The organism is Variovorax sp. dw_954, assembly GCF_018449755.1.
Taxonomy (GTDB): domain Bacteria; phylum Pseudomonadota; class Gammaproteobacteria; order Burkholderiales; family Burkholderiaceae_C; genus Variovorax.
The window spans coordinates 1-57,671 of sequence record NZ_JAAVVD010000017.1 but is presented as its reverse complement, the minus strand read 5'-3'; the positions used below and the strand labels follow the sequence as shown (position 1 = coordinate 57,671).

General features: G+C 67.2%; 40 protein-coding genes and 1 tRNA gene (1 of these 41 running past the window's edge). 19 read left to right on the top strand and 22 right to left on the bottom strand.

What is annotated here, in order from left to right:
• Positions 1 to 532 carry the 5' end (the start) of a glutamate-1-semialdehyde 2,1-aminomutase gene (gene hemL / locus HB681_RS23855; protein ID WP_213957355.1) on the bottom strand. It extends 749 nt beyond the left edge of the window, so the window shows 532 of its 1,281 coding nt (coding positions 1-532); its start codon is at positions 530 to 532; the stop codon falls past the left edge of the window.
• Between the two features lie 36 nt (positions 533 to 568).
• Complete coding sequence (locus HB681_RS23850; protein ID WP_213957354.1) at positions 569 to 1,540, bottom strand: bifunctional hydroxymethylpyrimidine kinase/phosphomethylpyrimidine kinase; 972 nt, start codon at positions 1,538 to 1,540, stop codon at positions 569 to 571.
• A 111-nt stretch (positions 1,541 to 1,651) separates the two neighbouring features.
• Between HB681_RS23850 and HB681_RS23845 the strand changes: the two genes are divergently transcribed.
• From HB681_RS23845 to HB681_RS23820, 6 genes are all read left to right on the top strand, one after another.
• Entirely contained in the window at positions 1,652 to 1,822 is a 171-nt protein-coding gene (locus tag HB681_RS23845) for a rubredoxin (protein WP_213957353.1), read from the top strand.
• An 84-nt stretch (positions 1,823 to 1,906) separates the two neighbouring features.
• Complete coding sequence (locus tag HB681_RS23840; RefSeq protein WP_213957352.1) at positions 1,907 to 2,305, top strand: response regulator; 399 nt, start codon at positions 1,907 to 1,909, stop codon at positions 2,303 to 2,305.
• Complete coding sequence (locus tag HB681_RS23835; RefSeq protein ID WP_213957351.1) at positions 2,305 to 2,670, top strand: response regulator; 366 nt, start codon at positions 2,305 to 2,307, stop codon at positions 2,668 to 2,670. The genes HB681_RS23840 and HB681_RS23835 overlap by 1 nt, the downstream gene beginning before the upstream one ends.
• A 9-nt stretch (positions 2,671 to 2,679) precedes the next feature.
• Positions 2,680 to 3,216 (top strand): chemotaxis protein CheW, encoded by a 537-nt coding sequence (locus HB681_RS23830; RefSeq protein ID WP_213957350.1) that lies wholly within the window; start codon positions 2,680 to 2,682, stop codon positions 3,214 to 3,216.
• Between the two features lie 37 nt (positions 3,217 to 3,253).
• Positions 3,254 to 5,635, top strand: a complete 2,382-nt coding sequence (locus HB681_RS23825) for a methyl-accepting chemotaxis protein (protein WP_213957349.1) — start codon at positions 3,254 to 3,256, stop codon at positions 5,633 to 5,635.
• A gap of 21 nt (positions 5,636 to 5,656) precedes the next feature.
• Positions 5,657 to 12,571 carry an Hpt domain-containing protein gene (locus HB681_RS23820; protein ID WP_345944732.1) on the top strand — a complete coding sequence of 2,305 codons (6,915 nt, stop codon included), beginning with the start codon at positions 5,657 to 5,659 and terminating at the stop codon, positions 12,569 to 12,571.
• 463 nt (positions 12,572 to 13,034) lie between these two features.
• Here the strand turns inward: HB681_RS23820 and HB681_RS23815 are convergent, their stop codons facing one another.
• The 3 genes from HB681_RS23815 to HB681_RS23805 form a co-directional block, all read right to left on the bottom strand.
• A complete protein-coding gene (locus HB681_RS23815) occupies positions 13,035 to 14,252 on the bottom strand; it encodes a class I SAM-dependent methyltransferase (RefSeq protein ID WP_213957348.1) in 1,218 nt (405 codons plus the stop codon).
• Positions 14,253 to 14,286: 34 nt separating this feature from the next.
• Positions 14,287 to 15,768: an arylsulfatase gene (locus HB681_RS23810; RefSeq protein ID WP_213957347.1), complete on the bottom strand. Its 1,482-nt coding sequence runs from the start codon at positions 15,766 to 15,768 to the stop codon at positions 14,287 to 14,289.
• 722 nt (positions 15,769 to 16,490) lie between these two features.
• Positions 16,491 to 17,981 (bottom strand): deoxyribodipyrimidine photo-lyase, encoded by a 1,491-nt coding sequence (locus HB681_RS23805; RefSeq protein WP_213957346.1) that lies wholly within the window; start codon positions 17,979 to 17,981, stop codon positions 16,491 to 16,493.
• On the opposite strand from HB681_RS23805, the gene HB681_RS23800 reads away from it, so the two are divergent.
• Genes HB681_RS23800 through HB681_RS23775 form a run of 6 tightly spaced genes read left to right on the top strand, consistent with a single transcriptional unit; the run spans position 17,980 to position 22,623 of the window.
• Entirely contained in the window at positions 17,980 to 18,579 is a 600-nt protein-coding gene (locus HB681_RS23800) for a YqgE/AlgH family protein (RefSeq protein WP_213957345.1), read from the top strand. The genes HB681_RS23805 and HB681_RS23800 overlap by 2 nt on opposite strands.
• A 22-nt stretch (positions 18,580 to 18,601) precedes the next feature.
• Entirely contained in the window at positions 18,602 to 19,033 is a 432-nt protein-coding gene (ruvX, locus tag HB681_RS23795; RefSeq protein ID WP_213957467.1) for a Holliday junction resolvase RuvX, read from the top strand.
• Entirely contained in the window at positions 19,030 to 19,527 is a 498-nt protein-coding gene (pyrR, locus tag HB681_RS23790) for a bifunctional pyr operon transcriptional regulator/uracil phosphoribosyltransferase PyrR (protein WP_213957344.1), read from the top strand. Before ruvX ends, pyrR begins: the two co-directional genes overlap by 4 nt.
• 19 nt (positions 19,528 to 19,546) lie before the next feature.
• On the top strand, positions 19,547 to 20,509 hold the full coding sequence (locus tag HB681_RS23785; RefSeq protein ID WP_213957343.1) for an aspartate carbamoyltransferase catalytic subunit: 963 nt from the start codon (positions 19,547 to 19,549) through the stop codon (positions 20,507 to 20,509).
• Between the two features lie 40 nt (positions 20,510 to 20,549).
• A complete protein-coding gene (locus HB681_RS23780) occupies positions 20,550 to 21,824 on the top strand; it encodes a dihydroorotase (protein WP_213957342.1) in 1,275 nt (424 codons plus the stop codon).
• A gap of 13 nt (positions 21,825 to 21,837) precedes the next feature.
• The gene (locus tag HB681_RS23775; protein WP_213957341.1) at positions 21,838 to 22,623 is read left to right on the top strand and encodes a lysophospholipid acyltransferase family protein; all 786 of its coding nucleotides are present in this window, start codon (positions 21,838 to 21,840) and stop codon (positions 22,621 to 22,623) included.
• Positions 22,624 to 23,015: 392 nt separating this feature from the next.
• Here HB681_RS23775 and HB681_RS23770 read toward each other — a convergent pair whose 3' ends face one another.
• Positions 23,016 to 24,062 carry a hypothetical protein gene (locus HB681_RS23770; protein ID WP_213957479.1) on the bottom strand — a complete coding sequence of 349 codons (1,047 nt, stop codon included), beginning with the start codon at positions 24,060 to 24,062 and terminating at the stop codon, positions 23,016 to 23,018.
• 179 nt (positions 24,063 to 24,241) lie between these two features.
• Between HB681_RS23770 and HB681_RS23765 the strand changes: the two genes are divergently transcribed.
• Entirely contained in the window at positions 24,242 to 25,090 is an 849-nt protein-coding gene (locus HB681_RS23765) for an NAD-dependent protein deacetylase (protein ID WP_256354278.1), read from the top strand.
• Between the two features lie 339 nt (positions 25,091 to 25,429).
• Here the strand turns inward: HB681_RS23765 and HB681_RS23760 are convergent, their stop codons facing one another.
• The 9 genes from HB681_RS23760 to HB681_RS23720 form a co-directional block, all read right to left on the bottom strand.
• Positions 25,430 to 28,093 (bottom strand): Ig-like domain-containing protein, encoded by a 2,664-nt coding sequence (locus tag HB681_RS23760; RefSeq protein WP_213957339.1) that lies wholly within the window; start codon positions 28,091 to 28,093, stop codon positions 25,430 to 25,432.
• 198 nt (positions 28,094 to 28,291) lie between these two features.
• Positions 28,292 to 33,427: a cadherin-like domain-containing protein gene (locus HB681_RS23755; protein ID WP_213957338.1), complete on the bottom strand. Its 5,136-nt coding sequence runs from the start codon at positions 33,425 to 33,427 to the stop codon at positions 28,292 to 28,294.
• Positions 33,428 to 33,430: 3 nt separating this feature from the next.
• Complete coding sequence (locus tag HB681_RS23750) at positions 33,431 to 34,951, bottom strand: HlyD family efflux transporter periplasmic adaptor subunit (protein WP_213957337.1); 1,521 nt, start codon at positions 34,949 to 34,951, stop codon at positions 33,431 to 33,433.
• A gap of 7 nt (positions 34,952 to 34,958) precedes the next feature.
• Positions 34,959 to 35,786 (bottom strand): efflux RND transporter periplasmic adaptor subunit, encoded by an 828-nt coding sequence (locus HB681_RS23745; RefSeq protein ID WP_213957336.1) that lies wholly within the window; start codon positions 35,784 to 35,786, stop codon positions 34,959 to 34,961.
• Positions 35,783 to 37,240, bottom strand: a complete 1,458-nt coding sequence (locus tag HB681_RS23740; RefSeq protein ID WP_256735079.1) for a TolC family protein — start codon at positions 37,238 to 37,240, stop codon at positions 35,783 to 35,785. The genes HB681_RS23745 and HB681_RS23740 overlap by 4 nt, the downstream gene beginning before the upstream one ends.
• Before the next feature lie 321 nt (positions 37,241 to 37,561).
• A complete protein-coding gene (locus HB681_RS23735) occupies positions 37,562 to 37,960 on the bottom strand; it encodes a DUF1622 domain-containing protein (protein ID WP_213957335.1) in 399 nt (132 codons plus the stop codon).
• A 14-nt stretch (positions 37,961 to 37,974) separates the two neighbouring features.
• On the bottom strand, positions 37,975 to 38,460 hold the full coding sequence (locus tag HB681_RS23730) for a DUF202 domain-containing protein (protein WP_213957334.1): 486 nt from the start codon (positions 38,458 to 38,460) through the stop codon (positions 37,975 to 37,977).
• Positions 38,461 to 38,471: 11 nt separating this feature from the next.
• A complete protein-coding gene (locus tag HB681_RS23725) occupies positions 38,472 to 39,455 on the bottom strand; it encodes a formylglycine-generating enzyme family protein (RefSeq protein ID WP_256735078.1) in 984 nt (327 codons plus the stop codon).
• Between the two features lie 235 nt (positions 39,456 to 39,690).
• Entirely contained in the window at positions 39,691 to 41,361 is a 1,671-nt protein-coding gene (locus HB681_RS23720) for a GMC family oxidoreductase N-terminal domain-containing protein (RefSeq protein ID WP_213957333.1), read from the bottom strand.
• Positions 41,362 to 41,560: 199 nt separating this feature from the next.
• On the opposite strand from HB681_RS23720, the gene HB681_RS23715 reads away from it, so the two are divergent.
• On the top strand, positions 41,561 to 42,640 hold the full coding sequence (locus HB681_RS23715; protein WP_213957332.1) for an AraC family transcriptional regulator: 1,080 nt from the start codon (positions 41,561 to 41,563) through the stop codon (positions 42,638 to 42,640).
• A 177-nt stretch (positions 42,641 to 42,817) separates the two neighbouring features.
• Here the strand turns inward: HB681_RS23715 and HB681_RS23710 are convergent, their stop codons facing one another.
• The 3 genes from HB681_RS23710 to HB681_RS23700 form a co-directional block, all read right to left on the bottom strand.
• Positions 42,818 to 43,426 (bottom strand): response regulator, encoded by a 609-nt coding sequence (locus HB681_RS23710; protein ID WP_213957331.1) that lies wholly within the window; start codon positions 43,424 to 43,426, stop codon positions 42,818 to 42,820.
• A 21-nt stretch (positions 43,427 to 43,447) separates the two neighbouring features.
• Complete coding sequence (locus tag HB681_RS23705; protein ID WP_213957330.1) at positions 43,448 to 45,826, bottom strand: ATP-binding protein; 2,379 nt, start codon at positions 45,824 to 45,826, stop codon at positions 43,448 to 43,450.
• A gap of 150 nt (positions 45,827 to 45,976) precedes the next feature.
• On the bottom strand, positions 45,977 to 46,759 hold the full coding sequence (locus HB681_RS23700) for a helix-turn-helix domain-containing protein (protein WP_213957329.1): 783 nt from the start codon (positions 46,757 to 46,759) through the stop codon (positions 45,977 to 45,979).
• A gap of 267 nt (positions 46,760 to 47,026) precedes the next feature.
• Between HB681_RS23700 and HB681_RS23695 the strand changes: the two genes are divergently transcribed.
• Complete coding sequence (locus HB681_RS23695; protein ID WP_213957328.1) at positions 47,027 to 48,646, top strand: carboxyl transferase domain-containing protein; 1,620 nt, start codon at positions 47,027 to 47,029, stop codon at positions 48,644 to 48,646.
• Between the two features lie 33 nt (positions 48,647 to 48,679).
• Positions 48,680 to 49,906: an acyl-CoA dehydrogenase family protein gene (locus tag HB681_RS23690; RefSeq protein ID WP_213957327.1), complete on the top strand. Its 1,227-nt coding sequence runs from the start codon at positions 48,680 to 48,682 to the stop codon at positions 49,904 to 49,906.
• Here the strand turns inward: HB681_RS23690 and HB681_RS23685 are convergent.
• Complete coding sequence (locus tag HB681_RS23685; protein ID WP_213957326.1) at positions 49,830 to 50,621, bottom strand: SDR family oxidoreductase; 792 nt, start codon at positions 50,619 to 50,621, stop codon at positions 49,830 to 49,832. The genes HB681_RS23690 and HB681_RS23685 overlap by 77 nt on opposite strands.
• Before the next feature lie 259 nt (positions 50,622 to 50,880).
• Here HB681_RS23685 and HB681_RS23680 point away from each other — a divergent pair, with 259 nt between their 5' ends.
• Positions 50,881 to 51,645: a hypothetical protein gene (locus HB681_RS23680; RefSeq protein ID WP_213957325.1), complete on the top strand. Its 765-nt coding sequence runs from the start codon at positions 50,881 to 50,883 to the stop codon at positions 51,643 to 51,645.
• A 67-nt stretch (positions 51,646 to 51,712) separates the two neighbouring features.
• Here HB681_RS23680 and HB681_RS23675 read toward each other — a convergent pair.
• Positions 51,713 to 51,787 (bottom strand) — tRNA-Arg (locus HB681_RS23675).
• Positions 51,788 to 51,917: 130 nt separating this feature from the next.
• Complete coding sequence (locus tag HB681_RS23670) at positions 51,918 to 53,000, bottom strand: urea carboxylase-associated family protein (protein WP_213957324.1); 1,083 nt, start codon at positions 52,998 to 53,000, stop codon at positions 51,918 to 51,920.
• A 218-nt stretch (positions 53,001 to 53,218) separates the two neighbouring features.
• Between HB681_RS23670 and HB681_RS23665 the strand changes: the two genes are divergently transcribed.
• Both HB681_RS23665 and HB681_RS23660 read left to right on the top strand, forming a co-directional pair.
• Positions 53,219 to 53,956 carry a GntR family transcriptional regulator gene (locus tag HB681_RS23665; RefSeq protein ID WP_213957323.1) on the top strand — a complete coding sequence of 246 codons (738 nt, stop codon included), beginning with the start codon at positions 53,219 to 53,221 and terminating at the stop codon, positions 53,954 to 53,956.
• Positions 53,957 to 54,028: 72 nt separating this feature from the next.
• Positions 54,029 to 55,165, top strand: a complete 1,137-nt coding sequence (locus tag HB681_RS23660; RefSeq protein ID WP_213957322.1) for a BMP family ABC transporter substrate-binding protein — start codon at positions 54,029 to 54,031, stop codon at positions 55,163 to 55,165.
• 214 nt (positions 55,166 to 55,379) lie between these two features.
• Here HB681_RS23660 and HB681_RS23655 read toward each other — a convergent pair.
• The coding region (locus tag HB681_RS23655) for a translocation/assembly module TamB domain-containing protein (RefSeq protein WP_213957321.1) at positions 55,380 to 57,671 on the bottom strand (2,292 nt) is incomplete at its 5' end.

The window sequence follows — 57,671 nt, the reverse complement described above, 5'->3', positions numbered from 1 at the left end:
GCGTGTGTTGCACGACTTCTGGCGGCACGCCCGCGGAGGTCGGGTTGCCGAAGGTCGCGAGGCCGGAGCCGGCCTTGACCAGCAGCGCATCGGCATGGCCGTGATAGCAGCCTTCGAACTTGATGATGTACTTGCGGCCGGTGGCGCCCCGCGCCAGGCGCAGCGCGCTCATCGCAGCCTCTGTGCCGGAACTCACGAGGCGCACCATTTCCATCGAGGGCACCAGCGCGAGGATGGCCTCGGCCAGTTCGATCTCGCGTTCGGTGGGCGCCCCATACGAGAAGCCTTCGAGCACGGCCTTCTGCACCGCCTCGACCACGGCCGGATGGCCATGCCCCAGGATCATCGGACCCCAGGAGCCGATGTAGTCGATATAGCGCTTGCCGTCCGCATCCCAGAAGTACGCGCCCTGCGCGCGGGTGATGAAGCGGGGCGTGCCGCCCACGGCCTTGAAGGCTCGGACGGGTGAATTCACGCCACCAGGAATCACGGCGCGGGCGCGCTCGAAAAGTATGTCGTTGCGGTCAGTCATGGGCGTGGATTCTCGCCCTTGCGGCGCGAGCGGGTGTCAGTGCCGCGTATCGTGCGGCGGCAATGCGAAGTCGATCGGATCTGCGGGACCCGCGTCGCCATCTTCCTCATCGTCTTCCTCGGTCTGCGCCCAGAACAGCCGGTCCGGCAGCACGTGGCCCATGCCGGGGCGGAAGCCGGCGTCGAGGCAGCGGTCCATGTAGCTCAGCGCCTCGGCGGTGGCGGCGGTGAGGTCGGTGCCGCTCGCAAGCAGCGCGGCCAGCGCGGCCGACAAGGTATCGCCCGCGCCCGAGAACACGGCTTCGAGCCTTTCGTATTTCTCGTTGGCCAGGACGGCTTGCGGCGAGGCCAATACGTTGTCGAAAAACTGGTCGGGCAGTACGATGCCCGTCACGAGCGTGTAAGGCACGCCGTGTTCGCCAGCAGCCCGGGCAATGTCACGTGCCGTGGGGCTGCGATCACCGGTCCAGTCGGGGAGCAGCCAACGCCACAGCGTGCTGTGGTTGCCGACCAACACCGTGGTCTGCGGCAGCAGCAGGTCGCGGAAGGCATCGTGATAGGGCTCGATCTGGTTTTCTTCCCACCATGAAAGGTTGGGCATGTAGGCAACCAGCGGCAGATCGGGATAGTCGCTGGCAGTTTCCGCAATCGTGCTGAGGTTCTCGGGGGTGCCGACGAAACCGACCTTGATCAGTCGCACCTCCACGTCCTCAAGAATGGCGCGGGCTTGTTCGGCAACGGCCTCTTCGTCAAAAGGGAAGTGCTCGAAGATTTCCGCGGTGTCGCGTGCGTAGGCGCCGGTGACCACGGGGAGCATGTGCGCACCGACCGATGCCATCGCCAGCGCATCGCCGGCGAGGCCGCCGGCGCCACTGGGATCGCTGGCATTGAAGACCAGCACGCAGGGCGGGTTGAGGTCCTCCTCCGACGCCAGGTTTTCGTCGTCGGAGGCCCCGGTAAGATCGGCCGCATCACTCGCGGCTCGTGAAGGTAATAGGTAAGTTTTCATGCGCCGTGGTGAGTCACCTCGATGGTGGCATAAGTGAGACGCTTGTCACAGGGAACTGTGAAACGTCTAGATACAATCGTTGCATTCTATGAACAGGGACTTTAAGCTGCGATGAATACGAAAACCTGGATGTGCCTGATTTGCGGGTGGATCTACGACGAAGCGACAGGGGTGCCGGAGGACGGTATTGCGGCTGGTACAGCCTGGGCTGAGGTCCCCATGAATTGGACTTGCCCGGAGTGTGGCGCTCGCAAGGAAGACTTTGAAATGGTTGAAATCTGAAGCATGGCATAGGGCTGCGCTTCATGAAGCGCCGAACGTATCGGCGCGGTATTGATCGAAGTCTCTATATGAGGAGCGTGCGCCATGAGCACCCATGCATCCGGTTACAAAGTGCTGGTGATTGATGACAGCAACACGATTCGGCGCAGCGCCGAGATCTTCCTCAAGCAGGGTGGCCACGAAGTGCTGTTGGCCGAAGACGGATTCGATGCACTCTCCAAGGTCAACGACCACAAGCCGCACCTGATCTTCTGCGACATCCTGATGCCTCGCCTCGACGGATATCAGACCTGCGCCATCATCAAGCGCAACGCCCAGTTCTCCTCCGTGCCGGTCGTCATGCTGTCCTCCAAGGACGGCGTGTTCGACAAGGCGCGCGGTCGCATGGTCGGCTCGCAGGACTACCTCACCAAGCCTTTCACCAAAGACCAGCTGCTGCAAGCCGTGCAGCAGTTCGGCCTCGTTCAAACGGAAGCCCTCTGATGGCCATTCACAAAGTACTCGTGGTTGACGACTCGAAGACGGAACTGATGTTCCTCTCCGACATGTTGCAGAAGAACGGCTTTGCCGTGAAGACGGCGGAGAACGCCGACGACGCCATGCGCCGCCTCGAAGAAGAGCGTCCCGACCTGATCCTGATGGACGTGGTGATGCCCGGCCAGAACGGCTTCCAGTTGACGCGCGCCATCGCACGCAACCCGAAGTACGAGAACCTGCCGATCATCCTGTGCACGAGCAAGAACCAGGAAACGGACCGCGTATGGGGCATGCGCCAGGGGGCGAAGGACTACATCGTCAAGCCCGTCGTTGCGGCAGAGTTGATGTCCAAGATCAGCGCCCTCGCCTGAGGCGAAGCCATGGCCAATCGCGACGCCCTGCGCGCATTTCAATCCCGCCTTGCGGGTCGCCTGCAAGCGGCGCGCAGCACCGGTGTGTCGGCCTCGTGGCTGGCCGTCGAGGCGGGGGATGCCAGGTACCTCTTTCCGCTCGGGCATGCGGGCGAAATATTCCCGTGGACACAACCGCAGCCGGTGCCCTACACCGAGCCGTGGTTCCTCGGCGTGGCCAACCTGCGCGGCGGGCTCTATGGCGTGGTGCAGTTGTCCACCTTCGCCACCGGCCAGCGCAGCGCCGCGGCGGTGACGGAAGCGACCCGGGCGCAGTCGCGGCTGGTGGCGCTCAACGAACTGCTGGAAGTCAATTGCGCGTTGCAGATCGATCGCCTGATCGGCCTGCGCGGCGTGGAAGCCTTCACCGATGCCGCAGCCCCGGATGCCGACGCGCCGGGCTGGATGGGACACGCCTACATCGACGCCGATGGCGCCAGGTGGCAGGAAGTCAACCTGCAAGCCCTTTCGCAACAACCTGAATTCCTGAGCATCGGCGCTGCCTGACGGCTGGCCGGACATTGAAATCAAAAGAGGACTGACCGTGAGCCCCATCGCCGAAAAGTTCAAGAAACTCCTACCCACCCACGACGACAGCGTGGCGGTTCGCGCCGACGGCGCCCCGCTGCCCGACGATGTCGAGATCGTCGAGCCGATGGACGAAAAAACCGTGCATGTGCATCGCGACGCCATGGCCCCGACCACGCATGTCGCGGGTGAGCCCGTCCCTGCGGCCAACGATGCGCCGGTGACTGGCGACGCCGCGCCGATCGAGCCGACGATGGAGCCCCTGGTGGCGCCTTCGATGGAGCCGTCGATGCCTGTGGAGCCGATGTTGGTCGCCCCAGCCGCCGCAGCCAGCGCCGCCCCGACGGGCGAGCCGCCGCGCTCCAACTCGGCGCGCCAGCAGCGCATCCTGGCCGCCGCGCTGGCCGGCGTGGTGCTGTTGCTGCTGCTGGTTGCGGGTTCCTCGATTCTTCGCGCCGAACGCCTGGCGCAACAGGTGGCGGCCACTGGCCAGTCGCTGATGCAGTCGCAACGCCTGGCCAAGTCGGTCTCGCAGGCGCTGGTGGGCAGCGTGCCGGCCTTCGCCGAAGTGAAGGACAGCGCCGACGACTTGTCGCGTCGCGTGCAGGGCCTGGCCAACGGCGACGAATCGCTCAAGCTGGAGCGCGTGGGCAGCCAGTACGACGAGGAGTTCGCGAAGATCACGCCGCTGGTCCAGCGTGCGGATGCCAGCGCCAAGGCGGTGCTGTCGCAGCAGAAGATCCTGACCCAGGTGGGCACCGCGCTGCGCGGCATCAACCGCCAGTCCTCCGACCTGCTTGAAATGGCCGAGACCGTGGCCTCGCTGAAGATGCAGCAGAACGCCACCATCCCCGAGATCTCGGCCGCAGGCCAGCTCGTGATGCTGACGCAGCGCATCGGCAAGTCGGCCAACGAATTCCTGACGGTTGAAGGCGTGAGCCCCGACGCCGTGTTCCTGCTGGGCAAGGACCTGAACACTTTCCAGGAAGTGACCAAGGGCCTGCTCGACGGCAACTCGCAACAGCGCCTGCCGACGACGCGTGATGCACAGACCCGCGCGCAACTCGAACAGATCCTCAAGACCTTCGAGCAGACGCGCGCCCAGGCCGGTTCCATCCTTGGCAACCTGCAAGGCCTGGTGACCGCACGCGAAGCGCAAAACACGATCCTGACCGACAGCGAGCCGCTGCGCGGCCTGCTCGGCGAACTGCAGGACAAGCTGTCGGCCCGCACCGGCCTCGGCGCCGGCACCATCCTGATGCTGCTGGTGCTGTCGGTCGCCGCACTGGCACTCGCCGGCGCCATCGGTTTCGTGCAGGTTCGCGAAGGCCGCGAGCGTGCCGCCATCGCCGAGCAGGAGCGCCTTGCCGCCGACATGCAGCGCGAGGAAGCCAGCCGCGTGAACACCGCCAACCAGGCTGCCATCTTGCGCCTCATGAACGAACTGCAGACAGTGGCCGAAGGCGACCTGACGCAGGAAGCCACGGTGACCGAAGACATCACCGGCGCCATCGCCGACTCGGTGAACTACACGGTGGAAGAACTGCGCCTGCTGGTGGGCAACGTGCAGAACACGGCATCGCGCGTGGCGAGCACCACGTCGCAGGTGGAAAACACCTCGACCGAACTGCTGGCCGCATCGACGGAACAGCTGCGCGAGATCCGCGACACCGGCCAGTCGGTGCTGACGATGGCCGAGCGCATCAACGGCGTGTCCTCGCAGGCGCAGGAGTCCGCCACGGTGGCGCGCCAGTCGCTGGAAGCCGCTTCGTCGGGCCTGCAGGCCGTGCAGAACGCCATCGGCGGCATGAACTCGATCCGCGACCAGATCCAGGAAACCTCCAAGCGCATCAAGCGCCTGGGCGAATCCTCGCAGGAGATCGGCGAAATCACCGAGCTGATCTCGGACATTACCGAACAGACCAACGTGCTGGCGCTGAACGCAGCCATCCAGGCAGCGTCTGCCGGTGAAGCCGGCCGCGGCTTCTCGGTGGTGGCCGAAGAAGTGCAGCGACTCGCTGAACGTTCCGCAGACGCCACGCGCCAGATCTCGGCGCTGGTGAAGGCGATTCAGACCGACACGCAGGATGCCGTCGGCGCCATGGAGCGCTCCACGCAGGGTGTGGTCGAAGGGGCGAAGCTGTCCGACAACGCCGGTACTGCGCTGTCCGAGATTGACCGCGTGTCGCGCCGCCTCGCAGAGCTGATCGAGCAGATTTCGCAATCCGCCTCCCGCGAAGCCAATTCGGCCAACGTGGTGGCTGCCAACATCCAGCACATCTTCGCGGTGACGGAACAGACCGGAGAAGGCACGCGGACCACGGCCGCCCAGGTGCGCGAGCTGTCGCACATGGCCGAAGAGTTGCGCCAATCGGTGTCCCGTTTCAAGATCGTCTGATTCACTGCCTGAGCCCCCACTGTGCCGACTCCTGCCACCGCCCCCGTCGCCGGCATCGCGCCGGCCACCGAAGACCTGGGGCCGTTGGCCTGGGTGCTCGAAGAGATCCAGAAATCGGTCGATGCCACCAGCAAGTCGCTGAAGCGATTCCTGCGTGAGTCCAACGGCGCGCCCGATGCCGACATCGGCCAGCTGCGCGTCGCGCGGCAACAGTTGCACCAGGCCGTCGGCGCGCTGCAGATGGTCGACCAGCGCGCGCCGGCGCTGGTGCTCGGCGCCATGGAATTCGCGGTGCAGAGCTTCGTGCAGGAGCCCTCGCGCTGCAACGAGGCGGCCGTCCTCAAGATGGACCGCGCCGGTTTTGCCGTCGCCGACTTCCTGAACGCGATGCTCGCGGGCAAGACGGTGTCTTCCGTGGCGCTGTTCCCGCAGTACCGCGACGTGCTGGAACTGGTCGGCAACGAGCGTGTGCATCCGGCCGACCTGTGGACCACGTCCTGGCACTGGGCCAACATCTCGCTGCAAAGCCACAAGCCGGCGCTGGTGTACGACCCGGCGGTGCGCTCGCGGCTCGACCGCGAGGTGCTCAAGGTCGTCAAGAGCGGCGACGACGAGGCCGCGCGCCGGCTGCAGGAAATCTGCGTCGGCCTGTCGCGCGGCGCGGGTGTGCCGCACGTGGCGGACTTCTGGGCCATCGCGGCTGCCTTCTTCGAGGCCTTGGGCCTAGCGCTGGTGCCGGCGGACGTCTATGTGAAACGCGCCGCCTCGCGCGTGCTGCTGCAGTACGCCACGCTGGCGCGCAGCGACAACACGGTGTCGGAGCGGCTTGCGCACGATCTGTTGTTCTTCTGCGCCCAGGCCGTGCCGGGCATTCGCGATGAAGCCCGCATCCTGCGCGCCGTGCGTGCGGCATGGGGCATCGCCGGCGAGCGTGCGGTCGACTACGCCACCGAGCAGTTCGGCCGCTTCGACCCGGTCGTGCTGGCGCAGGCGCGCAAGCGCATCGAGACTGCCAAGGAGATGTGGTCGGCCTTGTCCGGCGGCGACGTGACGCGCCTGCGGCAGGTGGCGGACACCTTCGCCCAGCTGGCCGAGTCGCTGCAGAAGCTGCATCCGCCGAGCCTGCCGATGGCGCAGGCGCTGACCAACGCGGTGGAGTCTTCCATCAAGTCCGGCAAGCCGCCGAAGACCGAACTGGCGATGGAAGTCGCCACCTCGGTGCTGTACCTCGAGGCCGCTTTCGAAGACCTCGACCCGCATGACCGGCAGCTCACCGCGCGCACCGTGCAATTGGCCGGCCGCATCGAGCGTGCACGCGAGAGCGGCCAGTCGGAGCCGCTCGAGTCGTGGATGGAAGAGCTGTATCGCCGCGTGAGCGATCGCCAGACCATGGGCACCGTGGTCGATGAACTGCGTGCCCACCTTGGCGAGCTGGAAAAGTCGCTCGACCAGTTCTTCCGCCGGCCGGCAGAGAAGACGCTGCTGCGCACGGTGCCGACGCAACTGATGCAGATGCGTGGCGTGTTCTCGGTGCTGGGCCTGGAGCAGGCGGCGCAGACCGTGCAGCGCATGCGCGACAACGTCGAGCAACTGATGGCCGGCAGCGAGCCCGCCGATGAGTCGGGGGCCTTCGACTCGCTGGGCAACAACCTCGGCGCGCTCGGCTTCCTGATCGACATGCTGGGCTACCAGCCGACCTTGGCCAAGCGGCTGTTCGTGTTCGACGAGAAGACGGGCGAACTCAAGCCGCTCATGGGCCGCCAGGCGGCGGAGGCCGAAGAGGTGGCGGAGCCGGCACCTGTCGCTCCCGTCGCCGTGCCTGTTGCCGCACCGTTGGCCGCACCCGTGGCCGCGCCGGTGGCCCTCGCGCCGACATCCGCCGCGGTCACACCGCCGCGTGCCGAATCCCTCCTGAGCGCCGACGAAATCGACGCGCAGATCGCCGCGCGCCTGGCCGCGCTGGCCACGCCGAAGAACAAGCCGGCCACGCCGATCGAGGAGTTCCGCCGCGCCACCGACAGCTGGACCGCGAAGATCACCGGCCCGGCACCGCTCGAGGCGCTGCCGGACACCGAAGTGACCGAGCTGGACGAAGACGACCTGCAGAGCATCTTCCTGGACGAAGCGCGCGAAGTGCTGCACAACGGCCTCGCGGCCATTGCGGCATTGGGGCGCGACCCGGCGGACATCGGCGAGTTGACCGTGCTGCGTCGCGCGTTCCACACGCTCAAGGGCAGTTCGCGCATGGTCGGCCTGACCGAGTACGGCAACGCAGCCTGGTCCTTCGAGCAGGTGCTCAACACCTGGCTGGCCGACCAGCGGCCGGCCACGCCGGACCTGCTGGAAGGCGCCGGCACGGCGATGCGCGACTTCGCCAAATGGGTCGAGGCCATCGCATCGGGCGAGCCGCACACTTGGCAGGCCGAACCCTTCCACACCCTGGCCGAAGCACTGAGCAGCGGCCAGCAGATTCCGGCGCCGGCACCGATGCCCAGTGCCGATCAACTGGCCGTGGCCGCGCGCCGCATCGCCGACGAGCCGCCAGCGCCGGCGCCCGTGGCCGAGCCGGTGCACGTCTCGGTGCCGCTGCCCGACAGCGCCTACGCCCGGCCGCCGATGCCCGAGCTGCCGGACCTGGACTTTGCGTCGACCGACTTCGACACGCCGTCCTTCGACGTACCGGTGTCGCGGTCCGATGTGCCGCCATTTTTTGCACCGTCCGCGCCGCCCACGTCCGCGCCTCTGGCCGACGCGGCCACCGACTGGTCCGGCCTGCACTCGCGCGGCGCGGTCGACGAGACGCCGGCGCGCAAGGAAAGCTACGACGAATTCCTCGGCTCCTTCGACACGACCGACCTCGCCGGTCTCGATGAGCCGGCGCAGCCAGTCAAGCCCGACACCGCGGCGATCGCGGGCGCCGAGGACATCGACTTCTTCGCAGCCGCGGCCCCATCGGCGCAGGACTTTTCCTTCGAATCGACGGACCTGCAACCGCTGGCCGACATGCCGTCTGACGCGTCGATGGAAGCGCCAATGGATGCGCCGGTGGAGGCGATGATCGATTTCCCGCTGGAACTCACGTCGACGGACGAGGCGCCCGCGGCGCCGGCCGTCGCGCCCGTGGTGGAGGTCGACTTCGATCCACAGGAACCCGCAGAAGCCGAGCCGCTGCCGCAGGCGGCAGCGCCGCTGGAAGAAGCGGCCGGTGCGGAAGTGCCGCCGCACGAATTGACGGCGGCGACGCTTGACACAGATGCCGTCGCTGAAGCGCAGGCGGACGCAGGCGCAGTGGTTGATGCTCAGGCAGCCGGTGTTGCTGACGCAGCTGTGCATGCTGACGCCGCCATGGATCCTGTCGCGGCCCTTGATGCCGAAGTCGACGCAACAGCGGACGCAGACTCACCGATCGAAGCCGTCGCCGGGCACGAGCCCGTCGACGTGGCCGCCGAGCCGGAACTCGTGGCCACCGCCGCAGCTGCGGAGCCGCCGGCCCCGCCCAGCGCGGACGACCCGATCAAGGCGATCGGCCCGCTGCGCATCGGCATCGCCCTCTACAACGTCTTCCTCAACGAGGCCGACGAATGGTCGCGCCAACTGGCAAGCGACGTCAGCGAGTGGGCGCTGGAGCCCGGAGTGCCGATGCCCGATTCGGCCGTCGCGCTGGCGCATTCGCTCGCGGGCAGCTCGGCCACGGTCGGCTTCCAAAGCCTGTCGGGCATGTCGCGCCTGCTGGAGTCCGCGTTGCAGCACCTGCACCTGCAGGGCGGCGGCACGCCGCAGCAGGGCACGGTCCTCATTGCCGCGACGGAAGAACTGCGCCGGCTGCTGCATCAGTTTGCCGCTGGCTTCCTGAAGGAGCCGGCGCCCGAGACCCTGGCTGCATTGCGAGAGGTCGCGGCTTCGCCGATGCCGGTCGAGGCCGATGAGCCGGTGGTTGCGCGGGCCGAGGAAGAGAGGGCCGAGGCAGCGCTCGAAGCGGGCGAGGGTCCGGACGTCGAACCCGCAGAGGCCGAAGCGGTCGAGGTGGAAGGCCTGGAAGCCGGACCGGCCGCAGGCGAAATCGAAACGGACGAAGCGGAGCGCGCTGCGGCTGAATCCGTCGAAGCCTCGATCCCGGCGTTCGAACCCGTCGAAGCTGAACGCGTCGAAACCGAGCGCGTTGAAGCACAGCCCGTCGAAGCAGAGGCACAGTCAGAAGCAACTGACGCAGAGGCAGACGCCGCAGAAGCAGTCCAGGCAGTCGAACCGGCCCAGGCAGTCGAACCGCTCCACGCAGTCGAACCGGTCCACGCAGTCGAACGGTTCGAGCCAGTCCTGGCAGTCGAGCCTGTCGAAGCAATCCAGGCCAGCCCTGCCGAGCCCCAAGCGCTCGCCGAGCCCGTCGCTGCCGCACCAGCCGTTCCCGCCCCGAGCGCCGAAGTCCGCACCGTCGTCACGATGCCCGCCTTCGCCGTCGTCGAGCCGGCCGTCTACGACGACAGCGAAGACCCGATCGACCTGGTCGATGCGGTCGATGCCGACCTGTTCCCGATCTTCGAGGAAGAGGCCGCCGAGTTGTTGCCGCAGCTCGGCACGGCATTGCGCGCCTGGCATGAGCAGCCCGAGGTGATGGCGCCGCGTGCGTCGATCCTGCGCACGCTGCACACGCTCAAGGGCAGCGCGCGCCTTGCCGGCGCGATGCGCCTGGGTGAGCGCGCGCACCGCATGGAGTCCGAGATCGAACTGCTCGGCAACGAATCCGTGCCGCGCGAAGCCATCGGTCGCCTGCTGGCTCGCCACGACGTGCTGCAAGCCACCTTCGACGACCTGCGCGCGGCCGACGATGCCACGCAGGCACAGGTCGCGAACCGCGCGGCGGAAGCCGCCGCCGCCACGCGCCGCGCATTGGTGGAGGAAGTGCCGGCGCCTGCCATGCCGGCGGTCGCCGAAGCCGACGAGTCCGCCAACGAGCCGCTGGCCGATCCGTCGCAGGCTGCGCAGCTGTCCCCGTCCCCTTCCACGGCCAGGTCCGCCTTGCCGACACCGGTCGCGCTGGCCGTATCGCGCCAGGCTTCGAGCCAGGCCGTGCGCGTGCGCACGCAGTTGCTGGACCGCCTGGTGGCCCAGGCCGGCGAGGTCATCATCACGCGCTCGCGGCTGGAGGTCGAGATCGGCCAGCTGCGCAGTTCGCTGACGGACCTGACCGGCAACCTGGACCGCCTGCGCCAGCAGTTGCGCGACATCGAGGTGCAGGCAGAAAGCCAGATGCAATCGCGCCTGGCCCAGGCCAAGGATTCGCAGCAGGGCTTCGACCCGCTGGAGTTCGACCGCTTCACCCGCGTGCAGGAACTGACGCGCATGATGGCCGAGTCGGTGAACGACGTGGCCACCGTGCAGCGCACCTTGCAGAAGACGGTGCAGGCGACGGAAGACGACCTGAGCGCCCAGGCGCGCCAGACGCGCGAACTGCAACGCGGCCTGCTGCGCACCCGCATGGTCCAGTTCGAGGACCTGTCGGAACGCCTCTACCGCGTGGTGCGCCAGGCGTCGAAAGACACCGGCAAGCAGGTCCGGCTGGACATCACCGGCGGCAACATCGAGATGGACCGCGGCGTGCTGGACCGCATGACGCCGGCCTTCGAGCATCTGCTGCGCAACTGCGTGGCGCACGGCATCGAGGACGCCGAGGTGCGCGAGCGGGCCGGCAAGGAAGCCAGCGGCTTCATCGGCATCGAGCTGCACCACGAAGGCAACGACGTGTCGGTGAGCTTCCGCGACGATGGCGCCGGCCTCGACCATCAGCGCATCGCCGAGCGGGCACGCGCCCTCGGCCTGATCGCGTGGGACCATCAGCCGTCCGACCAGGAAGTGTCGGAGTTCATCTTCCAGCCGGGCTTCTCGACGGCGGCGCAGGTCTCGGAACTGGCTGGTCGTGGCATCGGCATGGACGTGGTGCGCTCGCATGTGGCCGCGCTCGGCGGGCGCATCGAGACGCAATCGACGCCCGGCCAGGGCACCACCTTCAAGCTGGTGCTGCCGCTCACGACCGCGGTGACGCACGTGGTGATGCTGCGCGCTGGCAACGTGTCTTTCGGCGTGCCCTCGGGCCTGGTCGAACTGGTGCAGCGCGCCAGTGCGGCAGACCTCGAATCGGCGTACCTGAACCAGCAGTACGGTTTCGGCGGCGAGCAGGTGCCGTACTTCTGGAGCGGCGCGTTGCTGCAGGCAAGCGCGCGCAGCGAGCGCGGCCTGGCCAAGAACAACGTGGTCGTGGTGGTGCGCAGCGCGGCACAGCGCGTGGCGCTGCACGTCGACGAAGTGCTGGGCAACCAGGAAGTGGTGGTGAAGAACCTCGGTCCGCAACTGGCGCGGCTGCCCGGCATGGCCGGCATCTCGGTGCTGGCCTCGGGTGCGGTGGCGCTGATCTACAACCCGGTGGCGCTGGCCGCGGTGCACGGCGACCAGGCCCGCGCGCTGCAGGCTACCGGCATTCCGTCGATGGCGAAGGCTGGCGCAGGCGGCCATGCCAACGTGCCGGTGGCGGTCGAGGCGCAGCAAGCCCCGCCGCAGGTGCCGCTGGTGCTGGTGGTCGACGACTCGATCACCGTGCGCCGCGTGACGCAACGCCTGCTGCAGCGCGAAGGCTATCGCGTGGCCCTGGCGGCGGACGGCCTGCAGGCGCTGGAGCGGCTGCAGCAGGAGCGTCCGGCGGTGGTGCTGTCGGACATCGAGATGCCGCGCATGGACGGCTTCGACCTGGCGCGCAACATCCGCGCGGACGAGTCGCTGGCCGGCATGCCGATCATCATGATCACCTCGCGCATCGCCGAGAAGCATCGCGAGCATGCCAAGCAACTGGGCGTGAACCACTACCTGGGCAAGCCGTACTCGGAAGAGGAACTGCTGCGCCTGGTGCGGGCGTTCACCGACGACAGGGTGCTGGCGGCTGCGGCCTGACCTGCTGCCGGTCCGGGGCCGCAGCGGGTGGCCCGGATGCGGGTGCTTGCACGCAGCCTGAAGGCAGCTCAGCGACCTACCCGTGGGCCAGAAAGACGAGGCCCTCGAAATCAAGGCAGCTGTTGGCCGACTTGAAGTCTCGGTATGTGATGCCAACTTCCGTTGCGTCTCTGCAGGCGGCGTTCGGCGAGCGGTGGATGGCTTCGGGCCTGGTTTGGCGCCACTTTGATGTCGCCGTTTGGCGGAAAGTCTGAATTGCTCGACCTTGCCCTTGGTCTTGGTTGTTGGAATCCAGGCTCCTCCCTCGCTGGCAAGTGCCCGCAACTGCCCCCGACCGAGATAAGCCCCCAGACAAACTTGGAAGCCTATGAGATTCGTTCGCTGGTCCGCAGAGCCGCAAACACCTTGAATGCAAGGGATTGCGAGTCCAAAGGTATCTGGCATGGCTCCTTCTCTGTCCCGTTCATGCTGTTCTTCCACTGCGTGCGCGCGATCCGTCGAACACCACCTGGTCGTACCACCAGAGCCCCTCGAACAGGACACGCGCGACATTGCGAAGTGAGTTTCCAGACACCATCTCGCCGATGGACTTCTTCCCGTCGATGGAATCGACCAGCTCTTTCTGATACGAGTTGATCGGCAGGTACAGGTCGGTGTAGGTGTGATGCCGGTTGATCAGCACGGCTTCGGCGCCCGGCGGCAATCGCTCCTGCACCATGATCGTGTCCGGCACGCGGATCGGCACGTAGTCGAGCCATTCATCGCCCTTGAAATCGATCGGCGCATGATGCGGTCGATCGTCGCGGTACACCACGGCGCTGTGGCGAATCATCGATCCCCGGAACAATTCCACTGCGGCGAATTGCTCCGGCGCCGCGAGTCGGGCGAGCAGGGGGTGATGGGGGACGGACGCCAGCACGCCGCACTGCGGCAGGTAGGCGGCCTGCTCGATCCAGCGCCCGAAGCGGAAACCGCCAGCCTCGATGAATTGCAATAGCTGCGGGACCGAATAGGCCCGGTCGCAAGGATGGAGAAGCGCATCGGCCAGCGCGGCCGGGTCGCCGAAGTCCGGCGCATTGCGCAGCACCGGCATCAATGGATGATCCGGCGGGAGGGCCTGCATGCTCTGCGCGAGCGCCTTGATCTCCTGCGGCGTCGCGCCGATGCCGAGCCGGCGGCAGTAGTCCTGCAACAGGTACACCCCGGCACGGCCATAGGGCGCGTAGACCATCAGGTGCATGGCACCGTCTGGCGCCAGCACGCCGTGCAAGGCCCTCAGGCCCGCCTCGGGATCGGGCAGGTGGTGCAGCACGCCCGTGCAGACGATGTGCTCGAAGCTGCGTCCAAGCTCGCCTGCGCGTTCCACCGGGAGCTGGAGCAGCTCGAGATTGTCCAGTCCGTGCTTGCGCTTGAGGCGCTCGGTGCTCTCGATGCTCGTCGAACTGACATCGATCCCGAGGACCTTCGCCCGGGGCCAGCGCAGCGCGTGCCTGGCTGCCTGCGAGGTGCCGCATCCGACGACCAGGATGGTCCGATCGTCCCGATACGGCGCGCGCGGCCAGAAGAGGTGCGCATCGGCGCGCCGCCTCTCGTCGTTCCACGATTTCCGGTAGGGCTCCAGGTCATCGACCGGAGGCGGGTAGGGATGACGTTCATAGAAGGCGCTTACTTCCCGCGCCACCCGTTCGGCATCCCCACCCGGCGCTTCGCGCAGCTCAGGAATGGCCGTGCCCCGCCACCTGTGCCAACACCGCGTCCAGGTTGAACGAAGCGGGCTTCTGGCGCGGCGGGAACTTCGCGAATTCCTCGATCTGCCCTGCAATCACCGCCTGCATCAGGTAGAGCTGCGGCACGTGGTCGACCATCCAGTCCAGGTAGGTGTTCGAGTTGAATTCGGCCCGCTCGTAGGGGTCTCGGCGCAGGTTCATGATGTAGGGCAGGCGAAGCTTGACGAACGGCTCGGCCCACTGTCGCATCGTGTTGGCGCGTTGCACGGCCAGGTGGAACTTGTAGTCGCCCACCCGCACCGCGATCACTTCGCCATCGTCGCTGAAGTACACGATGGCGTTTCTCGCGCTCTCCTTGGCCTCGCCGGTCAGGTAGGGGATCTGGTTGTAGCCGTCGAGATGGACGTTGAATTTCTTGCCGTCCACCGTGCAGCCCTCGTGCAGTTGCTGCTTCACGTCCGGATTGCCGGCCGCCGCGAGCAAGGTCGGGAACATGTCGATGTGCGAGACGATGCCGTTCAGCACCGAGCCGGCCTTGATCTTGCCCGGCCAGCGCATGAAGCACGGCACCCGCCAGCCGCCCTCCCAGTTGGAATCCTTCTGGCCACGGAACGGGGTGGTGGCGCCGTCAGGCCAGGTGTCGTTCTCCGGGCCGTTGTCGGTGGAGTACATGACGATGGTGTTGTCGGCGATGCCCAGTTCGTCGAGTTTGGCGAGGACTTGGCCGATCTGCTCGTCGTGCACGACCATGCGATCGCTGTACGGGTCCTGTCCGCTCTTGCCCAGGTTCTTCTCGGCGACGTGCGTGCGGAAGTGCATCGCCGTCGAGTTGTACCAGAGGAAGAAGGGCTGGTCCGCCTTCGCCTGCTTTTCCATCCAGGCGATCGCGCCGTCGGTGATCTCTTCGTCGATCGTCTCCATGCGCTTCTTGGTCAGCGGGCCGGTGTCCTTGATCGTCTGCCCGCCCTTGCCGTCGGCGACGCAGTGCAGCACACCGCGTGGACCGAACTGCTTCTTGAACTCGGGATCCTTCGGGTAGTCGGGAAGCTCGGGTTCTTCCTCGGCGTTCAGGTGATACAGATTGCCGAAGAACTCGTCGAAGCCGTGCATCGTCGGCAGGTACTCGTCGCGGTCGCCGAGGTGGTTCTTGCCGAACTGGCCGGTGGCATAGCCAAGCGGCTTCAGCAATTCGGCGATGGTCGGATCTTCCTTCTGCAGACCGACGGTGGCGCCCGGCATGCCGACCTTGGTCAGGCCGGTGCGGATCGGGTTCTGGCCGCAAATGAAACAGGCGCGGCCGGCCGTGCAACTCTGCTGCGAGTAATAGTCGGTGAACGTCACCCCTTCCTCTGCGATGCGATCGATGTTGGGCGTCCGATAGCCCATCATGCCCCGGCTGTTGTGGCTGATGTTCGAAATGCCGATATCGTCACCCCAGAGAATCAGGATGTTGGGTTTCTTCTGTGTCATTCCGGTTCCTTTTGGTTGATAGGCCGCAGGATTCAGCGAACGCGACGCGGGACCCCGCAGGCGCAGCATATGCTTCCTGCGGCCCCACGCCTACGATGTCGAACCTCCGTTTGATCGCAAGTGCAAGACGTCGAAAATCACCTGCGGATGACTGCTGCACCACCATGCGGGCCAACACAACCCTCGCGCACCACTCCTCTTGCACATTCGACGGCTGGGGGATGCACAACCGCAGAGGGATGGACCACGGCTGGCTCACGCACCGCGACCGGTTTTTCAACGACAGCCGCGCCGTGGGGACCAACGCAACCTTCTCGCACGACGCCTCTTGCGCATTCGACAGCTGACGCGCTCATCGAGGTCAGCGCCAAAATTCCGATCGCGGCCGTAACTGCAAATGTGATGTGAGTGCGCATCGCAATGCCTCCATGGACTGGTTTGGAAGAAGCTCCCGGACGGAGTCACTTTTTTTACGGACGCCGGCCTGGTCAGAGAACGCAATCCTCCGGCATCAAATGCTCCGAGGCCATCGGGATCAAGGGCAGTTCGCTTGCCCGAAGGGGAAGGTGGCAGCTACCTCAAGAGAGCGGAGCGAAGATTCGCGCAAGGGAACTCGATGACGCGCCACACGGCTATCGTGCACCAGCCGTCCTCGCAGCACTGTCGACTGTCCGGCAAACCCTTCACGGCGTCATGCTTGCCGACACGGGCAGAGCAACCGATCAATTGCGCGTGGCAACCGACCTGACCACGCCGTACCGTTGCAGCGTTCTCTCGCGCGCCTCGGCATGGTCGACGACCGGCTTGGGGTAGTTCTCGCCGAGCGTGATCCCTGCCGCTTCCAGCTCGACCGGCGACGCCGTCCACGGCGCCTGGATCGCCGCGTTGGACAGCTTCGCCAATTGCGGCAGGTAGCGCCGGATGAACTTGCCTTCCGGGTCGAAGCGCTCGCTTTGCGTGACCGGGTTGAAGATGCGGAAATACGGTTGCGCGTCGCAGCCGCTGGAACTGGCCCATTGCCAGCCGCCGTTGTTCGATGCGAGTTCGAAGTCGTTGAGGTGCTCAGCAAAGTAGGCCTCCCCGCGGCGCCAGTCGAGGCCAAGGTCCTTGCAGAGGAAGCTGGCCACCACCATGCGCAGGCGGTTGTGCATGTAGCCGCTCTGGTTGATTTGCAGCATGGCGGCGTCGACCAGCGGGTAGCCGGTCTGGCCCTTGCACCAGGCGTCGAACAGGCCGTCGGCATGCTTGCCGTGGTGCCACTGGATCTTGTCGTACTCGGGCCGAAAGCTCTTGCCCTGGGCCACGCGCGGGTGGTGGGCCAGCAGCTGGAAATAGAAGTCGCGCCAGATCAGTTCGCTCAGCCAGGTCGCGGCGCCGTTGTCGCCCTGCAGCGAAAGCTGGTGTGCGACGCTGGCCATCTGGCGGATCGAGACGGTACCGAAGCGCAGGTGCACGCCGAGGTAGCTCGGGCCGCGCACGGCGGGATAGTCGCGCGCGACCTGGTAGCGGTCGATGCGCTGGAAGAAATCGTCGAACAGCGCGGCGCCGCCTTGCGCGCCCGTCGGGATTTCCAGCCGGCCGAGGTTGGTGGGCTCGAAGCCGATGTCCCGCAGTGTCGGCACCGGTGCGCGCAGGGCCTCGGGTGGCGGCACCAGTGCATCCGCATAACCGCGCGACGGGTAGGGCTTGAGATAGAACGCGTCGACCTTCTGCAGCCACGCGCGTTTGTAGGGCGTGAACACGGTGTAGGGCGCGCCGGCCTTGGTGACCACCTCGTCGCGCTCGAAGATGAGCTGGTCCTTGAAGGTCTGGAACAGGATGCCGGCATTGGCGAGGGCGCCGAACACATGGGTATCGCGTGCCAGGGCGGCCGGCTCGTCGTCGCGGTTGGCGAACACGGCCTGCACGTCGAGCGCGCGGGCCAGCTCCGGGATCTCGTCCTCGGCGACCGCATGGCGCACGACCAGCCCGCCGCCGAGCTGGCGCAGTTCGGTCGCCAGTTCCACGAGCGATTCGCGGATGAATTCGACGCGCCGGTCCGCGCGCGGCAGGGCGTCGAGGATGCGCTTGTCGAACACGAAAGCACACACCACTTGCCGGCAGGTTCTCAGCGCGTGGTAGAGCGCGGCGTTGTCGTCCACGCGCAGGTCGCGCCGAAACCACATCAAACCCTTGGGATAGGTCTTGTCAACGGCCAGTAAAATCGGAGGCATGTCCTCTGATTCTGCCCCGATGAACTTGACGCATCACTTCCTGATCGCCATGCCGGGCATGCAGGACGAGACCTTCAGCCGCAGCGTGGTGTACCTGTGCGAGCACAGCGAACGCGGCGCGCTGGGCCTGATGATCAACAAGCCGAGCGACATCAACCTGCGGGTGCTGTTCGAGAAGGTCGAGCTGCATTTGTCCAATCCGGCCTTCGGCGAAGGGCCCGTGTTCCAGGGCGGGCCGGTGCAGACCGAGCGCGGCTTCGTGTTGCACGAGCCGGTGACGGCCAATGCGCCGGACAGCAACGAGTCTGTCTATGCGTCGACCATGACGATTCCGGGCGGGCTGGAGATGACCACGTCGAAGGACGTGCTCGAAGCCATCGCCACCGGGTCGGGGCCGCGCAAGGTGCTGGTGTCGCTGGGCTATTCGGCCTGGGAACACGGGCAACTGGAGTCGGAACTGGCCGAGAACAGCTGGCTGACGGTGGCGGCCGACCCGGCCGTGATCTTCGACACGCCGGTGGCGCAGCGCTACGACCGGGCGCTGGCATTGCTGGGGCTCGAGGCCTGGAAACTGTCGCCCGATGCGGGGCACGCATGATGGCTGCGCCGCGGGTGCCTCGATGAGCGGTCCGGCGGTGCCTGGCAAGGCTGCCGAATCCGTTCCTTCCCATTTCCAAACTTTCCTGGCCTTCGACTTCGGCCTGAAGCGCACCGGCGTTGCCAGCGGCAACCGCCTGCTGAAGACCGCTACGCCGCAAGCCACGATCAAGGCCGAGGGCGACGCGCGCTTTGCACAGGTCGAGGCGCGCATCCGCGAGTGGCAACCCGACGCGCTGGTGGTCGGCGTGCCGTACCACCCCGACGGCGCGCCGCACGAGAACACTGCCAGGGCGCAGAAATTCGGACGCCAGCTGCATGGCCGCTTCAAGCTGCCGGTGTATGAAGTCGACGAGCGCTACAGCACGACGGAGGCGCTTGCCGCTGGCGCCAAAGACGCCGACGCGGCATCGGCCTGCATCATCCTCGAACAATTCCTAAGGAGCCTCCCTTGAGTTCCATTCCTGACGCAGAGGCGCTCTACGTCGATCTGCTGGCCGGCGTGAAAGCGCTGATGCGCGCCGATACCCGACTGGTCGGCGTGACTTCCGGCGGCGCGTGGCTGGTCGAGCGCCTGCAAAGAGACCTGGGCCTGGCGGGTGTGCCCGGCATCATTTCATCGGCCATGCACCGCGACGACTTTGCGCGGCGCGGGCTGTCGGCGAGTGCGCAGACGGTCCTCCCCTTCGACGTGAACGGCGCCGACGTGCTGATGCTCGACGACGTGCTCTACACCGGGCGCACGATCCGCGCGGTGCTCAACGAACTGTTCGACTTCGGCCGGCCGGCCTGCGTGCGGCTCGCGGTGCTGGTCGATCGCGGTGGGCGGCAGTTGCCGGTGGCGGCAGATTTCGCTGCCACCCGTCTCACGCTGCCGGACACGCAACTGCTCGCGCTGGCGCGCGCCGCCGACGGCGCCTTCAGCCTGAAGATCGAAGAAAACAAATGAAGGCAAGGAGGCTCCGCTGATGCTCTACAAGCGCAACCCGCAACTCAACAAGCACGGTGAGCTGCTGCATCTGCTGTCCATCGAAGGACTGCCGAAGGACATCATCACGCACATCCTCGACACGGCAGCCAACTTCACCAGCGTGAGCGATCGCGAAGTGAAGAAGGTTCCGCTGCTGCGCGGCAAGAGCGTGTTCAACCTGTTCTTCGAGAACTCGACGCGCACGCGCACCACCTTCGAGATCGCGGCCAAGCGGCTGTCGGCGGACGTGATCAACCTCGACATCGCGCGCTCTTCGGCGACCAAGGGCGAGTCGCTGCTCGACACCATCGCCAACCTGAGCGCGATGGCCGCCGACATCTTCGTGGTGCGGCACAGCGAATCGGGCGCGCCCTACCTGATCGCACAACACGTCGCGCCGCATGTGCACGTGGTCAACGCAGGCGACGGGCGGCACTCGCACCCGACGCAGGGCCTGCTCGACATGTACACGATCCGGCACTACAAGAAGGACTTCAGCAACCTCACCGTCGCCATCGTGGGCGACGTGCTGCACTCGCGCGTGGCCCGCTCCGACATCCATGCGCTGACCACGCTGGGCTGCGCCGAGGTGCGCGTGGTCGGCCCCAAGACCCTCGTGCCGGCCGACCTGGCGCCGATGGGCGTGCGCGTGTTCCACACGCTTGAGGAAGGCATCAAGGACTGCGACGTCGTCATCATGCTGCGCCTGCAGAACGAGCGCATGAGCGGCGCGTTGCTGCCCTCGTCGCAAGAGTTCTTCAAGACCTACGGCCTCACGCCCGAGAAGCTGCAGCGCGCCAAGCCGGATGCGATCGTGATGCACCCGGGGCCAATCAACCGCGGCGTGGAGATCGACTCGGCCGTGGTCGACGGGCAGCAGAGCGTGATCCTGCCGCAGGTCACTTTCGGCATCGCGGTCCGCATGGCCGTGATGAGCATCGTCGCCGGCAATGAAGCCTGAGGCCTTACTTAGTCAATTGGTTGCCCCGAGGTAAAAATCCATGAGCATCATCATTGCCAGCGCCCGCGTGCTCGATCCGGCGTCTGGCTTCGACGAAATCGCCGACGTCGCCATCGCGGACGGGCGGATCGTCGCCATCAAGGACATCCCCGAAGACTTCAAGCCGGAGGCCCGCATCGAGGCCGAGGGCATGGTCGTCGTGCCCGGCCTGGTCGACCTGGCTGCTCGCCTGCGCGAGCCGGGCTACGAGCATGAAGGCATGCTCGCCAGCGAGATGGCCGCGGCCGTCGCCGGCGGCGTGACCAGCCTGGTGTGCCCGCCCGACACCGATCCGGTGCTCGACGAGTCGGGCCTGGTCGAGATGCTGAAGTACCGCGCCCAGAAGCTGCAATGCGCGCGGCTCTTTCCGCTGGGCGCGATCACGCGCGGCCTGTCGGGCGAAGTGCTGACCGAGATGAACGAACTCACCGAGGCCGGCTGCGTCGGCTTCGGCCAAGCCGACGTGCCGTTGAACAGCACCCTGGTGCTGCAGCGTGCGTTGCAGTACGCGAGCACCTTCGACTACACGCTGTGGCTGCGTCCGCAGGAGCGCGACCTGGGCAAGGGCGTGGCGGCGAGCGGTCCGCTGGCGACGCGGCTCGGGTTGTCGGGCGTGCCGGTCGCAGCGGAGACGATCGCGGTCTTCACCATCATCGAGTTGATGCGCAGCACCGGCGCGCGCGTGCACCTGTGCCGCCTGTCGAGCGCGGGCGGCGTGGCGCTGGTGCGCGCGGCCAAGGCCGAGGGCCTGCCGCTGACATGCGACGTCAGCATCAACTCGCTGCACCTGATCGACAGCGACATCGGCTACTTCGACAGCCGCGCACGCTTGAACCCGCCCTTGCGCCAGCAGCGTGACCGCGACGCGCTGTCGGCGGCGCTGGCCGATGGCACCATCGACGCGCTGGTGTCCGACCACACGCCGGTCGAGACCGATGCCAAGACGCTGCCTTTTGCGGAAGCCGAGGCCGGCGCGACCGGGCTCGAACTGCTGCTGCCGCTTGCGCTCCAATGGGGCGAGCAGAGCGGCGCCGGGATGAAGCGGGCCATCGAGGTCATCACCTCGTCGCCGGCGCGCATGCTCGGCACGGGCGCCACGGCCAGCCTTGCCGTGCGCGCGGTGGCCGACCTGTGCATCTTCGACCCGGCCCACGAATGGCAGGTGACGCCCGACAGCCTCAGGAGCCAAGGCAAGCACACGCCCTTTGCCGGCTACGCCATGCTTGGGCGCGTGAGTGCCACGCTGGTCGGTGGTCGCATCGTCCACCAGGCCTGAAGCCGGGCCGCCGATGCGCTCCGTCATTGCCTGCTGGAAGCTGCTGTACGCCATCGCCTATGCCTTCAAGGGCTGGTGCACGATCCGCTTCACCTTCGCGCGGCGCACGCCCGATGAGCGCGCCAGGTGCGTGCAGGACTGGGCGCGCGGCATGCTCGGCGTGTTCGGCATCCAGGTGGTGGTGCAGGGGACGCCGCCGGGCCATGGGCCGATGCTGGTGGTCATCAACCACCTGTCCTGGCTCGACATCCTGGCGGTGCATGCGGCGCAGCATGTGCGCTTCGTGGCCAAGTCGAACATCCGGCACTGGCCGATGCTGGGGATGATGTCGGCCGAGGCGGGCACGCTCTTCATCGAGCGCGAACGCCCGCGCGACGCGCTGCGCGTGGTGCACCACATGGCCGACGCGATGCGCGGCGGCGACCTGATCGCCGTCTTTCCGGAAGGCACGACCGGCGACGGGCGGGAATTGCTGCCCTTCCATGCCAACCTGCTGCAGGCGGCCATCTCGTCGGGCGCCCCGGTGCTGCCCGCCGCGCTTCGCTTCGCGGAGACATCCACCGGCGAGACCAGCTTCGCCCCCAGTTATATCGGCGACGACAGCCTGCTCGACTCGGTCTGGCGTACGCTGTGCGCGCCGCCGCTGACCGCCTTCGTGCGCTTCGGGGAGCCGCAGGATCCGCAGGGTCGCGACCGGCGCGCTTGGGCCGAAAGCTTGCACACCGATATCGACGTGCTGCGCAGACAGACAGTCAACCCACCCGCGAATTCACCTGCTTCGCCCCGGGCGGCGGCCTGAGGCGACTGCTCTCGTCGGCCGTCCAAGCCTGCGCATGGGCGCCGGGGCGGGATCACGCCGACGGCGTACTCCACTCCGCGAATGTCCCCCGCCGCCTTCGGACCGCGCCCCTGCGCCCCCGTCCAAGTTTCATGCGTCGCGGAACGCTCGGCGATATCGACAACCGTTATGAGTGCCCCAAAAAAGCAGCGCCCCGAAGGGCGCTGTTGAAACGACGCCGAGGGGCGCCGGGAGGAGGGTAACGATTTCCCGGGAGGGATAGCGGATATTCGCCATCCCATCAGACGAGCGGTGCCGGAAAAAGTCGCATGAGGGCTGTGGGCCTGGGACTACATCGATGCAAAAAAAGGCGCCCACACGGGGCGCCTCTTGCATCAACCGATCGATGTCCTTCAGAACACCGTGACGTCGCCGATCTTCAATTCCTTCACCCAGGACTTCTTGTCCGTGTCGGTGTTGGATTGACCCAGGTTGATCACCACCGCCGGGGTCACGCCGGCCGGCAGGTGCGGGTAGTTGTAGATGCATGCATCCGGATAGGCGTCGGTGAACGCCTTGAGCGTCAGGACGCCGCCGGTGCCGTTGGAACCGTTCAGCAACGGATTGGTCGCGTTGGGGAAAGCGGCAGTGCCGGTCTTCGCCCACTTCACTTCGTCGATCCTGGCGGTGTAAGTGAAGTAGCCATCGTCATCCGGACCGTCGATGACCATGTCCTTCGAGACCGTCACCAAGTTCATCCAGCCGGCGCCCGTGCAGTCGCGGCTGATGGCGTAGTTGACGTAGGCGTCGCCCGCAGTCGTCGTGTCATCGGTGTTCAGCTTCATCTTGAAGCTGATGCCGGGGAAGTCGGTCAGCTTCATCTTGTCGAGGAAGGTCAGGCCAAAGACGGCCTTGTTGCCCACCGCCTGGTTGTTGGCGCTCGGCGTGGTGTTGGGGGCGTGGCCGGTTTCGAGCTGGATCACGTTGACGCCGTTGTCGGCAACGACGCTGACCTTCGCGTCATGGTCGGAGAAATTGGTCGAGCAGGCAGGCAGGGCTGTGCCGGGGTGGCTGCAGTCCGCGTCTCTCCAGGTCTTGGGAGCTGAGGGCGCGGGAGCAGGCGCCGGTCCGGGTGCTGGTGCCGGTGCAGGACCCGGCGCGGGTGCGGGTGCGGGCGGGGGCGCGCTGCCGCCGGTGTCGGGTGCAGGAGCGGGTGCGGGTGCGGGTGCAGGCGCGCCGCCGGCGTCGGGCGCAGGCGCTTCCACGACAGGCGCGGGCGCTTGCGCGATGGGTGCTTGTGCAACGGGTGCGGGCGCCTGGGCGACCGGCGTGGGTGCGAAGGCAAAGCCCTGGGAGCCGCCACCGCCGCCGCAACCGGTCAGAGTCAGGGCGGTCGCGGCTGCAATCAGGGAAAGGGTGAGGGACGTTCTATTCGTCGGCGTCGGGCACGGGGAAAACATTGGCGTGAGCAAGTTGTTAAATGAATGGAAGAAATGTAAACAATCGTGTACACAATCAATGAATACATATGTGCGGGTTGGTTCTCTGGAATGCAGCGGTTTCCCGCGAGGGCGTGAGAAAGTTCTCATGCGCGGTGTCGATCCTTCCCGCGAGACCCGCCCTGCCAAAGAACAAGGAAATGGGTTCTGCCTTAGCCTCCGAGCCCATGGATTCCGCCGCAGCGCTTGCCGATTTCGTGCTTCGGCACCCCCGCCTGTTCGTGCTCACCGGCGCGGGTTGCAGCACCGAATCCGGCATTCCGGACTACCGCGACGGCAACGGCGACTGGAAGCGGCCGGCACCGGTCACCTACCAGGCCTTCATGGGCGATGAATTGACGCGGCGGCGCTACTGGGCGCGCAGCATGATCGGGTTTCCCGTGATGGCGGGGGCCCGGCCCGGCGCGGCGCACCTCGCGCTGGCGCGAATGGAAGGCGCGGGCCACGTCGGGCTGCTGCTCACGCAGAACGTCGACGGCCTGCACAGCGCCTCGGGCAGCCGCAACACGATCGACCTGCACGGGCGCATCGACGCCGTGCGCTGCATGGCCTGCGACACCCGGAGTCCGCGCGCGGCATTGCAGGCGGACCTGCTGCGGCGCAATCGGGCATGGGCGGGCTTCGAGGCACGTATCGCGCCGGATGGCGATGCCGATCTCGACGGCCGCGATTTCGCGAGCTTCGACGTGCCTGCGTGCGAGCACTGCGGCGGGGTGCTCAAGCCCGACGTGGTGTTCTTCGGCGAGAGCGTGCCGGCACAGCGCGTCGCGGACGCCCGAAGCGCGCTCGCCGAATGCGACGCGGTGCTGGTCGCAGGCTCATCGCTGATGGTTTATTCGGGGTTCCGTTTCGTGCAGGCCGCGGCTGCGGCCGGCAAGCCGGTGGCGGCGGTGAACTTGGGGCGCACGCGGGCGGATGACCTGCTGGCGCTCAAGGTGGAGCGTCCTGTTGGCGAGGCGCTCGCGGAGCTGGCCGCAGGCCTGGAGTGATACCCACCCTCCAAATGCGCCTGCGGCACTGCGTTTGCCATGTCGTCATGCGTGGTGGTGAGTCGCAGCGTCATGGCGCGCCAGGATGAAACTGCCCCGACGCTTGCAACTTTCAGTGTCTGCTACGACCGTGGCTGGGGGCCTGGGCGGGAGCACACCAGCAACGTGACCCCGGACGCGCAGGGGTCGATCGGCCAGCACGACGCGACTTGTCTTGGGCCGAGGGCGGTGGGTGTCTCCCGCAGCGAAATAAAGGAGGAGGCCGAAGGCCGGGGGGCATTCGCGGAGGGGGATACCCGCCGCCCTCGGCCCGCGCCCCCATCCGGGATTCGTACCGGCTCAAGTCAACGCCTCCAGCAACGCAACATCCACCGTCGCCGGGCGGCGGCTCGCCTGCGCGAGTTGCGCCGAGAAGTCGCCCGGATAGGCAGGGTGCGCCGCCTCGGCGCGGCGGCCGTTGGCTGGCTGCCGCGTGGTGCCGGCACGCTCGTGCAGTTCGTCGGCGCGGGTATCCACGTCCACGGTGTGCGTGCGCGTCTCGCCGTTCTGGCGAACCACGGTGATGCGCAAGCCGATCGTTTCTGTGCCGGCGGGCGCCTCGATCAGGATCAATCCACCGGCATCCACGCGGATCCAGGGCGGCAGCGGGCGGCCATCGGCGAGGGTGACCTCCACGCGCCGGACTGGCGAGCGGCTGGCGTCCCGGGGGTCCTCCACGCCGATCCAGATCTGCCGGTTGAGCGACTGCATCTCGAGGACCACGTCGGTCCTGCCGGGTGCGGCAAGGAGCCGCAGCGAGCTGCCGCTGCTGACGCTGCCAAGGGCGTCGGGCCGGTTGCCGTCGGGCAGGCGCGCATGCACCCAGTCGCTCGCACCCATGCCGCGGCTGGCGTTCGACACCGCCGTGAAGCCCGCCGATGCGCCGAGCGCCTGGTCGGTGCTCGAGAGGTCGGAGCCATTGAGCGACTCGACGTTGTTCACCGCCGCCATGATCACGTTGTCCGAGTCGAGGAAGGTGGAGTCCGATGTGGAGCCCAGGCTTTGCACTGCGCTCAGCACGGCGCCGCCCGGGTTGCCGAGCGCGGGCGGGATCGCCGGGCCGTTCAAGCCGTTGCCGCCAGGGACATCCACGAACACGAAGTCGCGGTAGACCAGGTTGTCCGGGAGCTGCGGCGCGGGAGTCCCCAGCTCGGGCAGCACGTTCAACGCCAGGTTGCCGGTGGCCGAGCCGCCCTCGCCATCGCTCACCGTGAAGGTGGTCTTGGGCAGGCTGCCGGAGAAGCCGCTGTCCGGCACGAAGCTGTAGCTGCCGTCCGGAAAGATGGTCAGCACGCCCACGCCGGGGATGTTGGCCGGCGTGCCGGCCGGGATCGGCCCCGGCAGGCCGTCGACCGTGAAGTCGGTGATGCTGAGGTGGTCGCCGTCGACGTCGGTGGCGTCGGCGAGCAGGCCCGAGCCCGCATCCACGTGGATCGAGCCGCCGCCGGGCACTGCGGCGACGCCTTCGGTGCCGACCTGCGGCGCGTCGTTCACCGGGTTGACGCTCAGGGTGAGGGTGGCCGTGGCGGCGCTGGTGCCGTCGCTCACCGCATAGGTCACGAGGGGCACCGCGCCGTTGTAGTCGGGCGCCGGCACGAAGCTGTAGCTGCCGTCGGCACGGATCGTCAGCACGCCCACCTGGGGAATGCTCGCGCTCGCGCCCGCGGCGAACGGACCCTGCATGCCGGCCACGGAAAAACCGGTGACGACGAGCGCGTCGTGATCGGCATCGCTGTCGTTGGCCAGCAGGCCGGCGGCGGCAGGCACCACGAGCGGCGTGTCTTCGTCGGTGGCGACGACGTCGTTCAGCGGTGTCGGCGGCGTGTTCGGCACGGCAGCAAAGCTCAGGGTGGCGGTGTCGCTCAGCGTGCCGTCGCTGACCGTGTAGCTGGCCTGCGGCACCGGGCCGTCGTAGGCGGGCGCGGGGGTGAACACGAAGCTGCCGTCGGCATTGACCACCAGCGTGCCGATCGCGCGGCCGGTGCTGCTGGCGAGGCTGGCGGTGGTGCCCGCGGCGAAGGTCTCTGGGATGCCGTCGCCGTTGGTGTCGACCGCGAACTGCGTCACTGACAGCGGGTCGAGGTCGACATCGGTGTCGGCGCCGGCACCGGCCGGCGTGCCGGTGATGACGTTGCCCGTGGCTGGCGTGTTGGGCGCGGTGGCGACCGGGCCGTCGTCGGCGGCGACCGGCGCGTCGTTGACCGGCGTGATCGTGATGAGCGCGGTGTCGGTGTCGGTGAGCGGGCCGCCGGTGCCGGTGTTGCCGCCATCGTTGGTGTGCATCGTCAGCGTGACGGTGCCGTTGGCATCGGGCACCGGGACGTAGACAGGCGCCTGCGCGGAAGCGAGGTAGGCGTTGATGTCGGCCAGCGTGCCGGTGAGCAGGAGGGAGGCGGTGCCGCCGTTCGCGACCGTCACGCCGGTGCCATCGGCGGCGACGAGCGTGCCGGTGGGCACGCTGAGCTGCACCGTGATGAGGCCGGCGGCGGCATCCACGTCGGCGACCGACAGCCCGCTGAGCGCGATGGCGGTGTCCTCGCTGGTGGTCCAGCCCGTGGCAGGCAGCGTGTTGACGGGCGGGTCGTTGACGCCGACGACCTGGATGGTCGCGGTGTCGGCGTCGGTCAGCGCGCCGCCGATTCCGGTGTTGCCGGCGTCGTCGGTCAGCATCGTCAGCGAGACGGGGCCGTTGGTCGTCGGCACCGGCACGAAGACCGGCGCGGCGGCGGAGGCCAGCATGGCGTTGACGTCGGCGAGCGTGCCGCTGAGCAGGATCGACGCGGTGCCCGAATCCGTGACCGTCACGCCGGCGCCGCTGGCGGCGGTGAGTGTTCCGCTGGCTGCGGCGGCGGCATCCAGCAGGACGCGCGGCTCGAGTGCCTGGAGATGCATGGGCAACGAGAGGTCGGTCGCGCTCCGGGCCCAGTCGACGTGGCGGTGATGAGGTTGATCGCGTTTGAACATTCAACTCCAAGCCTTGTTGCACGTGTCAACGAATCGTGTCGGCAAGGTGGATATTGCGCTTATCCGGGCGCTTGCACCAGTGCCGGCAGGCGTCCTGAAGCCAGTGTGAAGCGGCGCAGCCGACCGGGCACGCTGCTGCGCAGCGCCTTTCCCGGCCAGGTCGCGGTCCCTTTGCAATCGGACGATGGCATACCCACGTCAACCGAGGGCGTCCAGCAGTTCGGCATCGACTTCGACAAGCCGGCTGCTCGCCTGCGACAGCTGGCTCGCGAAGTCGCCCGGCGACACGGGCCCGGCCGCATCGGCACGGCGCTCCCCGCGCGGCTTGAGGTTGCTGCGACGTTCCTGCATCACGGTGTTGGCAGCGTCGATGTCCACGTTGTGCACATGCGTCTCGCCATCGTCGTCCACGGCGAACTGGGTGACGACAAGCGTGTCGCCGTCGGCGTCGGTCGCCGTGGCGGGCGTCAGCACATCGCCGGCGGTCGGCGTATTCGGCGTTGTTGCGAATGGCGGCGGTGGGGTGAGCACCGGCGCGGTGTTCGGCAGGTCCGCGAATGACAGCGTGCCATTCACGGTGGTGGTGCCGTCGCTGACGGTGTAGATCACGCCGGGCACCGGGCCATCGTAGGCGGGTGCGGGCGTGAAGGTGAAGGTGCCGTCGGAGCCCATCACCATCGTGCCGATCGGCTTGCCGGCGCCGTCGTTGATGGTGACCGGCGCGCTGTTGCCACCGGGCGGGATCGCGAAGGGGCCGTCGGGCGTGCCGTCGCCGTTGGTGTCGACCGAGAACTGCGTGAGCGTGAGTGTGTCGCCGTCGGGGTCGGTGGCGGTGGCAGGTGTCAGCACGTCGCCGGTGGCTGGCGTGTTGGGCGTGGTCGCGACCGGCGGTGGCGGCGTGAGCACCGGCGGGCGGTTGGGCACGTCGTCGAACGACAGCGTGCCGTTCACGCTGGTGGTGCCGTCGCTGACGGTGTAGGTCACGTCGGGCACCGGGCCGTCGTAGGCCGGCGCGGGCGTGAAGGTGAAGGTCCCGTCGGCGCTCATCGAAATGGTGCCGATGGGATGGCCCGCGGCATCGGTGAGCGGCGTGGCGGCGCTGGGGCCGGTGGCCGGCACGGTGACGAGCACGGGTGGCGTGATCGGGTCGCCATCGTCGTCCACGTAGAACTGGGTGACGACGAGCGCGTCGCCATCGGCATCGGTCGCGGTGGCCGGCGTCAGCACGTCGCCGGTGGTCGGCGTGTTCGGCGTCGTTGCGAACGGCGCTGGCGGCGTGAGCACGGGCGGGGTGTTGGGCACATCCTGGAACTGGAGGGTGCCGTCCACGGTGGTGGTGCCGTCGCTCACCCGGTAAGTCACGTCGGGCACCGGGCCGTCGTAGGCGGTGGCGGGCGTGAAAGTGAATGAACCATCGGAGCCCATCACCATCGTGCCGATCGGCTTGCCCGCGGCGTCGTTGATGTTGATCGGCGCGCTGTTGCCGCCGGGCGGGATCGCGAAGGGGCCGTCCGGCAGGCCGTCGCCGTTGGTGTCGACCGAGAAACTCGTGAGCGTGAGCGTGTCGCCGTCCGGGTCGCTGGCGGTAGCGGGCGTCAGCACGTCGCCGGTGGCCGGCGTGTTGGCCGTCGTCGCGACCGCGGGTGGCGGCGACAGCAGCGGCGGGCGGTTGGGCACCGGGTCGAACTGCAAGGTGCCGTCGACAGCGACCGTGCCGTCGCTCACGGTGTAGGTCACGTCGGGCACCGGGCCGTCATAGGCCGGGGCCGGGGTGAAGGTGAAGCTGCCGTCGGCGCTCATCGAGATGGTGCCGATGGGATGGCCCGCGGCATCGGTGAGCGGCGTGGGCGCGCTGGGGCCGGTGGCCGGCATGGTGACGATCAATGGCGGCGTTCCCGGGTCGCCGTCGTCGTCGACCGCGAACTGCGTCACCGTGAGCGTGTCGCCGGTGTCGGGGTCGGTGGCGTAGGCCGGCAACAGCACGTTGCCCGAGGCGGACAGGTTGGGCGACGTTGTCAGCGGCGGGACGGGCGAGAGCACGGGCGGGTCGTTGACCGGGCTGACGTCGATCACCGCCGTGGTGGTGTGGGTGATCGTGTTCACGCCGGTGAAGGGGAGCGAAGTGTCCTCCGCCACGGTCTGCGCGCCGGGCACGGCGTTGATCGGGGCTTCGTTGACGCGGGCGGTGACATTGATGATGCCGGTATCGGTGTCGGTGAGCGCGCCGCCGGTGCCGGTGTTGCCGTTGTCGTTGGTCAGCATCGTGACGTTGACGACACCCGTGAAGCCGGTCGTCGCCGTGAAGACGGGCGCAGACGCCGATGCGAGGTAGGCGTCGATGTCCGCCAGCGTGCCGGTCAGCGTGACGGAGGCAGAGCCGCTGCCGCTCACGCCGACCACGCCGGAGGATGTGGCGGCAAGGGTGCCGCTGCTGGCCGTGAGCTTGACGGAGATCGGGGCGCTGGCGGCATCGAGGTCCGACACCGACAGGCCCGTGAGCGGGATGCCCCGGTTGGTGGGACCGGTCCAGCTCGCAGGAATCGTGTTGACCGGCGCATCGTTCACCGCGATGACCTTGACCGTCGAGATGGCAGGCGTCGAGTCGCTTGTGCTGTCATTGGCGATCACGCTGATGCTGCGATCCACCGTGCTCGGGTTCTCCGAGGTCGACGAGTAGCGGATCGCGCGCAAGGCGGTCTGGTAGTCCTTCAGCGTCGCCGCGCCGGACAGCGTCAGCGTGAAGGTGCTCGCGTTGTAGCTGGCGGTGATGCCCGCCGGCAATGCACCGGAGACAGCGAGCACGTCGCCCGCCTGGCCGTTGCTGACGATCGCGCGCAACGAGGCGATCGATGTGCTGTCGTTGTCCAGCACCTGGGCGTCGGCGCTGGCGATGGCGACGCCCGCGCCGTTCTCGGTGTAGGTCGTCGCGTAGTCGCTGGTCTGGAAGTGGACGTCGTCGAGGATCAGGCCGACACCGTCGCCGGGCCCGCGGAAATCGCCGTAGGTGAAATCGGGCTGGCTCGTCGAGCCGTCCGACGTGATTCGCACCAGCGTCGTCGTGCTGGTCGCGGTGAACTTGACCGTGTAAGTCGTCCACGCTGCACCGGTCGTGAATCGCAGCACCTCGGCGCCATTGATCGACATGATGCCCCGGTCTCCGACCGTGATCTGGGTCCGCGTGGAAGCCTGGATCGAGTAGTAGTAGGTCTGGCCGACCACTGTTGCAAGGCTCTGCTCGACATACGATGGCACGCCCGTAAAACCACCTTCCACCTCCACCACCAGCGTGCCATCGGCGGCGCCGGCGCCTGGGTTGTACATGCTGCCGGCGCCGACCTCGAACCCCGCATTGCCAGTCCAGCCCGTTCCACTGCCGGTCTCGAAGGAGCCGTTGACCATGGTGTTGACCGCGAGGAGCACGATGGGCGCCGCGGCGGACGGTGCGAGCACCGGCACGATGGGCGGCGGGGCGGGAACCGCGGGGACGACGCCGATGCCGATGGTGCCCTCGGCGATGCGCTCCAGGTCTTCGCTGTCGACATAGCCGCGCGCTTCCAGCACCTCCGGCCGGCCGACCAGCACGAGCTGCGTGCGCGCATCGATCCAGCGGCCGGGGTGCAGCTCCAGCGCGACGTCCATCACCACGCCGTCGATGGGTGCCTGCACCACGAGGCGGGCGCGTTCGCGTTGCAGCCCGTCGATGCGGTCGCGCTCCATGCGCAGTTCGCGTGCCAGCACCAGGCTTTCCGCGCGGTCCTTGATGTCGGAGGTGCGGCGGGCCATGCGTTCGTCCAGCAGGCGGGCGCGGTCGCGCGCGGTGGCAAGGTTCTGGTCCAGCTCCGGCGCGGAGAGGCGCAGCATGACCTGCCCGGCCTTCACGTGGTCGCCGGGCCGCACCAGGATCTCGTCGATGCGCGAGGGCTGCGGCGCGAAGGAGGGCACCTGCTGCGCCGCGGTGAGCACGGCGGGGACGCGCACCTTGTACGGCAGCGGCACCACGAACACCGCGATCATCGCCAGCACCACGAACGCCGTGACGCGCACGCGCGCACCGCTCTCGCGCCGGCGCACGAGCCACACGCGAACCTCCCGCCAGATCGGCAGCACGATGAACCAGCCCATCTCCACCGCGAACATCACGATGCCCAGGATCTTGAAGAAGAAGTGATACACCAGCAGTGCGATGCCCAGAAACAGGAAGAAGCGGTAGATCCACACGGCGAACGCGAAGCCGATGAAGAAGGCGCGCGTGTGGCCGTTCGGCGTCGGCGGCGCCTTGTCGCCATAGCCGAACAGCAGCTCGCGCAGCCACCACTTGCCCATGGCAAACGAGCGCTCCTGCAGGTTCGGCACGTTGACGAGGTCGCTGAACAGGTAGTAGCCGTCGAAGCGCATCAGCGGATTGCAGTTGACCGCGATGCTGAGCACCCAGCCCGTGGTGGCCAGTGCAAAGGCCGCATGGCGCGCCGGCCCGTCGGGTACCAGCACCCAGACGTAGGTGGCGATCACCGCGACGATCAACTCCACCGCCATGCCGGCCGCGTCGATGAGCACGCGCTGGCGATGGCTGCGCAGCCGCCATGCATCGGTGGTGTCGGTGTAGAGCACCGGCATCATCACGATGAAGGCCACGCCCATGGTCGTGATGCGCGAGCCCATGCGCACGGCCGCATAGCCATGGCCCAGCTCATGCAGCGTCTTGACGAGCCCCAGGCTGATGCCGAAGGTGACCACGCCTGCGGCGGTGAACATCTCGGGCAGCGTGCTGCGAAACGCCTCCCACTGGCGCGAGACGAGGTAGAGGCTCAGCAACCCCGCTGCGCCCAGGAACCACCAGAACGCCGGATGAAAGATGAAGCCGACCGCATGCTGCGTCGCGCGCAGGAATCGGTCGGGCCGGGCCAGCGGCACCTTGATGAACAGGTAGCCGTGGATCAACCGTTGCCAGATCGGCCGGTTGCGCAACCTGGCGCGCTGTTGCTCGACGCGCGACCATGTCACCTGCCCGACGGCTTGCAGCAGTTCGTTCCGGTACAGGAACTCGAGCAGCGTCATCACGCTCTTCTCGCTGAATTCGCGGCCGAGCTGGGTGGCGGCGCGCGCCCGCAATTCGTCCACAGTGCCGCCGCTCCAGCACGAGAGCAGGTCGACCGCGTCCTGGTCGACCTCGAAGAAGCGTTGCGCCAGCGGGTCGTGGATCTTCCAGGGCTGGTGCCCGTCACCTTCGCCTTCGATCAGGCGGAGGTCGGGGCGCAATGGCGGCAGTACGCGCTCGCCCGGCGGCGGCGGGGCCTTCGCGGCTTTGGTCATGTCGGGCCGCAGCGTGTCGTCCATGGCTCACATCCCCGTCCATTGCCGCACGGCGGTGATCGGGCGGCGCAGCAGGTAGAAGAACAGCGTGACCCGTTCGCCATAGACGCGCGCCGTGCCGCGCAGGCCGAGGCGCGCGACGGGCCCGGACGCATCGACCGCGCGGGCCGTGACCACATAGCTGGCGACGCCGGCCGGATCGGTCTCGGCCTTGTAGGCGGCGCGCACGATGGTGGCATCGAGCGGATGCAGCGGCGACGCATCGAGGAACACCCGCGTCTGCGCGCCCTCGCGCAGGTTGACCGCATCGGCCACCGGCACCTTGAGCTGGAACTCGACCTGCGCCGGATCGGCCACGCGCATGATGGCCTCGCCGACCACCACCGGCCGCCCGACCCAGTCGCGCGGATCGCCGTAGAGCGCCACGCCGGGTTGCTGCGCCTTGATGACGGCCTTGGCGAACATGGCCTGCGCATAGTCGCGTTCGGCACGGGCCACGGTTTCCTCGGACTGCGCGATCGCGAGCTCGCGCTTGGCGGTGTTGTCGTCCATCGAGGCCTGCTGCAGGCGCAGCATCTTCGCGCGCGCCACCTCGAGCTTCTGCTGCGCCACTTCCGAATCGCTGCGCAGGGTGGTGTCGACCAGCTGCACCAGCGGGTCGCCCGTCTTCACCTGCGCGCCGGGCTCGACCAGGATGCGCTCGACCACGCCCGCGACCGGCGCGGCCACGACGAAGGGGTCCTTCGGCGTGACCTCGACCGGCGCCAGCGTCGTCAGCGGCACCGGCACGAAGGCCAGCACGGCAGCGATCAGCGCCAGCACCAGGCCCAGCCGGCGCAAGCGCCGCGGCCAGTCGCGCGAGGGCTTGGCGCGGCCTTCGATGGCGCTGGCGCCATGCGCGTAGGCCTGCGCGACGCGCGCGGCGAGCTTCCTGTGCGTGTCTTCCCATTCGGTGTCGCGGGCCAGCAGCCAGCCCGCATACGGCGGCCTGCCGGCATCGGCGACGGGCACCCACATCAGGTGCCGCAATGCGGCCTCGGCGGTGCACGGATCCTGCGGGTCGGCGTGAGTGGGCAAGGTGAAGCACTCGATGGCCGCGCGGTCCTCGCTGGCGGACCAGAGCCTGCCGGCGAGGTCCTCGTACCAGCGCAGCATCGGCGCATCCCGATTGACCGCGGCCAGCGCCGAAACCGCGACCGCATGCCATCCGCCCGACGTGTCCTTGTGCAGCGCATCCTGCTTCCCGCGGTCCAGGCGATGGCGCGGCTCGAAGACGAGGGCCTGGCCAAAGGGCAGCAGCACCACGGGTTCGTTGGCCAGGTGCGTCCACAGCGCCTGGCGCGTCCTGCATTGCCGCAGGCTCCCTTCGATGGTGATGAGGTGCAGGAGCCCGGCGCCGGGCGCTGCCTGTCCGGCCCCCGGGCTGGCGGCGCCCAGTGGCCCGGCGGTGCTTGTCGGCTTGCCTTCCCGTGCCACCAGCCTCGGCTTGGCCACTGTCTTGCCAGCCTCGATCGCCACAGAATCCTGGACTTCCTCGTTCTGGCTCATGACATGTTCAGCGACTCGTGCCGCCGCTCCCTGTAGCCGGTGTCTTCACGGCAGCGACGGCTTCGAGCCGCGCCTGCCCGCTCATGCCCGGAAGCACGGAGGCCGGCACCGAGGGCACCTTGCAGATGATCTTCACTGTCTGGCTCACCGCATCGACCGCGCCCGAGATGCGGTCGACCACCACCTTCACCGTGTCGCCGGTCTCGTCGACCTTGAAGTCGAAGCTGGAGCCCACCTTGAGCCAGCCCAGCCACTTCGACGGCACTACCATGTGCAGCTCCAGCGGCCCGTCGCTCACGATGCGGATGAGCTTCTCGTTCGCCGGCGGCGACTCGTGCGTGCGTGCCAACGTTTCCACCACGCGCCCGGCAAAGGGCGCAATCACCTTGCAGCCCGTCATGCGCTCCTGGATCGTCTGCGCCTGCGCGGCACGCTCCTTCTGCTTGAGTCCGGCGATGTCGGCGTCGGCCTTGCCCGTCGCACCCATGCCGAGCAGTTCGGCCTGCACTGACGCGTTGCGCGCCTCGGCCGCCTCGCCCGCACGGGCGGCGCGCAGGTCCGCGGCAAGCCGGCCGCAGTCGAAGGTCACCAGCGCCGCGCCCTTCGGAAACCGGTCGCCTTCGCGATACGGCATCGCCGTGATGCGTTCAGACACCGTGCTGGACAGGACGGCTTCCTTCTCCGCGCGCAAGACGCCGCGCGCGATGCTGCCGTCGGATGCCGCGCCGCTGCCGCCCGCCTGCGTCTGCGCAACGACAAGCGTGGCGGCCAGGGCAAGGCACGGAAGCAGCGCAGCCGCGGCGAAGGTCGCCGTCGTTGAACGGGCAAGCCTCATTGCGCGCTCGTCTTGGCGAGCGAGTCATCCCGCTGCGCCCACAGGTTGCGTAGCTTCCCCGTCAGCACGCTCACCGAATCGTTGCTGCTCATGCTGGCATCGATCGGGTCGATGCCGATGGAGGCATAGATGTTGGCGTAGGCGTTCTGCATGTCCGCCAGCGCCACATCGAGCCGTACCTCCGACACCACGGTGTTCATCTGCTCGCGGATCAAGGTCTGCCGGCTGAGCTTCTCGGCCTTGAAGCCGGCATCGAACTGCTTCTCGATGCTGTTCTGCACCTGAAGGTAGCGGCCCGCCGTGTCGAGTTCGCGCAGGCGGAACTCGTAGCGTGCGCGGCTCACCTGCAACTGCGTGGCCACGGCCATCGTCAGGGCCTGCGCGCGTTCGTCCAGCACGTCGGTCTGGGCCTGCACGCGGGCGCGGTCGACCGGCAGTCGGAACACGTTGAGCAGGTTCCAGCTCGCGCGCGCGCCAGAGGCCGCCCAGCTGCTGTTGTAGAGGTAGCTGTTGTCGCTCCAGTCCGCACCGATGAACAAGCGCAGGCTCGGCAAGGCGCGAAGGATGGCGGCCGTGCCTTCGCGGTCGTTGCTGCGCATCTGGTAGGCGACCTCGCGCAACTCGGGCCGGTTCTCGATGGCCATGCGCAGCATGTCGGCGCTGTCCATGCGTACCGCTTGCCACTTGGTCGAGCGCGAAGGAAGAACCACCTTGTACGGGGTATCCGGCGGCAGGTTCATCAACGCGGCAAGCTGCTGCTTGGCCACGCTGAGTTCGCGAGCCAGCGTCTGCGCTTCGCGGCGGATGCTGAGCAACTCGCGCTGGTAGCTCAAGGCCGCCAACGGTGCCGACTGGCCGCTGCTCTGTTGTTGCTCGGCTTGTGCAAGCGCCTCCTGCGTCACCCGCTCCAGTTCGTCGATCTTGCCGAGCAGGCGCTCGGCGCTGACGGCGCGCCAATAGGCCGAGCGGACGTCTTCGACGATGCGGTTGATGACCTTGCGCTTGCGCTCCTCGGACAGCATCACTTCATCGGCTGCCTGCTGCGCACGCACGTACGAGAGGCCGAAGTCCAGCACATCCCAACTCAACGTGACGTCGGTCGCGAACACGTCGCGATCGCTCGATGTCGACGGCTCCAGGCTGATCCTCCCGGTCGTGATCGACCGGCTGATGCCGCCCGATTCGTTGTTGCGGCCGGAGTAGTCAAGGTTGACCACGAGCTTGGGCAGCATGTCGAAGCGCTTGAGGTCGAGGTCCTTGGTGCGAAGCGCCTGGTCCATCACCTCGACTCGATAGTCGAGGTTGTACTTGATGGCGCGTGCCATGGCTTCGTACAAGTCGATCGGTCCAGTCACCGGTTCCTGGTCCGCGGCCATGCGCGAGACCAGCGCGGCGGAACGGTCCTTGTTCTGTTGGGCATCGAGTGTGGTCGGTGTGATCGAGCAACCGTTCAAGTTTGCGCAGATCAGAACGATGCCGGCTGACACTGCAGACAACGAGCGTCGGGGTCTACGACGAACTTCGAGCAAGGGATGGGCCGATCGATTGCGGTCGATATTCGACTTGGTTGTCATTGACATGGCCCACCTCATTAATGTGTTATGGCGCGCAGGTTAACGCCCACTTCTCACGTAAGACATAGCTCAAGAAACTATTCAGTGACAAAGTCATACAGCAGCCGCAAAAGGTTCCGATGAACAGAGCGCAGCATCCTGCGGCACCTCGAAAGGTGCCTGTTCGCGTCAGGAAGCAACGTCTCGGTGTTTACCGATGTGTCAAGCGGAACGCTTGTGGGCGCCTTCTTTCAGGGAGTCTTCTTGCAACTCGACCTTCTCCTCCACTTCGCGCCCCAGGAAATAGTTGAGGAAGGTCCGTATCACGGCAATCGCACCCAGGTGTCCGAGTTCTTCCCAGGTCGGCGAGAAGGAGGTATTGACGATGTCCGCTGCCAGCTGGAACGTGAGCCCGGCCACCAGCCACCGTGCGAAGGTCAGCCACACGGCACGCCGCTGATAGTCGAGGTTGCGGGAGCTCCTCGCCATCCATATGCCCGAGATCTTGAGCAGCGCCCCGAGCGCACCCGCGGCGATGAAGAACACCGCGCATGTCTCGATGGCAAGCGAAACGAAATGCGCCCACGTGTGCAGCGTGATCTCGAGGTGTTCCAGGTCCATCCGCGAATCCTTTGTCAGTGAAACGGGCCGGCCTCGAAGGTCATGCTGCATATGGCCAGGATGCCCAGCAACAGCAACAGGACCGCGATGATCAATGTCATCGAGACCGGGAAATGACTCTCGGCATGCACCAGCCCGAGCGCATGCAACTGCGCGCGCTCCTTGCGCAGGCCGCGCATGAAGTTGACGTGATAGACGATGCCCAGCACCAGCATCCCCAGGCCGAGCCACACCAGCGCCTCGCCGAAGAGGCGCGGCGCGTGGCTGCTCTTGAGCACCTCCGCATCGCGCAACTTCTGGAACACCTGGAAGATCGTGAAGCCGAAGCCGATCAGGGACAGCGCGGTGCGAATCACCGACATCAGCGTGCGGTCGGCGCTCAAACGCGTGCGCTGGAACGACATGCCGGTGCGGCGCGACGACAGCTCGGTGGAGGCTTCCTCGGGCGTGAGGCCCACCGGATGGATCCTTTGCGATGCGGGATCGGACGTGTCGACCATGGCGTCCTCCTCTACATCGGCCCTGCCGCGCGCGAGACGCAGCGAATGCCCAGGTGGCAGGTCGACGTATCGACTTCCTGCGGCATGCGGGCGGCGGGGCGATAGCGGCGGCAGTAGTTCGGCGCGCAGAGATAGGAGCCGCCCTTCATGACCTTGCGCGGTATGCGCAGGTCGGCCGACGCGCGCGGGTTGTGGCTGTCGTCGGCATTGCCGCCGCGTGGATTGCTGAGCGTGCAGCAGGGGTGCGCGATCTTGCCGTGGTCCTGGTACCAGTCGGTGGTCCATTCCCAGACGTTGCCTGTCATCTCGTGCAGGCCATAGCCGTTGGGCGGGAACGAGCCCACCGGCGCCGTCCATTCGTAGCCGTCCTCGAGCAGGTTCTGCCACGGGAATTCGCCTTGCCAGGTGTTGGCCATGTGGCGGCGCCCGGGCGTCAACTCGCTGCCCCATGCGTACTCGACGCCATCGAGGCCGCCGCGTGCCGCGAACTCCCATTCGGCCTCGGTCGGCAAGTCCTTGCCGGCCCACTTCGCGTAGGCCTGTGCGTCTTCGAAGGCGACGTGCACGACGGGGTGCTTCCACAGGCCCTGCAGTCCGCTCTTCGGTCCGCGCGGATGCTTCCAGTTGGCACCGGCCACATAGGTCCACCAGTTGTGGTGGTTGTCGAGGTCCACGCGCTGCGCGGCCTTCTGGAACATCACCGACGAAGGCACCAGCATGGCCGGGTCGGCGCCTGGATAGTCGGCCGCGTTGGCCGGCCGCTCGGCCAGCGTGACATAGCCGGTTGCGTCGACGAAGCGCTTGAATTCGGCATTGGTGACGGTGTACCTGTCGATCCAGAAGCCATCGACGGCAACGCGATGCGCCGGAGCCTCCTCGGGGTAGTGGTCGTCCGACCCCATCTGGAAGGTCCCACCGGGGATCCACACCATGTTCTCGCCGGGCGGCGCGTGGGTCTTTTCCTTCAAAGGCTCCGCTTGCAAAAGATCGTTCAATTCAATGGTCCTGGTGGCCGACGCGACGCGCATCGATGGGCGTAGGTTGCCGCCGACGAATCGCATCGTCAATAGATTGCAAGATGGCCAATTTTTCGTCTGAAGCAGTGGCGGCGGCTACTAGTCTTTGGTGCAGGCCCCGGCGTCCATGCACGGCCTGCGCCATGAAAAAAGCCCCCGCTACGGCTGCAGCGGGGGCTTTTTCGATGCGCTTGCGCGCATGCGCGAAGCGGCGTTATGCGACGACGGCGGCGGGCTTGACCGCGCTTGCGCCGATGCTGGCGCTGGCGCTCGCTTCCGCCTGGACGCCGCGGATCATGTCCACCGCCTTCTCCGCAATCATCACGGTCGGCGCATTGGTGTTGCCGCCAACGACCGTCGGCATGATGGAAGCATCGACGACGCGCAGGCCCAGCAGGCCATGCACACGCAACTGCTCGTCGACCACCGACATGCGGTCACTGGCCGGACCCATCTTGCAGGTGCCCACAGGGTGGTATTGCGTATCGGCGCGATTGCGGATGTCTTCTGCGATGGCCCGGGTGTCGTTGCGGTCGACCTTGTAGAGCATCTTGCCGCGGTACGTGTCGAAGGGCTTGGCTTCCAGGATGTCCATCTGCAGCTGCACGCCCTTGACCAGCAGGTTCAGGTCGCGCTCGTCGTCCAGGAACTTGGGGTCGATGAGCGGTGCGGCGCGTGGGTCGCGGCTGGCCAGCTTGACGTGGCCGCGGCTGTACGGACGCAGCACTTCGATGTGGCACGAGTACCCGTGTCCGACATGCAGCTTGCGGCTGTGATCATCGACCAGCGCGATGACGAACACCATCTGCAGGTCCGGCACCTTGACGTCTGGCGACGAGCGAATGAACGCGCCGGATTCCGCGAAGTTGGAGGTGACAAGGCCGGTGCGGCTCTTCTTCCATTCGGGCATGGCCGACGCCACGCGCGCACCACCGCGTGCCGAGACGCCGAAGGTCTCGTGCTTCGAGCTCGTGCGATAGCTCTGCACATGGTCGATGTGATCCTGCAGGTTCTCGCCGACGCCAGGCAGGTCGTGCACGACCGGGATGCCGAGCTTCTGCAGTTCCGCGGCGGGACCGACGCCCGACAGCATCAGCAATTGGGGCGAGCCGAACGCACCCGCGGTGAGGATGACCTCGCGGCGTGCGCGCACCTGCTTCTCGACGCCATCGACCGTGTACGCAACGCCGACTGCACGCTTGCCTTCGAACAGGATGCGGGAGGTCAGCGCATGGGTGCGAACCGAGAGGTTGAAGCGCGACAGGTGGGGCGTGATGTAGCCCTTGGCCACGCTGTGGCGCTCGCCGTTCTTCTGCGTGACCTGGAACATGAACGAGCCGAACTGTTCGGCGCCGTTGTAGTCGCGCGTATTGGGCACGCCCTTCATCGCGCAGGCCTCGAGGAAGACCCTGTTCAACGCGCTCGGGTTGCGCACTTCCGCTGCGTTCAACGGGCCGCCCGTGCCGTGGAAGGGGTCGTCGCGAAAGGTCTCGTTGTTTTCGGCGCGCTTGAAGTACGGCAGGATCTCGTCGTAGGACCAGCCGGGGTTGCCGAGCGAGGCCCAGTGGTCATAGTCCCACTTGTTGCCGCGCACATAGACCATCGCGTTGATGGAGCTCGACCCGCCGAGCGTCTTGCCGCGCGGCTGGTAGCCCTGGCGGCCGTTCAGGCCCTTTTGCGGGACGGTCTTGTAGGCATAGTTGTTGAACGGAATGGGCAGCATCGCCACCACGCCGATCGGCGCATGGATGAAGACGCTCTTGTCCGGTCCGCCGGCTTCCAGCATGCACACGCTGGTGCTGGAGTCCTCGCTCAATCGAGAAGCGACGACGCAACCGCCGGAACCGCCGCCAACGACGACGTAGTCAAATTCTTCAATGCTCATGGGTGTGTCTCAGTTCTCTCGTGGATCAGGTGCCTGGATTCGTGACGCAGCGTGCGAAGGAGAAGCTGCGTCTACCGGCGGGTAGAAGTGCCGGAGTGCCGGCGCGGGTGCGAATGTAGGGCGGCACTCGGGTCGCGCCTAGGTCCAACTCCGCCACAATCGGGTGAAAATCCGCCAAGAATTCACAATCTGTCAGAACGTGCGTAATTCCATTGCCTTTCAGGCTCCCTCGCGGCGGATCACCATCCGCGAGGCCGGCGACCCGGGCCGCCCGCTGCACAGCATGCAGGGCCTCGGCGCCCTCGTCGATGCCATGGCCGAGCAGGGTGTCGACGCCGTGACGCTTTTCGCCGGGACCGGCATCGTCCCACAGGCCATCTCCGACCACGAGGCCCGCATCTCGCACCGCCAGAAGATCGCGCTCTTCGACAATGTGCGGCGACTCTCGAACGACCCGGCGGTGGGCTTGCGGGCGGGGCAGCGTCAGCGCCTGTCCGACTTCGGCGTCTATGGCTATGCGCTCCTGAGCAGCGCGACCTTCGCAGAGGCCATCGATTTCGGCATCAAGCATATTCGCCTGGCCGGCCCGGTCATCGAGAAGAGCTTCCGGATCGAGGGCGGCGTTGCCATTTTCGAGGGCCATGGCTTCGCCGAACTGGGGCCGCTGCTGCCGATGGCCTCCGAGTTCTGGTTCAGTTCGATGCAGGTGCTGATCAGCCGCATCCTGGAACGTCCCTTCGAGGCGCTGTGCCTGGAGTTGCCCTACCCGGCACCCGCCGCCGCACCGCACTACGAGGACATCCTGCGTTGCCCGGTGAACTTCGATGCGCCGGCGATGCAATGGCGCTTCGATGCCCGGCTGCTGGAGCTGCCGCTGCCCAATGCCAATCCCATCACGGCGCAGGTATCTTCGGCCTTTTGCCATCGCATGCTGGAGGCGGCAGATGGCGTCGAGAACCCGCTGGTCCAGGCGATCAAGGAAATCTGCCTCAACGCGTCAGGCGGCCTGCCTCGGGCCGAACAGATGGCCCATCGGCTGAACCTGTCGAGCCGGACACTGCACCGCCGCCTGGCCGACGCAGGCACCACCTACCAGGGCATCGTCGACGGCGTGCGCAAGCGCCTTGCCATCGAGTTCCTGGAACGCACCCAACTGTCGGTCGGCGAGATCGCGGAGCGCACCGGCTTCTCGGACGAGTCGAACTTCCGCAAGGCCTTTCGCAAGTGGACCAACCAGACCACCACCTTCTACCGAGAGCGCCGCACCGAGAAGGTGTGAATATTTCTACTGCGGACGCCGATCTCGGGCCTGCGGTGCTCACCGCACGGGAGTGCGGTTCCGCGCCGCAGACCCGACCTCGGCGCCCTCGCTACGAAATCTTCACACCTTCTCCGCTGCCGGTTTGGCGCCTGACAGCCGAGCCTCGCAGCCACGTGCATCGGCTCGGCTTGGCGCCTACCACCCGAGCTTCGCAGCAACGTGCATCAGCTCCGCCACGGTCCGCGTCTGCATGCGTTCCATGATGCGCGCACGGTGGAACTTGACGGTCTGCTCGACGATGCCCAGGTCGCTGGCGATCTGCTTGTTGAGCCGGCCCTTGACGACGGCGGCAAGCACCTCGCGCTCGCGGGCGGTCAGCGTGGCCAGCCGGGCCTCGCAGGCCGCGGCGTCGGCGTTGGCCTGGCGTGTCGACGCGTCCTGCGCCACCGCCATCCGCACCGCGTCGATCAGGGCTTGCGCGCTGACCGGCTTGGTCAGGAAGTCGGCGGCGCCGGCCTTGATGGCCTGCACGGTCATGGGAATGTCGCCATGCCCGCTGAGGAAGACGATCGGCAGCGGGTTGCCGGTCTCCGCGAGCCGGCGTTGCAACTCGAGCCCGTCGAGCCCGGGCATCGTCACGTCCAGCACGATGCAGCCGCGCGAGCGCGGGTCGGGCCGCGTGAGGAAGGCCTCGGCGGACGCGAAGCTGTCGACGCGCCAGCCTTCCTCGCGCAGCACGCGCGCGAGCGACTTGCAGACGGCCGGGTCATCGTCGACGAGGAACACGGTTTCCGGTTCGGGCATGGTGATTTCCATGGGATGCATTCAAACGGACTGCCGCAACGGCCATGTGACAACGAAGGTGGCGCCGCCTTCCGGGTTGTTGCTGGCGGCAAGCGTGCCGCGGTGCGCCGTGATGATCGACTTGCAGATCGCCAGGCCCATGCCGGTGCCGCCGGCCTTGGTGCTCCAGAACGCGTCGAACACGCGGCGGATGTCCTGGGGGTCGATGCCGGTGCCGCGGTCGATCACATGGACGCGCACGTCGGAGTCGTCGCATTCGGTGCGGATGCTGAGCTTGCGCTGGGGCGGGGCGGCCTGGCTCATGGCGTCGGCGGCGTTGAGGATGAGGTTCAGCAGAACCTGTTGAAGCTGCACGCGTCCGCCTTCGATCAAGGGCAGCCACGGCGCGAGTTCGGTCGCGGTGCCGACGTGGCGGCGCGCGAGTTCGGTCCGGACCAGGTCCAGCGTCTCCGCCACCAGTTCGTTCAGGTTGAGCGGCGCGATGTGCATCTCGCCGTGCTTGAATAGCGCGCCGAGGCGCCGGATGATCTCGGCGGCGCGCCGATCCTCGCTGATGATGTCCTCGCAGATCTCGCGCACCTCGTCCAGGTCGGGCTGGTCGCGCCTCAGGATCTTGCGCGCGGCCTCCGCGTTGCCGAGGATGGCGGCCAGCGGCTGGTTGAGCTGATGCGCGATCGAGGCCGACATCTGCCCCATCATCGACACGCGGGTCATGTGCGTCAGCGCGGCGCGGTCTTTCTCGGCCTGCAGCTCGGCTTCCTTGCGGACGGTGACGTCGAGCGCCACCCCGGTCATGCGGTGATCGGAACCGGCCTCGGCACGGCCGCGCGCGGCCATCCACCGTACGCTGCCGTCGGGCTCCAGCACGCGGTACTCGACGTCGACTTCCTCGTCCCGTGCCACGGCACGGCGCACGGCGCTGTCGACGACTTCGCGGTCGGCCGGATGCACCGTGTCCAGAACGCGATCGAACCGGACCGGCTGCGCCTTCGACAAGCCGACGTACTCGCGCAGTTCGGTGAGCGGCCAGATCTTGTCGCGGCCCACGTCCCACACCCACATCGACAGCCGGGCAGCGCGCGCCGCGAGGTTCATGCGCCGCTCGCTTTCCTCCAGCGCCGACACGGTGCGACGACGCAGGCGCCACTCGACGAGCAGTGCGGCGATCAGCAGGCTCTGCAATACCAGCACGCCGGAGAAGAACAGCGCCTGGCTTCGGTACCGTTCCCAGAAAGTCGGCGCCCTGAAATGGACGATGGCATCGGCCGGCAGCATGTCCTCGGAGATGCCCCACTTGACCGCCTGCCGCCAATCGATCTGCACGTGCGAAGGCACGCGGGCCGGCAGGTCGAGCGCCGCGGGCAGCACGCCGTCCAGCAAGCCGTCGATGGCCTTCGCCGCTTGCCGCCCCATCTCCTGGTAGCTCGGCATCTGCCCGCCCACGACACCGGCGCCGATGAAGGTGCTGTATGGGCCGTAGACCGGCGCGTTGGATGCTTCGGCGATGAGCGCGGCGGATTCCCGGGGCCGGAACACGCGGTCGGCTCCGTCCTGGAAATAGCCGGGCGTGAACACCACGGCATCGCCGCCCAGATGCTGCAGCCGCTCCGCCAGGGCATCGCTGGGAAGGCCCGCGAGGTATTCGACGGGGACGTGCAGGTCGAGTCCGGCGATGATCGCGCGCGTCTCGGCCGCAAGCCGTCGGTCGCTCGCGCTGGCGCCCGTGACCACCACCAGCCGCCGCGTCCCGGGATGCCAGCGCAACGCCTGCTGGATGGTCCCGCCAAAGTCGTAGTCGATCGGTACGCCGACGACGTTGGCGGGCAGGGGTTGCACCTTTGCAATGGCATCCCTGGCGACGGCGAGGTGAACCACGGGGACGTCGGGGAACAACTGCGCGCGATGGCGCAGCAGGAAATCGAGCGCGGGCCGGCCTCCGGCGACGAGGACTTCGGGCTTGCGCAGGGCGTACTTGTCGCGCAGGTAGGTGATGATGGTCTGTTCGTAGGCTTCGCCGGTAAACGCGGGGTCGTCGAGGAATTCGGTGAAGAAGTCGACATCGCGGTCGACCGGTTCGCTGAAGCTTTCCCGCAGGCCGCGCTCGACCTCGATGTTGGCCGGGAGCTGCTTGTCGTTGGAGAAGATCACAAGCACGTTCCGGCCCGTGGGCTGCTGTGCGCAGGCCGTGGCGATGGGCAGCAGGAAGCATGCAAGCAGCATCACAAGGTGCACGAGGGCGCCGTGAGTTGAGCCGGTCTCGGGCATGTCCCGGCGCGGGGTCGAACAGATCATTGTTCCCGGGTGATTCACTGGATGTCGTCGCGCAGGAACGGACATCGGGATCGGATGGAGGTGCGTAATGTAGCTGTTTAGACTGACAGTCAACTGCGCAGGAATCAAGGTAAAAAAGTGTTATTTCATTCGCAGAAAACTGCGAAATGCGGTACCTCTCGCGGTCCCCTGACGCGGCAAGCCCGGCATGGCCTGGGCGTACTTGGCACAGTACGTGGCAGCGACGTGGCAGGGGCGCCCGAGGGCGGCGGAACCGCTTCAACCCGCCCGCATGGGCGCGAGCTGCGGCAACATGCCGGCGATCTCCGACTTCATCGACCGTGCCAGTTCCTCCGAGCGCGCCCGTGACAGGCGGGTGCGCGGCGCGATGATGCTCATCGCGGCATCGCCGCACGATCCCATGGGGAACCGCAGGCCCACGCCCGCGACGCCGCCAGCGCCGATCTGCGAATGCCCTCGCGCCCGCGTCTGCACCGCCCAGCGCTGCAGCCTGGCCAGGCCGAGTTCGTGCGACTGGTACTCCTCGCGGTGGCGCTGGTAGTGCTGTGCGAGCGCATCCTCAGGCAGCCTGGCCAGCAGCGCGATACTGGCCACGCCCAGGCCCAGCAGCCGGGTGCCTCCCACGTTCAGCGCAAAGGAACGCACCGGGTGGGCGCCTTCCTCCAGGTGCAGGCAATGGCTGTAGTCGCCTGAGCGCAGCACCAGGAACACGTCGTCGCCCGACAGGCGCGCCAGCGACTTCATCACCGGGCGGCAGGCCTGCACCAGCGGGGAACGGTCCATGCAGGCCGCGCCCCATGCCATCGCCTCGATGCCCAGGTGGTAGAGACCGCTGCGCGCATCCCGCGCGACCAGGCCCTGGTTCATGAGGCTGGACACGATGCGCCATGCCGTCGTGCGGTCCAGTCCGGTGCGCGCGACCAGATCGCGCAACGCGATGCCGGACACATGTTCGCGCGCGATCCAGCGCAGCAGCGCCGACGCCCGGTCGATGCTCTGGGCGCCCGGCACGGTGAGGGTTTTCGCGGACGGAACAGCCATGTTGTGCACATTGTGCACATAGAGGCGACAAGTGTTTGCGCTGTCGCGGCGCGTGCCCTTGAATGGGTTCACACACCACAAGATCAAGGGACAAACTCATGCGTTCATTGCTTCGTCGCCTCGGCGGCGGCGCGGAAGAGGTGATGAAGGACCTCATCGCGAAGCGGCTGGACTTATGACGCGCCGGCCGACACACCCGCAAGCCCGCCATGCGGGGCTGTGCCATTTCCAGCCGCCCCTTCGCATCCCTTTCTCAGAAGCATTTCCATGACGCCCTTCGTATCCCGCATCCAACCCGCCTCCGGGGCCTTCCAGGCGCAGCGCGCCGGCATGGTCGCGCTGATCGACGAGCTGCGCGCGCTGGAGCAGCGCGCGGCCGACGCTTCCGCGCGCGCCGCCGCGAGCTTCGCGAAGCGCGGCGCCTTGCTGCCACGCGAGCGCCTGACGCGCCTGCTCGACTTCGGCCGGCCCTTCCTGCCGATCGCCAGCATCGCGGGCTATGCCATGGACGACCCCGACCTGGCCGCCGTCGTGCCCGGTGGCTCGCAGCTCGCCGGCATCGGCTTCGTGAGCGGCGTGCGCTGCATGGTCGTGGTCAACGACTCGGGCATCGACGCGGGCGCGCTGACCGAGTCCGGCAACCAGAAGATCATGCGTTGCCAGGAGATCGCGCTCGCCAACAAGCTGCCCTTCGTGCACCTGGTGGAGTCGGCTGGGGCCAACCTGCGCAAGTACCGCGTCGAGAAGTTCATCCGCGGCGGCGGCATGTTCTACAACCTTGCGCGCCTGTCGGCCGCGGGCCTGCCGGTGGTGACCGTGGTGCACGGTTCGTCGACCGCGGGCGGCGCCTACATGCCGGGCCTGTCGGACTACGTGGTGATGGTGCGCGGCCAGGCCAAGGCCTTCCTCGCCGGTCCGCCGTTGCTGAAGGCCGCCACCGGCGAGATCGCCACGGCCGAAGCGCTGGGCGGCACCGACATGCACGCCAGCATCAGCGGCCTCGCCGAATACGTGGCCGAGGACGATGCGCATGCCATCGACATCGCGCGCGACATCGTGGACAACCTCGGCTGGCAGTGTGCGGACGACGCCCTCGCAGCAAGCGCGCCGCCGCCGCGCCTGGACCCCGAGGAACTGGCCGGCGTCATGGTGCTCGAGCACCGCAAGCCGGTGGACATGCGCGAAGTCATCGCACGCCTCGTCGACGATTCCCGCTGGATGGATTTCAAGCCGGACTACGGCACGGCCACCGTCTGCGGACAGGCCCGCATCGAGGGCCACCCCGTGGGCTTCGTCAGCAACAACGGGCCGATCGATCCGGCCGGCGCCACCAAGGCCGCGCAGTTCATCCAGCTCTGCAACCAGTCGGGCACGCCCATCGTCTACCTGCAGAACACCACCGGTTTCATCGTCGGCCGCGCATCGGAAGAGGCCGGCATGATCAAGCACGGCTCGAAGATGATCCAGGCCTTGGCCAACTCGCAAGTGCCGCAGGTCACGATCTATTGCGGGGCTTCTTTCGGAGCCGGCAACTACGGCATGTGCGGGCGCGCCTTCCATCCGAGCTTCTGCTTCTCCTGGCCCAACGCACGCACCGCCGTCATGGGCGGCGAGCAGGCCGCCACCACGCTGGAGATCGTTGCGCGCCAGCAGGCCGAGCGCAAGGGCCGCCCGCTGGACGAGGCGCGCCTTGCCGCGCAGAAGGAAGAGATCGTCGGCAATTTCGAGCGCCAGGCCAGCGCCTTCTACACCAGCGGCCACATGCTCGACGACGGCGTCATCGACCCGCGCGACACGCGCGCGGTGCTGGCCTTCGTGCTTGCCACGGCACGCGAGGCTGCACAGCGCAGCACGCGGCCCATCCAGTTCGGCGTCGCGCGTTTTTGAACAGCGCGCCTTCCCGCTTTTCAGGACACATCCATGCTCTACACCACCGAACACCGCCACATGATGGACAGCATCCGCCGCTTCATCGCGGCCGAGATCGATCCCTTCGTCGACGAATGGGAGGCCGCCGAGATCTTCCCGGCCCATGAGTTGTTCAAGAAGATGGGCAACCTGGGCTTTCTCGGCATCACCAAGCCCGAAGCGTACGGCGGCCTGGGCCTCGACTTTTCCTATGCGGTCGCCGCCGCGGAGGCCATGGGCCATGCGCGCGCGCAGGGCGTGGCCATGGGCATCGGCGTGCAGTCGAACATGGCGACGCCGGCGCTGGCGGCCTTCGGCTCCGATGAATTGAAGCGCGAGTTCCTGGCGCCGGCCATCGCGGGCGACATGGTCGCCTCGATCGGCGTGTCGGAGCAGGGCGCGGGCTCCGACGTGGCCTCGCTCAAGACCCGCGCGCGCCGTGACGGCGACGACTACGTCATCAGCGGCGCCAAGATGTGGATCACCAACGGCATGCAGGCCGACTGGATCTGCTTGCTGTGCAACACCTCCGACGGGCCGGTGCACAAGAACAAGTCGCTGATCATCGTGCCGCTGATGCAGGACGGCCAGCGCACGCGCGGCGTGTCGGTGCAGAAGATCCGCAAGTTCGGCATGTGGAGTTCCGACACGGCGCAGGTCTTCTTCGACGAGGTGTGCGTGCCCGTGCGGCACCGCATCGGCGAGGAGGGCATGGGTTTCATCTACCAGATGAAGCAGTTCCAGGAGGAGCGGCTCGACGGCGCGGCACGGCGCCTGTCGGCGATGGCCTGGATCCAGGAGACAGCCGACTACCTGCGCCAGCGCCAGGCCTTCGGCAAGCCGCTGCTGGACAACCAGTTCATCCAGTACAAGCTGGCCGAACTCAAGACCGAGCTCGAAGCCTTGCGCGCGCTGATCTACGTCGCCACGCAGACCTACGTGGAGGGCGGCGAAGTGGTCGAGCTGGCGTCGATGGCCAAGCTCAAGGCCGGCCGCCTCTCGCGCGAGATCGCCGACTGGTGCATGCAGTTCCAGGGCGGCATGGGCTACACCTGGGACAACCCGGTGTCGCGTGCCTACCGCGACTACCGGCTCGGCTCCATCGGCGGCGGCGCGGACGAGGTGATGCTGATGGTCATCGCGCGCCACATGGGGTTGACGACTACTTCGTCGCCTGCACCACCGTCGGAGGGCGGCCCAGGTGCGTCCCCGAATCCAGCAGCACCAGTTCGCCCGTGACCGTGCGAGCGCCATCGGTCAGCCACAGCACCGCCTCGGCCACGTCCTCCGCGGTGCAGGCCCGCCCGAGCGGCGTCGACTGCTCGTATTGCGCCTTCAGCTTCTGGAAGTTCTCCGCGCCGATGCCGTCGACGAACCACCTCGTCGTGATCATGCCGGGGCACACCGCGTTCACGCGAATCTCCGGGGCCAGGGCGCGCGCCATGTTCAGCGTCATCGCATTGACCGCGCCCTTCGAGGCGATGTAGGCCAGCGAAGAGCCGATGCCGAGCGCTCCCGCGATCGACGACACGTTGACGATCGACCCGTTGGGCGACTTCTTCAGGTGTGCCGCGCAGGCGCGAACCATCTGGAACGCGCCGATCACGTTCACGTCGAGGATGCGCTGGAAGGTCTTCGCGTCGAGCGCATCCCAGTTGGTCGAACCGGCAAACGAAGTGATGCCCGCGTTGTTGACCAGCGCGTCGATGCGCTTCCACCGTCCCAGCGCGGCGTCCGCCATGGCGCGGCATGCGCCATCGTCCGAGATGTCCCCGCACACCAGCAAGGTGTCGGCCCCGGCCTCGCGGCAGGCGGCTTCGGATTCCCTGGCCTCGCGCTCGCTGCGGGAGTAGTTGATCAACACGTCGTAGCCTCGACGCGCCAGTGCGAGCGCCGTTGCGGCGCCGACGCCGGTTGCGGAGCCTGTGACGATGGCTGCCTTGCGTTCTGTCATGGTTTTCTGGAGTCGTTGAAGGTGGTGGGGGTGTGCGCCTGTGATGCAGGCGACCCGGATTCTGCGCCGGGCGTGGGCTGAGGCGATCGCCGGAAACCCGCGAAGTCTCGATCCACCTTGATGGCAGAGGTTCGCTGAAGGCTCACGCAAGGTGCGGTGAAAGGGCTTGCCTCTGCGATCGACTCCCAGTTACGCTCGCCGTCGAATGTCATCACTTCGACACAATATTGCGATAGGCATCGCCGGGGCGGACAGGCGGGTGCTGTCGTGGTGGCGGGCTCTTTGCGCGCTGGCCGTGCTGAATGTCTGCTTGTGGCTGGCGGTACTGACTTCAGGACCTTTCAGCGGTGTCCACGCGGGTCTGCAACTGGCGTTGTCCGGCGTCTATGTGCTGGTATGCGCCTACCGTTCGGTGCTTCCGCGAGTGGACCTGGAGCGGTTGGTGGTGGTGGACACGCGCCTGTCCAGCATCTTCCTGGGCCGCGCTGCAGCCACGGTCGCCGAAATCTGCTTCGCGCTGCAGTTGGGGCTGCTGGTCCACCAGTTGGGCGTGCATGCCGGCCTTCCGTGGGTGCAAATGGCCGCGTGGGCTGTCCCGATGTTCATGGTGGTGGCCCAGGGGTTCTGCTGGCACAGCGTGCTCACGCTGAACCACATCACCCAGGCCGTCGAGTCCATGCTCTGGGCTGCCGGCTTTTCCTGGATGGCGGCCTTGCTTGGCGTCGTCGCCCTGGACAGCAACGGCTGGGTCAACTCCCTGGCGATCTTCGGGATCCTGTGTTCGATGTCCTTCGTTGCCTACGTCCTGGGCGTGGATGTGCCGATGTACTGGCGCCGTTACCGGCACGGGCGCGCGCGCGGATTGGCCTACATGCGCCTGGACCAGGGCGCGCGCGACGCCTGGCACCGTCGAGTGCCGAGCGGTAGCTGGGCGGCATGGAAGGCCGATGCGCTCTGGCTGACGCCATATTTCAGCTTCGGCGTCTGGATCAGCATCGCGATGGTGTGCGTTCCCGGCGCATGAGGGGCGGCGCGAGCGCGCCGCGTCGATCCGCGGCAATCTGGAAACGTGAGCGCAATCAACGCCGGGCTGGTGCCTTCGACAGGAATCGAACCTGTATCTGAGTCTTAGGAGGACCCCGTTCTATCCATTGAACTACGAAGACAAGCGCGCGGACTTTACCAGCTTGGGCCATGCACCATGCGCGGGATTTTCTGCGCGATTCGAATCGTATGGCTCTTCCGATTCCTCGTACAGCGCAAGGCGAAAGCATACCGGTTGGCGTGTCACGCGTTTCAGCCGAGGTACCGTTTTTCCCACCAGCTGAACACCACGTCGCGCAGCATCGCCCCCCGGTTGCTGCCGTAGTACTGGTGCAGGCCGAACGAGGCCAGCGTCTCGGCTTCGGCATCGCTCAGTTGCACCTCGACATCGCGCTCGACGATCGGCGTGTTGGTGAACTGCGGCACATAGCTTTCATCGCGCTGCAGCGGACGATCCGCCTTGATGGTCGGCTGCCTGAACTGCGCCGGCGTGCGCTGCGTCTCGTAGTCGGCGACGGCAGGGGCCACGGCCAGGTCGGCCTCGGACGCATCGTGGATCTCGATCTTCAGCGGCTTCAGCGAGAAGTTGCTGGTGCGCATGATGTCCGCGCCGCAGACGTTGGGCACGGCCAGCACGTCCATCAGCGCGAGGAACTCGACATAGTCGCCGGCCCTGGAGGTCTGGCGCTCGATGCGGCCGCGATCGCCGACGATTTCGGTGACCATGAACAGGTTGAAGGAGTCATGCACGTCATCCGGCGTGAGGCCGTACTCGCGCTGCGCTTCCGACTGGATGTCGTGGCAGTTGGTGTGCTTGTGGAAGCCGTACGCTGATTCGTAGAGGTTGGCGCTGCAACGCGGGAACATCACGTCGTTGGCGCGCACCGTGTCGGCGAGCACGTACATCATCGCGCGCTCGCGCGGCGGCGCCGACCACAGGTAGTCGCCGGGGCCGGGGTTGAGCCCATGCACGGTGCGCGTGCGACCGACGTGCATGAACTCCTTGTAGTCATGCAGGTTGAAGCAGTTGAAGTCGGCGCATTGGCCGCCCTCGACCTGCTCGATGCGGAGGACCTGGCCCTTGAGCACTTCGAAGGCCTTGCCGGTGCCAGGCTGGATCATGTGCGAGCTCAGCAAGGTGCGCCGGGTGGAGAGCGTCGAGACGTCGGGCTTGGCTGGAGGTGCCGGCCTGGCGGATGGAACGCCGTCTTTCCATTCACGCACCGCGCGCTGCGCCAGTGACTGAAGGTCCGCGGCGTCACCGAGCGAGATGCAACGCGCGATGAGTTCGGATTGCTGCTGGTTCAAGCTCAGCTTGATCGACTGCGAGGTCATTTCAACTCCTGTCTGGTGTACCTGGTGGATGGCTTCAGGTATGCAAGATTTCGGCCAGCGGTTCGGCATGCCGGCCTACCTGTATCGGTGCGTCCGACGACCAGCACCGGCGTTCGGCGCGCCAATGCGGTGCGTCCGCGGCGCTTTGGGGCGGTTTCAAGCTGGCCCGGTTTTCGCATACGTGATTGCCATCCGCAGGAATACCTGATCCGTACACCATGACCATCGAAACCGGCAAGGCCGAAACCGCCTACCTCGCGATCAAGCACGCCATCATCGAGCAGGCATTGACGCCCGGCACCAGGCTGCCGGAGGACGTGCTGGGCACGCACCTGAACGTGAGCCGCACGCTGATCCGCGAAGCGCTTGCGCGTCTCACGGCCGAGGGCCTCGTCGAGGCCGGCCGCAAGCGCACCGCTACCGTGGCCCAGCCCTCGCGCGCCGAGGCGCAGAGCGTGTTCGAGGCGCGCGCCTGCCTCGAGCGCGAGGTGGTGCGCCTGGTCATCAAGAACTGGACACCGGCGATGGGCGCGGTGCTGGAAGGCCATGTACGCAGCGAGGAAGAGGCCGCGCGCGACCTGCCGCCGACCGTCTGCGCACGCCTGGCCGGCGAGTTCCACATCAAGCTCGCGCAACTCGGCGGCAACCCCGTGATCGAGCGCTATATCTCGGAGCTGGTCTCGCGCTGCTCGCTGATCCTGGCCATCTACGGCAACCCGCATTCGTCGCAATGCGGCATCGACGAACACCGAACGCTCATCGAATCCTTCCGCCGCGGCGACGAGAAGACGGCCGTGCGCCTGATGGTGTCGCATCTCACCGGCGTGCAGGAGCGCGCGCTGATGCCCGAGAAGAAGCCGGTCGACGAGGACCTCGGCAGCATCCTCGGCCGCTACATCACAGGCGCTGGCGCGCACCCGACAACAACAACAACGCGTCGCCCCAGGTCGGCCTGACGCATCGCGCTGCCCTCATTCAAAAACGATTTCCCTCTGCTCTCCCAACTCGACCACCTAAGGAAACTGCAAATGTCGAACACCAACTGGAACCGCCGCCGCTTCCTGGGCACCACCTTGAGTTCCGCTGTCGGCAGCACGCTCGCCGGCACGGCGATCGCGCCCGCCATCTTTGGTGCATCGGCCGCACAGGCCAAGACCGACGTCACCGTCGGCCTCATCTACGTCGGCCCGCGCGACGACTACGGCTGGAACCAGGCGCATGCCGTGGCCGCCAAGGCGCTGAAGTCGGTGCCCGGCGTCAAGGTCGTCGAGGAAGAAAACGTGCCGGAGACCGTGGCCGTGCGAAAGACCATGGAAGGCATGATCCAGAGCGACGGCGCGTCGCTGATCTTCCCGACCTCCTTCGGCTACTTCGATCCCTTCATGATCGACTTGGCCAAGAAGTACCCCAAGGTCGAGTTCCGCCATCCGACTTCGCTGTGGTCGGCCGACAAGCACCCGATGAACCTCGGCGGCTACTTCTGCTACCTCGACCAGGCCCACTACATCAACGGCATCGCCGCCGGCCTGTCGACCAAGTCGAACAAGATCGGCTTCGTCGCCGCCAAGCCGATCGCGATCGTGCTGCGCAACATCAACACCTTCACCATGGGCGTGCGCAAGGTCAATCCGAACGCGGTGGTGCAACTGGTGTTCACCGGCGACTGGTCGATGCCGGTGCGCGAGGCCGAAGCCTGCAATGCGCTGATCTCCGCCGGCAACGACGTGATCGCCTGCCACGTGGACAGCCCCAAGGTCGTCATCGAGACGGCCGAGAAGGCCGGCGTCAAGACGCTGGGCCACAACGCCTCGCAGGCGCAGCTCGCGCCCAAGGGCTTCATCACCGGCGCGGAGAACAAGTGGGAGACGGTCTACAAGACCTTCGCCGTCGCCATCTCCGAGGGCAAGAAGCTGCCCAACCAGTTCTTCGGCGGCTACGACAAGGACATGGTGCTGAGCACGCCCTTCGGCGCCGGCGCCAGCGACAAGGCCCGCAATGCGGCAACGCAAGCCATCGCCGACCTCAAGGCCGGCAAGCCCATCTTCACCGGCCCCGTCAAGAGCAACACCGGCAAGGTCGTGCTCGACAAGGGCTACGGCCTCTATGACCCGGTGCTGGAGAAGATGGATTACCTCGTCGAAGGCGTGGCCGGCACGCTGGGCTGATTGCGCGCGAGCGGATGTCCCGGCTTCGATGGCCGGGCCAATGCGGGATCGGGCTTGACCGGACGCGAAGGGCGCGGAAGTACGCGAAGGACGCCAAAAAATTCAAAAGAAATTCGTCGGATTTCTTTCGGATCTTCTTCGGCTTTCTTTCGCGTCCTTCGCGGAACCTTCGCGTCCTTCGCGTACGGCCAAGTCCGCATTCCGCAGCCTTCCCTCAGTTGAACTTGATCGTGTAGATCAGATCGCCGCCGTTGTGCTCCCCGGCCTGCCCGCGGAGCGTCAGCCGCTGCGTCAGGTCGTAGAAGATGAAGAGCGTCCCCACCGTGCCGGACAGGCTGCGCTCATAGGTCACGTAGAAATCCTTCGACAGGCGCTTGCCAACAGTGATCGCCGACTCGTTCAGGTCGCCCCCGCTGCTCGGCCCCTTGAAGCCGATCTCATCCAGGCCGAAGCGGCTGGCGAAGTTGCCGCCGCCCGCGTTGCCGCCCAGCTTGCCCAGCAGGGCCAGTGCCGCTTGCTGCATCACCACGGCCTCGCCGCCGTTCGACGCGGAGGCACGGCCCAGCATGACCCACGACAGCGTCTCGGCGTCCGTCAGCGCGGGCTCGGAATAGAGCTTCACGCGCGGCGACTGCGCGGTGCCGGTGATCTGGACGCCCGCGCGCTGCGAGATGTTCGGCCGGATGGCGAGGATGTCGAGGCCCGGGTTGTCGAAAGGCCCGCTGAATCGCGCGATGCCGCTTTCCACGTCGAGTTGCTGGCCGTAGGCGCGGTACTGGCCGCGCACCGTGCGCACCTCGCCGGTGATGCGCGGCGGCGTGCCCGCGCCGGCGCTCTTGATGTCGAGCTTGCCTTCAAGGCGCGTGGTGATGCCACGGCCCTGCACGGCAAAGTCCTTGCCCAGGTCGAAACCCACCTCGATGTCGGGCGGCTTCTTCGTTTGTGCTGCGGCGGGCAGCGTGTCATCGCCAGCGGATTGCGGCTGCGTGCCGACCGAGGCCGAGGCCGAAGCCGAGGCCTTGGCAGTCTCCCGATCCCGCGCGGCCGAATGCACGAACACGTCGCTGCCGAGGCTGGGTGCCGTTTCGTCGGGCAGGATGATCACCGCGCGGTCGGTCTTGAGGTCGCCGCGCACGGTGATCTGGCCCGCGTCGAGCCGGGCCTGCACGTCGCCCGACAAGGTCACCTGCCGGTCGGTGCGCACGAGCAGGCGCAGCTCGCGCAACTGGCCTTCCATGTCCATGCGGATGCCGCTGCCGGCCGTCGTGCCGGCGTTGCCCCAGCTGGCCGTGCCCTTGACCGACAGCGTGCCGCCGCTTTTCGCGGCCTCGCTCCTGGCGGTGCTGAGATTGCCGCTCTGCCCGGTGATGCGCGTGCTGCTGGCCGCGCCGCCGCGCAGCGTGAACTCGCTCAGTTCCAGCCGGTCGCCGTTCAGCACGGCGCGCAACTGGCCGTCGCGCAGGTCCAGGCCTTCGACCTGCGCGCGCAGGGCGAGTTGGTCGGCGGCCAGTGTGCCGTTCCAGCGCGGCGCGGCCCGGTTGCCCGACAGCGTCGCATCGGCGTCCAGCGTGCCCGCGATGCGCCAGCCCGGCGGCGCCAGCATCGACCACACGCCCAGGTTGGGCAGGCGTGCCTTGATCTTGCCCGCCAACGGCGCATCGTTGGCCCAGAGCCAGCCGCCATCGCGCTGCTGCACGCGCGTGGCCGCCTCGGCGCTGATCTGGCCGGCGCGCTCGCTTTCCCAGGCGAGGTCGGCCTTGACCGCTTCGCCTTGCGCGTCGAGGTTGAGTTCTGCCTTGCGCAGTCCGGCTGGTGTGCCTGCGCCCGCGGACGCCGCGTCGGTGGTGATCTCGCCGGCCGTGCCCGTGCCGGTGCTGCGGATGCGGCGCACCAGTGCGGCCTCGCCGGCCTGCACGCGGATGTCGCCGCTCTGCCGCGCGAGGCGGGCATGGGCGCGCAGCGTGTCGCCCGCGTCGATGTCCCAGTCGCCGTCGAACACCAGGTCGCCGCTCACGCCCATGTCGGCCAGCGTGCCGGGCCCGAGCGCCTGCGCCCAGGCCATCGGAAAGCCCTGCAGCCTGCCTTTCGACTGGAGGCGGTAGACACGCTTGGGCGGCGCGCCCAACTGGCTCCAGCGCATCGGCTCCCAGTCGATCCGCACCGTGCCGGGCACCGGGCCGCGCACGGTCACACCGCTGGCCGAGGCTTCCACGTCCAGCTTGCCGCCCGCGCCGGTGCGCAGCGTGGCATTGACCGAACGGGCGAGTTCCAGCGTCCAGGGGCCGGGCCGGGTGCGGTCCTGCACTTGCAGCTTGAGGTTCTCCAGCGCAGCCTGCCATTGGTCGGCGCGTTGCAGGCCGCCACGGGCCTGCGTGGACAGCGTGACCTGCCGCGTGCCGATGGCGCCCTCGCCGCTCAGCGTCAGCTTCGCCTGCGCGATGCTGCCGTCGACCTCGGCGCGCAGGTTGCGCAGGCGCAGCGTCTGCGCGGCCTCGATGGACTGCGC

Bases quoted from the DNA above. Each gene is read 5' to 3' on its own strand.
- HB681_RS23850 (WP_213957354.1), bottom strand. From the start codon at position 1,540: ATGAAAACTTACCTATTACCTTCACGAGCCGCGAGTGATGCGGCCGAT.
- HB681_RS23845 (WP_213957353.1), top strand. From the start codon at position 1,652: ATGAATACGAAAACCTGGATGTGCCTGATTTGCGGGTGGATCTACGAC.
- HB681_RS23840 (WP_213957352.1), top strand. From the start codon at position 1,907: ATGAGCACCCATGCATCCGGTTACAAAGTGCTGGTGATTGATGACAGC.
- HB681_RS23835 (WP_213957351.1), top strand. From the start codon at position 2,305: ATGGCCATTCACAAAGTACTCGTGGTTGACGACTCGAAGACGGAACTG.
- HB681_RS23830 (WP_213957350.1), top strand. From the start codon at position 2,680: ATGGCCAATCGCGACGCCCTGCGCGCATTTCAATCCCGCCTTGCGGGT.
- HB681_RS23810 (WP_213957347.1), bottom strand. From the start codon at position 15,768: ATGACACAGAAGAAACCCAACATCCTGATTCTCTGGGGTGACGATATC.
- HB681_RS23800 (WP_213957345.1), top strand. From the start codon at position 17,980: ATGTCCTCTGATTCTGCCCCGATGAACTTGACGCATCACTTCCTGATC.
- HB681_RS23805 (WP_213957346.1), bottom strand. From the start codon at position 17,981: ATGCCTCCGATTTTACTGGCCGTTGACAAGACCTATCCCAAGGGTTTG.
- ruvX (WP_213957467.1), top strand. From the start codon at position 18,602: ATGAGCGGTCCGGCGGTGCCTGGCAAGGCTGCCGAATCCGTTCCTTCC.
- HB681_RS23785 (WP_213957343.1), top strand. From the start codon at position 19,547: ATGCTCTACAAGCGCAACCCGCAACTCAACAAGCACGGTGAGCTGCTG.
- HB681_RS23780 (WP_213957342.1), top strand. From the start codon at position 20,550: ATGAGCATCATCATTGCCAGCGCCCGCGTGCTCGATCCGGCGTCTGGC.
- HB681_RS23775 (WP_213957341.1), top strand. From the start codon at position 21,838: ATGCGCTCCGTCATTGCCTGCTGGAAGCTGCTGTACGCCATCGCCTAT.
- HB681_RS23770 (WP_213957479.1), bottom strand. From the start codon at position 24,062: ATGTTTTCCCCGTGCCCGACGCCGACGAATAGAACGTCCCTCACCCTT.
- HB681_RS23765 (WP_256354278.1), top strand. From the start codon at position 24,242: ATGGGTTCTGCCTTAGCCTCCGAGCCCATGGATTCCGCCGCAGCGCTT.
- HB681_RS23760 (WP_213957339.1), bottom strand. From the start codon at position 28,093: ATGTTCAAACGCGATCAACCTCATCACCGCCACGTCGACTGGGCCCGG.
- HB681_RS23755 (WP_213957338.1), bottom strand. From the start codon at position 33,427: ATGGACGACACGCTGCGGCCCGACATGACCAAAGCCGCGAAGGCCCCG.
- HB681_RS23750 (WP_213957337.1), bottom strand. From the start codon at position 34,951: ATGAGCCAGAACGAGGAAGTCCAGGATTCTGTGGCGATCGAGGCTGGC.
- HB681_RS23745 (WP_213957336.1), bottom strand. From the start codon at position 35,786: ATGAGGCTTGCCCGTTCAACGACGGCGACCTTCGCCGCGGCTGCGCTG.
- HB681_RS23735 (WP_213957335.1), bottom strand. From the start codon at position 37,960: ATGGACCTGGAACACCTCGAGATCACGCTGCACACGTGGGCGCATTTC.
- HB681_RS23730 (WP_213957334.1), bottom strand. From the start codon at position 38,460: ATGGTCGACACGTCCGATCCCGCATCGCAAAGGATCCATCCGGTGGGC.
- HB681_RS23720 (WP_213957333.1), bottom strand. From the start codon at position 41,361: ATGAGCATTGAAGAATTTGACTACGTCGTCGTTGGCGGCGGTTCCGGC.
- HB681_RS23710 (WP_213957331.1), bottom strand. From the start codon at position 43,426: ATGCCCGAACCGGAAACCGTGTTCCTCGTCGACGATGACCCGGCCGTC.
- HB681_RS23700 (WP_213957329.1), bottom strand. From the start codon at position 46,759: ATGGCTGTTCCGTCCGCGAAAACCCTCACCGTGCCGGGCGCCCAGAGC.
- HB681_RS23695 (WP_213957328.1), top strand. From the start codon at position 47,027: ATGACGCCCTTCGTATCCCGCATCCAACCCGCCTCCGGGGCCTTCCAG.
- HB681_RS23690 (WP_213957327.1), top strand. From the start codon at position 48,680: ATGCTCTACACCACCGAACACCGCCACATGATGGACAGCATCCGCCGC.
- HB681_RS23685 (WP_213957326.1), bottom strand. From the start codon at position 50,621: ATGACAGAACGCAAGGCAGCCATCGTCACAGGCTCCGCAACCGGCGTC.
- HB681_RS23670 (WP_213957324.1), bottom strand. From the start codon at position 53,000: ATGACCTCGCAGTCGATCAAGCTGAGCTTGAACCAGCAGCAATCCGAA.
- HB681_RS23665 (WP_213957323.1), top strand. From the start codon at position 53,219: ATGACCATCGAAACCGGCAAGGCCGAAACCGCCTACCTCGCGATCAAG.
- HB681_RS23660 (WP_213957322.1), top strand. From the start codon at position 54,029: ATGTCGAACACCAACTGGAACCGCCGCCGCTTCCTGGGCACCACCTTG.